The organism is Candidatus Venteria ishoeyi (assembly GCF_030378065.1).
GTDB lineage: Bacteria > Pseudomonadota > Gammaproteobacteria > Beggiatoales > Beggiatoaceae > Venteria > Venteria ishoeyi.
Genome location: NZ_JAUCGJ010000031.1, coordinates 1 through 56921 on the forward strand (window position 1 = coordinate 1; position 56921 = coordinate 56921).

Sequence of the window (56921 nt, forward strand, 5' to 3'; positions counted from 1 at the left end):
CAGGATTTTTATTCATTTTCAAGGCGTGAAAACAGGCGCATAGCCAGCTATGTAACTGTTTTCGGAACGCAGAAAATGGAGAAAAAGACCAGCCAAGTTGCTGAAGTTATAAAATTCTCGCTCCTAAACAGCCCTTTTTTTAAAATAATATTATTTAGATTTTTAAAAGACTTTATCCTTTTTAAAAAAACCTTTATACTACAGGGTTTACGCGAAAGTGGCGGAATTGGTAGACGCGCTGGCTTTAGGTGCCAGTGGGGTAACCCGTGAGAGTTCGAGTCTCTCCTTTCGCACCAGAATTCCTTAACACCCTGAGTTGGCTTTTATAGGCTCATTACTCAGTCAGCAACCGAGCCAAGAGGTAATCATGCAGGTATCCGTAGAAATCAATAATCTTGAATGTCAAATGACCGTGGGCTTGCCCCGCACCCGTTTAGACACCGCCATGAATAAGCGGTTGAAAGAACTGGCACGCACCACAAAAATCAATGGTTTCAGACCGGGTAAATCACCTATTCGCCTGATTAAACAGCGCTTTGGCAAAGAAGTCAGAAACGAAATTTTAGGCGAACTGTTTAACGAAAGTTTTCAGGAAGCGATCACTGAAAAAAATCTGCGCCCTGCGGGCATGCCTGATGTGAAATTTGAAGATGAAACCGGTAACAGCGAAGAATTCAGCTATACCGCCAAATTTGAAATTTATCCTGAAGTTGAAAATATTGCTCTGGACGGTATTCAGGTTGAAAAATCTGTTGCTGAAGTCACAGAAAACGATATTGATAAAATGGTACAAAAATTACGCCAGCAGCGTCAAACCTGGGAAGCTGTGGAACGTGCCGCAGAAAATGGCGATCAACTGGAAATTGATTTTGTCGGTACCCTGGAAGGTGAAGAAGCACCTTTTGAAGGCGGCAGCGCAAACGGTCATCATCTGGAACTGGGTAAAAATCAGTTTATTCCTGGCTTTGAAGAAGCTTTGGTTGGTGCCATGCCAGGTTCTGAGCAAACTGTGGCACTACAGTTTCCTGAAGAATACAACGCCGAAGCTCTGGCAGGTAAAAATGTCAGTTTTAAAGTGACAGTGCATCAGGTTAATGCCCCATCATTACCTGAGATTAATGAAGATTTCATTAAAGCCTTTGGCGTGGCTGACGGTACTATGGACTCTTTTCGCGCAGAAGTGCGCAATAATCTGAGCCGTGAGTTGGAAGCAAAATTAAGCGCCAGCCTGAAACAGAATGTGCTGGATGCTTTGCTGGAAAAAAATGAAATCCAGGTGCCTAATGCAGCGGTTACTTCCGAAGCTGAGCAACTGAAAAAGAATATGGAAGCAGAGTTTGCGCAACAGGGTATTCAGGCTGAGCAACTGAGTTTAACCGTAGACCAGTTCAGAGAACGCGCAATAACCCGGGTTAAACTGGGCATTTTGATGGGTACCGTGATTCGCCAGGAAAACTTTACCCCAGCGCCAGAAAAAGTAAAAGCTGCTGTTGAAAAATTGGCCAGCACTTACGAGCACCCGGAATCTGTGATCTCCTGGTTCTATTCTGATCCGGCTAATCTGCACGATATTGAAGCCTCCGTACTGGAAGATCAAATTGTGGACTGGGTATTGGAAAAAGTTGAAGTCTCTGAAGTTGCAAAAAACTTTGCAGAAGTTATGGAACCTGAAGCTGAAGCCGCAGTCGCTTAAATAACCCGAGTTCGATGTAAGCTTCTTTTTGCGCTGATGGCGCAAAAAATCGCTTCCATCTCATGCTAAGTTTTTGATAGTCACTGCTGGATTCCAGTATTTTTGGATAAAATATCTTATATCTAACTCAGGTTAAATACTATTAATTTTATTTTGACCTATACCAGACCTTCCAGGTTTTGAAAACCTGGAAGGTCTTTTAATAAAATAACAGGGACGCTTAAGAAATGGCATTGGATATTCAGGCAGCAGGCGGCTTAGTGCCAATTGTGGTTGAGCAATCAGCGCGTGGCGAGCGCTCATATGATATTTATTCACGTTTGCTCAAAGAGCGCGTTATTTTTCTGGTGGGTCAGGTTGAAGATTACATGGCGAATCTGATTGTTGCCCAGTTATTGTTTCTGGAATCAGAAAACCCGGAAAAAGATATTCACTTATATATCAATTCACCTGGTGGCTCGGTAACTGCGGGTATGGCTATCTATGACACCATGCAGTTTATCCGCCCCAACATCAGCACCTTGTGCGTTGGTCAGGCCGCCAGCATGGGCGCTTTACTGCTGGCAGCCGGTGAAGCAGGAAAACGCTATACCCTGCCTCATGCGCGTATGATGATTCATCAACCCTTAGGCGGTTATCAGGGGCAGGCAACAGATATTGATATTCATGCCAGGGAAATGCTACAGGTGCGTGATCGTTTAAATAACATCCTGTCCAAACATACTGATAACCCGTTAGAAAAGATTGCGCAGGATACTGAACGGGATAATTTCATGGATGCAGAAACCGCCGTTGAATATGGCCTGGTTGATGCTGTTATGGATAAACGCGAAACTTCCACTTCCTCTTGATTCAGAATAGGGGCAGGCTTTTTTGAGAAAAAGAGGTACAGCATAACCATGAAAGCCTTTTTGAACTGGTTAAAAAAAGCCTGGAATTTTCTGACATATACTGTTCAATGTATACGTTATTATAAAAGTATTCAGCGAACCGGAGCAGATATGTCAGCAGGGCAGTTGGTTGATGCTATTTTTCATAGGTGGGGGGGTATCCTTAAACCCATTCAGGTTCCTTATGAAATAAGGCTATTTTCAGAACTGGTAGAAAAAAATCAACCACAAACGGTACTTGAAATTGGTACAGCAAATGGCGGGACACTATTTTTATTTTCTCGCCTGGCAGACAAAAATGCTCATATTATCAGTATCGATCTGCCAATGGGACTCATGCGTCTCTATTTTTTTATACGTTTACTTTTTTTTAAGAGCATCCCCCTGTCTGGGCAAACATTAAATTTGTTGAGATCAAACTCACAAAAACTTATCACAAAAAAGAAAATTGAAAAAATACTCAATGGTAAAAAAATAGACCTGTTGTATATTGATGCCGATCATTCCTATGAAGGTGTCAAAAAAGACTTTGAGCTATATTCTCCATTAGTTACGCCCGGCGGTATTATTGTATTTCATGATATAGTGCATCATCCCTCAGGAACCACCGCCCATCTAGCGGAAGTTGATCGTTTTTGGAATGAGATCAAAACCCAGTATCACTGTGTGGAAATTGTTGAAAACTGGAATCAATGGTGGGCGGGTATCGGAATTTTGACAAAAAAGCACTTGAACCCGAATATTCCAAAATGCAATAAAGTTATATAACATATCAGAAAGTGTAGCTTGTCTTTATTGATGAGTGACACAATATTCAGACAACGATTTAACCAGTTATCCAGAAAATTTATGCGAGAGGAAATCGACCAATGAGTGACAGCAAAGATAAATCAGGTGATGACGAACGCCTGCTGTATTGCTCTTTTTGTGGCAAAAGTCAGCATGAGGTGCGCAAGCTGATTGCCGGTCCCTCTGTATTTATCTGTGATGAATGCGTGGAGCTGTGTAATGACATTATTCGTGAAGAAATTCAGGATGAAGTCAATACTGATACCGGGCAGCATCTACTGACCCCCAGAGAAATCAAAGAAAAACTGGATGATTATGTCATTGGTCAGGGTCATGCTAAAAAAATCCTCTCTGTTGCCGTTTATAATCACTATAAGCGTATCGCTTCTGAAGTCAAAAAAGACGATGTGGAACTGGCTAAAAGTAACGTATTGCTGATAGGCCCCACCGGTTCCGGTAAAACCCTGCTGGCAGAAACACTGGCGCGCTTGCTGAATGTACCTTTTACCATTGCCGATGCCACTACCTTAACCGAAGCCGGTTATGTGGGCGAGGATGTGGAAAACATCATTCAGAAATTGCTGCAAAAATGTGATTATGATGTTGAAAAAGCGCAAACCGGCATTGTCTATATTGATGAAATCGACAAGATTTCCCGCAAATCGGATAACCCTTCCATCACCCGTGACGTTTCCGGTGAAGGCGTGCAGCAGGCGCTGTTGAAGCTGATTGAAGGCACGGTCGCTTCAGTGCCACCACAAGGTGGGCGCAAACACCCACAACAGGAATTCCTGCAAGTAGATACCTCCAATATGTTGTTTATTTGTGGCGGTGCTTTTGCCGGTCTGGATAAAGTCATTCGGGATCGTACTGAGAAAAGTGGTATCGGTTTTTCTGCGGAAGTTAAAAATAAAAATGATAAGGTTGCGCTCAGCAAGCATCTGGATAAAATTGAACCAGAAGACCTGGTGCGTTATGGTTTGATTCCAGAATTTGTAGGTCGCCTGCCTATCACTGCGGTCTTAAAAGAACTGAATCAGGTGCAATTGGTGCAGATTCTGACCCAGCCAAAAAATGCACTGACCAAACAGTATGCGCATTTATTTGAAATGGAAGGCGTGGAACTGGAGTTTCGCGAAGAAGCCTTGCAGGCCGTGGCGAAAAAAGCCATGGACAGACATACCGGTGCGCGTGGCTTACGCTCCATTTTGGAAAATGTTTTATTAGACACCATGTATGAATTACCTTCCATGGATAATGTCGTGCGTATCGTCACTGATGCGGCTGCTATTGAAGGTGAATCCAAACCGCTTATCGTCTTTGAAGAAAATGAGCGCATGGAAGCCTAGTACAGCAGCAACATTCTATTGCCGGGCTTCATAGCAAAGACCTGACAGGTTTTTAAAATCTGTCAGGTCTTTTTGAATCCGGCTTTATATTCATTCTTTTACACACTTGGCAAGCTAATCCGAAGCAAACAGCCTTTCCCCTTGCCTTCACTAAACGCTTCAATATACCCCCCCATTTCGCCAATATAATTGGCACAGGAATGCAAACCAAAACCATGACCATTAGTTTTGGTGGTATAGCCATGCTGAAAAATATGGGTTAAACGATCTGGTGCAATGCCTTCGCCATTATCAATGGCATCTAGTACCACCCAATTATTTTTTTCATACAGGCTAAAGCTAAATTTACGTTGGCTAACCGGCGTGACGCGTAATGCCTCTTTGGCATTGCTCATCAGATTATTAATCACTTGATGGAGTTTGGCGCGTTCACCCCGCACGGGAGGCACATCCTGAAGTTCAAGTTGCAACTGGATATGATATCGGTTCAGAGAGTCACTCATCAGCTCAGTGGTTTCTCTGAGCACCTGCCCCATGTCAAAGCACTCTTCAAAATTGTCTGCTTTCGCGTATTGCTGCTGGGTGGCGATGATAGATTTAATCAGCTCTATATTACGCTGCATACGGCTGTTATCAGTTATTAATGCCTGATTTTCCACAGCCAGTACATCCCCCAGTTTTTGTAATAATTGGGGTATCAGTCTGCCTTTGGGGTCTTGCGTGCAAAAAGCTGTGATGTCGTTTTGATGGGCTTGTAATAAGCTCAGCGTCTGTTGCAGCAATGGCAGTTTCGAGCTTTGCAGCATATCTGCGCTATGTTGACTGGCAACATTAACACTGTTAATGACATTACCAATATTATGCAGCACGTTAACAGCGACTTCAGCCATGCCCGCAGCCCGAGCCGCCTCAACCAGTTGCGCCTGTAACTGCTCTAACTCTTTAGTACGTTCCCGAACTTTTTGTTCCAGGTTTTGATTCAAATCACGTAGCTCAGTCTGCGCAATTTCTAAATCAGTATTATTAAGCTCCAATTTATGCCGATGCTCAAGTATGCCCAGGCGCATTTTTTCAAAACTGTGGCTGAGTTCGCCAATTTCGCTGCGGCTGCGAATCGCTATTTTCTGGCTATAGTCCCCTTGCGCAATATGTTTGCTGGCTTTGGTCAGCTTTGCCAATGGCAAGGTGATTTTTGCCGCCATTTGCAACGTAGCAAACAGGCTGGCAGCCACTGCAATAGCACCAACGACAAACAACACTATTAGCATTTTAATGGTTGAAAGGTGCGCTTCCTGGCGTTCCTGCTCCAGTGTGGAAACCATGCTGTGGGTGGAAAAACCGTAACGAATGGTGCCTTCGCGTTGTTCATCCAGCATGACCGGCGCGGCAAACTCATAAATTGCAATGTCTTTATAATCTCCAATGCGATGAGCGGTTTTTTGAATTTTCCCGGCCCACAATGCAAAGGGATCATCCAATGTCACGCGCTCCTCAACCACACCATCAGGATACCTGGGGTTAGCAAATACCCAGGGCTGCCTATACTGATCCATGTAAATGCCATAAACAATATCCTGATGATTCGCCACGGTATCAGCAACCAAACCCTGAATCGCACCAAATGCATTATCCGCCACCATTTCTTTCAATGCATGACTGTTATTGCTTGCCAACACCAAACCCTGTTTGATGAGGGTGCTGCGAATGTAATCTGCCGTGCGCTCAAGACTTTTCCGGGTGTCAGAAAAGCTGATTAGCGCAATCAGCAGGATGATACAGAAAAAAGTTGTCATCAAAATGACCGTAAAACGCTCAAACAGCGACTGGCGTATGCTTTTAGTTTTCATATTTTTAGTTGGTAAGGAGTGAGGATAAAATAAATACAGGAACTGGGCACAGGATTTTTATTCATTTTCAAGGCGTGAAAACAGGCGCATAGCAAGCTATGTAACTGTTTTCGGAACGCAGAAAATGGAGAAAAAGACCAGCCAAGTTGCTGAAGTTATAAAATTCTCGCTCCTAATGCAATAATGAACACCTATAATGATACTGTCTGTTTTTTAATCCAGCGACTTATTCCATACAGATAATTATAAAAAAACAGGGGATCACCATGATAACGCTTACACCGCAATTTTTCTCTTTTGGGCTGCTGGCATTGCTTTTTACGATGCCAAGCGTCCAGGCGCAAAAAGTCATTGATGCTGACATTGAGCAGGAAATCTCTCTGGAAGGCTTGTATGAACTGCCTCTGGTTGAGATTGCCAGCGGCATCGCCACTTCGCTGGAAAAAGCCCCCGCCGTGGCTTCAGTGATTACCGCAGCCGATATTAAAGCGATGGGCGCAATCACCCTGGCGCAGGTGCTGGAATCAGTGCCGGGGATACATCCACGGCCTTCCACGCTGACGGCTGCCACGCCATTTTATGTGCGCGGACTCTACAGCACACAAAATCCGCAGGTTTTGATTCTGCTTAATGGTCATCGAATTTCCAGTGATGTGAATAGTGGTATTTATCCTTCAGATGCCAGAATTAACGTTAAAAACATCAGCCGTATTGAAGTCATTCGCGGTCCCGGCTCTGCCATTTATGGCGCGGATGCTTATGCCGGGGTAATTAACATCATCACTAAAACGGCAAAAGAGCTGGATGGCTTTCATGTTGGTGGACGCGCAGGCAGTTTTGACACCAAAAATACCTGGCTACAATACGGTGGTCAGATAGGCAAGGGCTGGAATCTGGCGCTTAATCTGGAACACGCGCGGGAAGGTCTGGATAACAGCAGGGTTGTGAACGCGGATGCCCAGAGTAATCTAGACAAGATGTTCGGTACCACAGCCTCACTGACACCGGGGCCACTGAATTACCGCTATAAAACCACCACCTATAATCTCCATGTCAATAATAAACATTGGTCTATCGGCGTGGATGGCTGGTCTCACCGCGATATTGGTTCCGGGCCGGGTGTCGCACAGGCGCTGGATCCCAAGGGCTATACCGACATTGATCAAACGCTGTTCAGCCTTGAATATCAAACTGAAGACTGGTATCCCGGCCTTAAATTCAACGCCGCCATGAGTTATCAGCAAATAAATGCTCAATATAACTTAAATATATTTCCATCAGGTACGCTGGCATTGATTGGTACAGATGGTAATTTGTTCACTCCGCCGTTCAACCCGGTATTATTTACCGATGGCGTAATAGGCAACCCTGGGCGGGAAATAGAAACCCCGCAACTGGATCTCACTTTTCTCTATGATGGCTGGGCCAGCCACACCTGGCGCTTGAATCTGGGTTGGAAAAAAGAGCAGGTAAAACTGAATTCAAGTCAAAATTTTGGGCCGGGTGTGATTGATGGCAGCATCTCCCCCATTGACGGTAAACTGACAGATATCACAGGGACACCTTATATTTATGGTACAGATGAAAGCCGCAGCGTATATCATCTGTCTTTGCAAGATGTCTGGTATTTATCACCGGACTGGACTTTAACCTCCGGCTTGCGCTATGACCATTATTCCGACTTTGGCTCCACCGTCAATCCCCGGCTTTCTCTGGTGTGGCAGACAAACCCACAACTGACCAGCAAATTGCTGTACGGACGCGCTTTTCGTGCCCCTGCTTTTGTTGAGTTATATGGGCGTAATAACCCGGTTGCATACGGCAACCCCAATCTTGACCCGGAAACCATCGACACCTATGAACTGGCTTTTTCTTATCTGCTCCGCCCTGAACTCAGACTGGGACTGAACCTTTATCGTTATCAGGCCAGTGACATGGTGGATTTTGTATTAAATCCCGATGGCACCAGCACCGCGCAGAATCACACGGACTTAACCGGACAGGGCGCGGAACTGGAACTGGACTGGAAAATTAATGCACAATGGTTATTACGTGCCAATTACGCCTGGCAAAAAACCACCAATGATGCCACCGATGGACAACTGCCTTATTTGCCACGGCAACAATTCTACCTGGATGCGCGCTGGAAATTTATGCCGAACTGGCAGTTGTCCAGTCAGTTAAGCTGGGTGGCGGACAGGGAGCGCGCCAGTGATGACAAGCGTGATGCCACAGATGATTACACCCTGGTGAATCTGAGCCTGCAGCGGGAGAATTTTGCCAAACACTGGGATTTCAGCGCCACGGTAAATAATGTATTTAATACTGATGTCCGCGAGCCGAGCAGCACTTCGATTCCTGATGATTACCCAATGAACAAACGCAGCGTGTACGTCGGGCTGGAATATCATTTTTAATGGAAATTTTTAAAAGTTGGTCAGGCTATGGTGAATACCTATAATAATTAATATCTGCTCCTTAGGAGTGAGAATTTTATAACTTCAGAAACTGGGCTGGTTTTTTTCTCCATTTTCTGCGTTGTGAAAACAGTTACATAGCTTGCTATGTGCCTGTTTTCACGCCTTGAAAATGAATAAAAATCCTGTGCCCAGTTCCTGCACTTATTTCATCTTCACTCCTTAATCAGATGACTGGCTCAGTATATACAAGTCTAAAAAACAGGTGTTTACCATGACAATGCGTATGCTTCAACTTTTCTTTTTTGGATTGTCGATACTGCTTTTTACGATACAAGGAGTGCAGGCACAAAAAGTCGTTGATCCTGACATTGAGCAGGAGATCTCCCTGGAAGGTTTGTATGAACTGCCACTAGTTGAAATCGCCAGCGGCATTGCCACCTCCCTGGAAAAAGCTCCGGCGGTGGCCTCGGTGATTACGGAAGCAGATATTAAAGCCATGGGTGCAATAACCCTGGCTCAGGTACTGGAATCCGTACCTGGGCTGCATCCGCGCCCTTCCTCACTGGTGCCAGCCACGCCATTTTATATGCGTGGACTCTACACTACACAAAATCCGCAGGTTTTAATTCTGCTCAATGGCTATCGTATTTCCAGTGATATTGCCAGTGGCGTTTACCCTTCAGCGGCCAGGATTAATGTTAAAAATATCAATCGCATTGAAATAATCCGGGGTCCGGGGTCTGCTATTTATGGCGCGGATGCTTATGCCGGGGTGATTAATATTATCACCAAAACGGCTAAAGACTTAAACGGGCTTCATGTTGGTATACGTGCCGGTAGTTTTGAAACAAAAAGTGCCTGGCTGCAATACGGTACGCAGATAGGCAAGGATTGGAGCCTTGCTTTTAATCTGGAACACACGCGGGAAGGTCTGGATAACAGCCGGATTGTGAACGCAGATACCCAAAGCAATCTGGATAAATTATTCGGCACCACAGCTTCGCTGGCACCTGGTTCTCTGAATTACCGCTATAAAACCACAACTTATAACCTCCATGTCAATAATAAACATTGGTCTATTGGCATAGATGCCTGGTTACACCGGGATATTGGTTCTGGAGCTGGCATCGGGCAAGCCCTGGATCCCAAGGGAAATTCTAACATCAATCAAATTTTGTACAGCCTTGAATATCAAACTGAGGATTGGCATCCTGACCTTAAATTTAATGCTGCCATGAGTTACCAGCGGATCAGCTCACAATATACCCATCGTATATTCCCGCCGGGAACGCTGGTGCTTATCGGTGCAGATGGTAATTTGTTCACCCCGCCATTCAACCCCGTATTATTCACTGATGGCATAATAGGCAACCCTGAGCGAGAAATAGAAACACCACAACTGGATCTCACTTTTTTGTATGACGGCTGGGTCAGTCATACCTGGCGTTTAAACCTGGGCTGGAAAAAAGAGCAAATAATATTAAAAGAAAATAAAAATTTTGGACCGGGCGTGATTGATGGCAGCCAATCCCCCATTGACGGCAGACTAAGCAATGTCACCGGCACGCCTTATATTTATGGCATGGATGGAACGCGCAACACATATTATTTATCTTTGCAGGATGTGTGGTATCTGTCACCGGACTGGACTTTAACCTCTGGCCTGCGCTATGACCATTATTCTAACTTTGGCTCCACCTTCAACCCCCGTCTTTCTCTGGTATGGCAGACAAGTCCGCAACTGACCAGTAAATTACTCTATGGACGCGCTTTTCGCGCCCCTTCTTTTTCTGAATTATATGGCCGCAACAATCCGATTATTTATGGTAATTTCAATCTTGATCCGGAAACCATCAATACCTATGAACTGGCTTTTTCTTACCTAATCCGCCCTGAACTCAGATTGGGGCTGAATCTCTATCATTATCAGGCCAGTGATATGGTAGATTTGGTATTAGATCCCGATGGCAGCAGCACCGCGCAGAATTATACGGATTTAACCGGACAGGGGCTGGAGCTGGAACTGGACTGGAAAATTAATACGCAATGGTTATTACACGCCAACTACGCCATGCAAAAAACCACCAATGACATCACTAACAGGCAACTGCCTTATTTGCCCCGGCAGCAGTTTTACCTGGATGCGCGTTGGAGATTTATGCCGGACTGGCAGTTGTCCACCCAGCTCAACTGGGTGGCGGATCGGGAACGTGCTGCTGACGATGAGCGCGATGCCACGGATGATTACACCCTGGTTAATCTGAGTCTGTGGCGGGAGAACTTTGCCAAACACTGGGATTTCAGCGCCACAATCAATAATCTATTTAATGCCGATGTCCGTGAGCCGAGCAGCGGCTTAATTCCCGATGATTATCCCATGAACAAACGCAGCATGTACATCGGCCTAGGATATCACTTCTAATGACTATTGAATCCGTATCATCAGCACCTGTTCCGGTACTGGTCGTAGATGACAACCAGGGCATACATGATGATTTTTGCCTGATATTAACTTCGGAGTCTCATGACTCACGGCAGGATGCTGAGCTAGACGATCTGCTGCAACAAGTTCTGGACGTTAAAAAAAACCAGTCCCCGCATTTATCCTTTACCGTGGCTTCCGCCTATCAAGGAGAAGAAGCCCTGGCAATGGTGGAACAGGCACAGGCAGAAAACCGGCCTTTTGCTGTAATTTTCATGGATATGCGTATGCCGCCCGGATGGAACGGGCTGGAAACCATTAAACATATCTGGGAAAAATATCCTGATATCGAAATGGTGCTGTGCAGTGCTTATTCTGATTTCAGTTGGGAAGAAATTCAGGCTGAACTGGGGGATACCCACCGCTTATTGGTGTTAAAAAAACCTTTTGACACTATGGAAGTGAAACAAATCACCCTTTCTCTGGCAAAAAAAACCGATTATTATCTCACATACCGCAATTATGTTGAGAAGCTGGAACAGGCGGTGCAGCAGCGCACACAGGAACTGGAGCAGGCCAGACTTGCCGCAGAACAGGCCAAAGAGCAGGCGGAACACGCAAACCGGGCGAAAAGTGTGTTTCTGTCGAATATGAGTCATGAGTTACGCACACCGATGAATGCCATTCTTGGTTTTGCACAATTAATGCAGCGTGATTCAAAGTTAGATGCTGAACAACGGGAATATCTGGCAACTATTAACCGCAGTGGTCAACACCTGCTGGCTTTGATTAACGACGTGCTGGAGATTTCCCGCATCGAAACCGGGCGCAACGAACGGGTAGAGCATATTTTTAATCTGAATGAATTGCTTGCCGGTGTTGAAGAAATGATTCAGGTGCGCGCAGTGACGAAACAACTGATACTGCGTACTGAGTATGGTGATGGCTTGCCGGGTTATGTACTGGGTGATGAGAACAAATTACGCCAGATACTCATTAATCTGCTGGGCAACGCAGTCAAGTTTACCAATAGCGGCAGTATTACGCTGCGCGTCACGCTTGAGGCCGGTAACCAGCAACACACACATATTGGTTTTGCCATTGCCGATACCGGTATTGGTATTAAACCTGAAGATCAGCAATGTATTTTTGAACCTTTTATACAAACGGAAGCAGGAGAAAAACAAGGAGAAGGCACCGGTTTAGGACTGGCAATCACCCGGGAATTTGTACACTTACTCGGTGGAGAGCTGGAATTGAAAAGTAGTCCGGGTAAAGGCAGCCGCTTTTTTTTCGAACTCCCCATAAAATTGGTGGATCAGGCTGGCTTGCCGCCAGCCATAAAAAACACACAGGTGGTTGGACTGGCTGAGGGACAATCTGATTTTCGGATTTTGATTGTTGAAGATAAGGCCGACAACCGTTTATTACTGCGCCGCTTACTAGAACAAACCGGGTTCCAGGTGCATGAAGCCAATAATGGTGAAGAAGCAATTAAGCAGTTTCAACAGTGGCACCCGCATTTAATCTGGATGGACATTCGTATGCCGGTGATGGATGGCTATGAAGCCACAAGACGAATTAAAGCCATGCCACAAGGCAAACACACCGAAATCATTGCCCTGACCGCCAGTGCTTTTGAAGAAGATCAAATGTCAGTCATCGCCGCAGGTTGTAATGGCTTTGTACGTAAACCCCTACAGGAAGAAGAAATTTTTCAGGCCATGGAAAAAGCCCTGGGGGTGCGTTACCTTTATGAAGAAGTATTAGGAAATAACGCACAAATGGAACGTATCCAACTCACGCCTGAAGTTTTTTCAGTATTACCGCAAGCCTTAATACTCGCGCTTGAAGAAGCCGCAATCCGCCTGGATTCTGATGAATTAAAACAAGTCATTGAACAGGTACATGTCAGTGCGCCGACATTAGCCAATACCTTAAATACGCTGGTGAACGAGTTTCGCTTTGACCTGATTGTGACGGCTTTGCAGGATGCCCATACCGAACAAGATACACAGTAGATTTTGCATACGACTTTGAAGGACGGGAATACAGTGTGTTGTAACCTCTTGTTCCACCTCGTTCCCAAGTTCTACTTGGGAATGCCTACCTCGCAAGCTCCGCTTGACCAGTACTGGAAACAGGGCTTCCAATGCCTATGCTCCCAACAAAGACACTGAAGAACAAGGTGTAACTTTCTGTACTCAGGGGGACTCACTGCGCATAGAGTGAATAACTAAACAACCACCCGCTAAAAGACGGGGGGGGTTAGAGCGTTTGGCGGCTGAAAGCCGAGATACAGGGCGGACAAGCCCTGTTGTTTAGCCCCAACGGGGCGCATTAATATAGCCAGGGGTAACACCCCTGGAATTGTATCCGTGTCATTCTCTACCCTGGGGCGCTGCCCCACTACCATTAACTTAGGAGCGAGAATTTTATAACTTCAGCAACTTGGCTGGTCTTTTTCTCCATTTTCTGCGTTCCGAAAACAGTTACATAGCTTGCTATGCGCCTATTTTCGCGCCTTGAAAATGAATAAAAATCCTGCGCCCAGTTTCTGTATTTATTTTATCCTCACTCCTTAAGAAAATATTCAGCCAGCCCCAAAGGGGTATAACATACCAGCCCAGGGCAACGCCCTGGGTGTGTAATGTGATGATACCAGAGCCCTGAAAGGGCGATACATAAATGACGCGCCCTCTGATGTATCGCCCTTTCAGGGCTCTAATTCAACAAAATAACCTGCCTGGGGCGCTGCCCCAGGCTATATTAAAATACCCCTTTGGGGTGTTAGCGCTAAAACCCATATTTTAAGTTTTACCGTTAAACATTAGAGATAAATCTGTTCGCCTGAAAGGCGAAGGTTTTAACCTTGTGCATGGAAAATAAAAATTAATATCACGATTAGTGCGGCAAAATACCAACCCAGACGCACCATGCCTTTGGCAATGCTAACCATTAAATCTTTTTCCGGTGGTATGGCTTTTTTATGCTTGGCTTGGCGGTGACTTTTTTTAGGTGGTGGCGGAGATTTTTTATCTCGCACCCGCTGCGCCAGAATGCGTTTCTGGTAAGCGCGGCGCTGCTTAGGATCAATCAGGGTGTTGGCAGCCTGTTTAAAGGTATTGGTTTTGAACAAAGCAATTTTTTCCAGCGTATGCGCGCTGGCATCGGCTTTCAGCCCAAAATACTGATGATCTTTGCGTGCCAGGGCTGCTTCAATCTCATCAGTTTGGGTTTTGAGCCGTTCCTGAATACGCTCTGGCGGGTCGGTCATGGATACCGCTAATAATTTAAGCGGATCTTGTTGGGGTTGTTCGCTGTCCATTGATTAATAGTGTTAGTAGTTACATAGGAAAAAGAAAAAAACTAACTCACATTACACCTCGTTCCCAATGTCTTCGTTGGGAACGTATGCCTTGGGAATGAGGGGAATTAAAACCAGCGTGAAGCAAAAGCGGTTTTTTTGCATTGCAAACCTGCAAAACCTGCAAAAAAGAAGCTTTTGCATAACCCCAATTTTATTTGGAAAACTGTCGCTGGCGCAGTACTTCAAACAGGCAAACGCTGCTGGCAGCGGAGACATTGAGACTTTCCACCTGCCCCAGCATGGGAATTTTGACCAGTTGATCACAGGTATCCCGCGTCAAACGGCGCAGCCCTTTTTCTTCCGCGCCCATGACCAGCGCCATCGGCCCGGTCAAATCCGTTGCATACAGTGTTGCCTGCGCTTCACCAGCCAGTCCCACCAGCCAGATACCCTGTTCCTGTAAATTGCGTAAGGTGCGAGCCAGGTTGGTCACGGTGATTAAAGGCACGTTTTCAGCACCACCAGAGGCGACCTTGCGCACCGTGGCGTTCATGCCAACGGCACGATCTTTGGGAATAATCACCGCGTTGACCCCGGCAGCATCCGCGCTGCGCAGGCAGGCACCGAGGTTATGCGGGTCCTGCACGCCATCAAGCACCAGTAATAAAGGCACTTGCTCCTGCTGTTCAAGTTGCTCTAATAACCAGAACTCATCTTTTTCAGCTTCGGCTTTGCAGCGTAATACGATGCCTTGATGATTGCCCTGCTCAGCCAGTTTATCCAGGGTTTTACGAGCCACCCATTGTGTTGGCAGGCCGTTGTGCTGAATTTCTGCCAGAATTTTATCCAGTTTTGGGTCGCTGCGCCCTTGTTGTAAATACACTTCCAGAATACGCAGGGGATTTTTTTGCAAAACAGACAAGCTGCTGTGCAGTCCAAACAGGTACTCAATATTTTTCTGGGGATGTTTGCCGCTCATTGGATTTAATGCTCAGGGTTTTCAGCGTCAGGATCATTTTTATGTGGTTGCAGGATTTCTTCTTGAGGCGGGGCTTCGCATCCCATCATCATTGCCAGTAAGCCTGCAATTTTCTGGCGCATTTCCTGACGACTGATAATTTGATCAACCGCACCGTGCGAGAGTAAAAACTCACTGCGCTGGAAACCTTCCGGCAGGGTTTCACGCACGGTTTGTTCAATCACGCGGGGGCCAGCAAAACCAATCAAGGCATTCGGCTCGGCGATATTAATATCGCCCAGCATGGCGAAACTGGCAGAAACGCCGCCCATCGTGGGATCGGTTAATACGGAAATAAACGGCAGTTTTTGTTCCTGCATCTTGGTCAATACCGCGCTGGTTTTTGCCATTTGCATCAGGGAAAATAAAGATTCCTGCATTCTGGCACCGCCACTGGCGGAAAAGCACACCAGAGGAATTTTATGCTGCATCGCGATATTGGCGGCGCGGACAAATTTTTCACCAACCACCGCGCCCATAGAGCCGCCCATGTAGCCGAATTCAAAAGCCGCTGCAATCAGCGGCACGCCCAGCACTTCACCTTGAATGGTAATCAGCGCATCTTTTTCTCCGGTATTTTTTTGCGCAATCGACAGCCGCTCTTTATAACGCTTACTGTCTTTGAATTTCAGCTTGTCTACCGCAGTCAGATTTGCGTTAAGCTCTTCACGCTTGTCGGCATCCAGAAAATGCTCCAGCCGTTGCCGCCCGGAAATGCGCATATGATGGTTGCACTTAGGGCAGACATTCTGGGTGCGTTCCAGTTCCGCGCGATATAACACGGCCTGACACATGGGGCATTTGCTCCAGATGCCTTCCGGTACTGAACGCCGCGTTTTGGCATCAGTGCGAATCCGTGCCGGGATTAGTTTTTCAAACCAGCTCATTGATTTAACTCCAAAATCAGTGTGAAACAAAAAACGTAGGCTTTTAGCCTCCCCGCCTTGCAGGCGGGGGGACTGCTCGTGCCAAATTTGGCTTAAGTTAATGAGCGCTTTATTCTAATCAAAAGGATGCTGGCGAATAATGGTTTCGATGCGATCCGGGCCGGTGGACACAATATCAATCGGCGTATCTAACAGGCTTTCAATTTTTTCAATATAAGCCCGCGCATTTTCCGGCAGTTCATCATAAGATTGTACGCCGATGGTGGATTGCTGCCAGCCCGGCATTTCCATATAAACCGGTTTGCATTTTTCAAAGGCTTCAGCGCCGGTTGGCGGCTGATCAATTTCTTTGCCTTCATATTCATAAGCAATACAGATTTTGATGGTTTCCAACTCATCCAACACATCCAGCTTGGTCAGGCAGATACCGGTAAAGCTGTTGTTAAGACGTGCGCGGCGCAAGGCAACGATGTCCAGCCAGCCACAGCGGCGCTGTCTGCCGGTGGTCGCGCCAAACTCATGGCCTTTTTCGCCCAGATGTTGACCAATATCATCAAATAATTCGGTTGGGAACGGGCCTGCGCCAACGCGGGTGGTATAAGCTTTGGTAATGCTGAGGATATAATCAAAATATCCCGGCCCCAGGCCGCTGCCTGTTGCTGCGCCGCCTGCGGTGGTATTGGAGGAAGTGACAAAAGGATAAGTACCCTGGTCAATATCCAGCAAGGTACCCTGCGCACCTTCAAACAGGATGTTTTTACCGGATTCCAGATAACCCGCCAGTTGTGCCGGTACATCGGCAATCAGTGGCAGTAAACGCTCACGCATGGTCATGGTTTCAGCTAAGACGGCTTCCACATCCACCGCCTCGGCTTTGTAATAATTTTCCAGCATGTAGTTATGATAAGCCATAACTGTGCGCAGGCGATTTTCAAAATGCTCAGGATTGAGCAGATCGCCAACCCGCAGACCCCGGCGTGAAACCTTGTCTTCATAAGCAGGGCCAATGCCACGACCGGTGGTGCCAATTTTGTTTTTGCCGCGTGCAATTTCCCGCGCCTGATCCAAAGCCACATGATAGGGCAGAATTAAAGGGCAGGCTTCACTGATAAACAGGCGACCTTGAATGGCAATACCATTTTTTTCCAGGGTATCAATTTCTTCCAGTAAGGCTTCAGGTGATAACACCACGCCGTTACCAATAAAGCAGGAAACATTATCACGTAAAATTCCAGAAGGAATTAAGTGTAAAACCGTGGTTTTGCCATCAATTACCAGGGTATGACCTGCGTTATGTCCACCCTGAAACCGGCTGACTGCGGCAGCGCGTTCGGTCAGCAAATCAACGATTTTTCCTTTGCCTTCGTCTCCCCACTGGGAGCCAATGATGACAACGTTTTTAGCCATGTTCTTCTCGCTTTAGATTTAAGTTGTTTAATCAGGTTCGCAAAATCTAAAAAAAGACTTTTGCTAAACCAAAATTCAGAAATTATACCGATTTATAAGAAACCTTAGTCATCAATTGCTTGTATCACCCAATTACCATCCTGATACACCAGGATTTGTTCACACCCCATGTCTTGGGCGCTGGCTTCCTGGCTGGGCAGACTCTGCACCACAATGTGACCTTGTTCGCGTAATTGCTGGATTTGTTGCACCTGTTCTGCCTGATGTGCCAGGTCGCTGATAGGCGCAAAAATTTTCTGGCTGCGCTTGTCACAGGCCATAAATGAAACCAGGGTAATCAAATCCGTACTAAAACCAGTTGCCGGTCGGGGATGTCCAAAGGCTTCGCCGATGTGGTCATAACGCCCACCCTGCGCAATGGCCTGACCATGTTCCGGCACATAAGCCGAAAAGACTGCGCCCGTGTGGTAACTGTAACCACGCAATTCCGCTAAATCCACATGCAGGTTCTGTTTGGACAAGGCGGTTGCAAGGGTGCGCAAATCATCCAACGCGGATAACACCACATCACCCGCCGCTTCAAACACCTGTTCGGCTTCACTGAGCACTTCCAGGCCGCCGTGTAATTCCGGCAGACGCGAAAGCATGGTATGCAGGGTTGGATGAATCTGCCAGTCTGATAACAAGGCATTGATTTCGGAGAGTGCTTTGCGTTGCATGGCATCGAACAAACGGTTTTCCTGTTCGTCATCAAGCTGGGCTTGTTTGCACAACTCCCGATAAATCGCCACATGCCCCAGGTCGATATAATAATCTTCTATACCGGTGATGCGCAGTGTTTCCTGCATCAGTCGCAGCACTTCAATATCCCCGGCAATGCCGGGATAACCATAAAGCTCCGCCCCCACCTGCAACGGTGTGCGGCTATGGGAAAAACCATCAGGACGGGTATGCAGCACCGTACCCAGATAACAAAAGCGGTTGGGCGCTTCGGTTTTCAGTTGATGCGCATCCAGCCGTGCTATCTGCGGGGTAATATCTGCGCGTATCCCCATCAGGCGACCAGTAAGTTGGTCGGTCAATTTAAATGTTTGCAAATCTAAATCTGCACCCGCGCCACTTAATAAAGAATCCAGATATTCAATAAACGGCGGGAAAATTAATTCATATCCCCAGGAGGTATAAGTGTCCAGCAGGCGACGCCGCACCTGTTCCAGACAGGCGGCCTGTTGCGGCAGCAGTTCATGCACGCCTTCGGGTAATAACCAGCGATTAACAGTGGGCATAATTAATAACGCACCAGATAAAGTAATAAGAGTCCCGTTGCCATGATGAAAAAGCCAAACCAGTGTAATTGCCGGTTGTCCAGTTCCAGCGCGGAACGTAATAATTTACGCCACAGCTCAGGGTTAAGAAAAGGCATCATGCCTTCAAATATCAGCATCAGGGCCAATGCGGCCCATAAGTCATTAAACATGGCGCTAATTGTACAAGTTAGTGGCGATTTTTCAAAGTTATCGTTTTGTTATGAGGCATTTTTTACTTCATCAAGCGGCTCATTGAACCGGCGGCAGTCCCAGTTCTTTAAGAAATGCATTGTGTGTTTCAGCGGCTTTTGTTACGCGCTTTTCTATCGCTTTCAACTCAGTGTTCACTAATTGCAAATCAACTTTCGGCTCAGGTTTGGCAGTGCTGACGTAGCGCGAAATATTGAGATTGTAATCATTCTTCTCAATTTCTTCCATCGAGACGCGACGAGAATAACGCACGGCTTCTTTGCGAAACTGATAAGTATCAACGATTCTTTCAATATCCCCCATCCCGCCGTCCGGCATTTCCTGCGTGGTTCGGAGACGATTTTGCCGTTTGCCCTTCTCAAAGTGCTCACTGGCATTGATGAACAGCACATCATCCGGCTTCTTGCAGCGTTTCAACACCAGAATGCAAACCGGGATGCCGGTGGAAAAAAACAGATTAGCGGGCAGGCCGATCACGGTGTCGATATGACCGTCTTGTAATAACTTGGTGCGGATGCGGGCTTCCGCGCCACCTCGGAACAACACGCCGTGGGGCAGAATAATCGCCATTACGCCGCTGTCACTCAAAAAATGAAAGCCGTGCAGCAGAAAAGCAAAATCGGCAGCGGATTTGGGAGCGAGACCATGATTTTTGAAACGGAAATCTTCGCCCAGCGTTGCCGACGGCTGCCAGCGGTAACTGAAAGGCGGATTGGCGACCACAGCATCAAATTGCAGCTTCTTCGCCGGGTTCATCTCATTGAGTATATCCCAGTCGTTATGCAGCGAGTCGCCGTGATGAATCTCGAACTCGGTATCTTTCATCCCGTGCAGCAGCATATTCATGCGCGCCAGGTTATAGGTGGTGATATTTTTTTCCTGCCCGTAAATCTTGCCAATACCGTGAGGGCCGATTTGCTTACGCACATTCAACAGCAAGGAGCCGGAACCACAGGCAAAATCGAATACCTTATTCAGTTTTTGTTTTGCGCCAGTCTTTGGCTCCTGGCTGTCCAGGGTGACGATGTTGGACAAAATGGTGGAAATTTGCTGCGGGGTATAGAACTCACCCGCCTTTTTACCGGAACCTGCGGCAAATTGACCAATCAGGTATTCATAAGCATCGCCAAGGATGTCGGTGTTGGTGCTGAAGCGGGCAATGCCATCGGCAATTTTTTTAATAATGCTACACAGTTTATCGTTGCGGACTTTCTGCGTCTTTCCCAACTTTTCCGAGTACAAGTTGATTTCAGAGAACAGACCTTGAAAGCTGCTGCCAAAGGAGCGTTCTTCAATGTACTTAAAGCCGTTATCAAGATTTATCAGCAAATCCGGGTGCTGGGTGCGCGCCATCTCATGAATGCTGCTCCACAGATATGGCGGCTCGATGACATAATGCACCTTGAGGCGCATTTGCTTCTCGAAGTCGCTGACATCCTCTGCATTTTCTTGATACCAGATTGCCAGCGGTGCGCGTTTGCCGTCCTCTTCCGGTGCGGGATAATCCCGCCCCAGCTCCTTCCGCGCCGCCGTTTCGTAGTTATCGGAGAGATAACGCAAAAACAGGAACGACAGCATATAATCGCGGAAATCATCGGCATTCATCGCGCCGCGTAAATCGTCGGCAATCGCCCAGAGGGTTTTGCCGAGTTGGTTGAGTTGTTCTTGGGTCATGGCGTGTGTTCCGTTTCAGCGTTTACAGTGGTTTTATCATTTAGATCGGTAGGTTGGGCTGAGGTACAAAGTCCAATATTTCAGGGATGTGTTGATGTTGGGCTGCCTTCGTCAGCGCCAAGCTACAGGCCAATTTACCACGTTGTATCATCCTTTCAGTGTTTTTTTGCCGCAGAAGTCGCACAATAACGCAGAAAAAGAAGCGGTTGCGATGAACGGAATCTTCTGCGTATTTCTGCGTTTTCAGCGGCAATAAATTATTCACCCATTTGCCTCCGGGGTGGGGAATAGCTGCTGCATCAGGCCTTTTTTGTGGGTTTTGAGGGTATCGATTTTTTCAGCCTGGGCGGTAATCAGCGCATCGAGGGAGGTGAGGCAATTGGCTATTTTTTGTTGTTCGAGACCACATGGAAACTTAATAGGGAGTTGGTGCAGAACTTTTCCTTGAATACCTTGCACAGTACTACCAATTGCCTTTGCCCTTAAAAGTCCTTGGAATTCACCTCCAAGCATGTAATATTTAAGATAATCGTTGCTTATGAAATCTCTACTCCTAAACTTGATAACTCGTTGTGCCAACGCAATATATTCTCTGTCGATCTGGGCTATATTTCCTAAAGGGGCTTCAGTAGTAATAAGCACATCACCTTTTTCCGGTTTTCCTTTTTTCATTACATTTTCATAATCGTTAGGTGATACATATTCCTTTGAAATATCATAGTCTATATAACCGTGCTTAATATTTTTTGCAGTCACCAAAAATATTCCATGTTCACATTTGGCTGGACTTCTACCTCTATAATCAACATATGTTGTTAATTCGTTTAGAGCCTTCTCATCCCACTCCCTCTGATCCCAAAACTCAGGAAAGCGGAGTTTGGGCAGGGTTTCGCCTTCGGCGGGGAAGAGTTGCTGCATCAGGCCTTTTTTATGGGTCTTGAGGGTGTCGAGTTTTTGGGTTTGGGCGGTGATCAGTTCGTCAATGGCGGTGAGGCAATCGGCGATTTTTTGTTGTTCTCGCGAAGTAGTTGGCAAAACCACTATTACCTGCTTTAGGTCCGTCTTATTTATTTTCGGATGTGCTCCGCCGCCAATTGCTTTAGCAATGCTATCTTGTCCATTTTCACTATCTAAAAGGTAGTAAATATAATTGCTACTCACATTTGTTTTAAACTTAATCATTATCATATTGGGAGCTAATGTTGCTGGCTTATCTACCATCGGCATTTGCCATACCTCTCCAACATTTGCGCCAATATTCGCTATTAAAAGTTCACCACCATGAAGAGCTGACTTTTTCAAAAAGTCATAGCTAGATTGAACAACATATTTTTGATCTTTGTGACCAAGACCTGCTCTTAGGTCACTAAGTCTGATGTAGTAAGCAAATTCATTTGTGTTGAGAATAACAACATTTTCCCTTAAGGATTGAAAACTTCCATTTGCAACGTAGTCGGTTACTATTGAAGCTACATCATTTATCTTGGCAAATTTCCATTCCTTATTTCCAAACTCAGGAAACCTTAACTCCGGCACCAAGCCCTTTTTCTCTGGTTTATTCATCGCTCTTCTCCAGTTCCTGCGCAAGCAGCTCATGCAGTTTGGCCTGCAATAGTTTTTTGTCCGGTAGTTGTAATTGATACTCGGCAATCAAAGTTGGCGAGAAGTTACGGGACAGGGTGTATTCCATTTTTCCCCGTCATAATGATTATAAGCTCTCCATAGAGTTATCTAACGCTAAACCCTCAATCCAGTTAAAATCTTTGTCAACAGAGGAATCATGAACATGGCTCTTTTGTTCTAAATAAAGCGTGTAATTAAGCAGTTCGCGTTGCAAGACCAATGGCAGGCTGGCGGCGTGTTGTTGTAGTTGTTCCAAAATAGCATTCATTCCGATGCTCCTTTTTTACGCTTGGTTTGATAAAGGTTTACCTGGTAAGTTTTAGCGTCTGATACAGTTATTACAAATTTTGCAACAATAGTTGTCTTTAGGAGTGAGAATTTTATAACTTCAGCAACCTGGCTGGTCTTTTCCTCCATTTTCTGCGTTGTGAAAACAGTTACATAGCTTGCTATGCGCCTGTTTTCACGCCTTGAAAATGAATAAAAATCCTGTGCCCAGTTTCTGCATTTATTTCATCCTCACTCCTTATAAGACATGGTGTATGGCTGGGTGTAATTCTCTCACCACTGGTGAGAGTTTTTCCAACCGACCAGTAGAGGTCAATCAGCGTAGTATTCACCTGTTGCAGCGCTTTTTGTCGTGCCTGTTGTATCTGTTTTAACAAGTCTTCAAATACTTTTTGCTGTCCTGTTGTCAGTGGTTCACTCATAAACCTCCAACCCCGAAATCTCGCGCCCGTCTGCGAGCTTTTGCAAATAGGGCAGGAGGTCTTCCATCAGTGCCAGCTCGACCACGCGCCGCGCTTTCCAGCCTAATTCCAGGGGGCTGAGCAGGTCGGTAAGCTGTTCGGCATCGAAAATCATGCGCGCTATAATGCCATCAACAAAGCTTTGCAGCGCATCGCCTGACAGTTCGTGTTTGGCGGCGATTCCAGCCAGGTCGGCGGCGGCCTTTTGGGTTTTGTAGTGCTGGTAGCCTTCGCGGATTTCACTTGTTTGCAGGGGTCTGTCGGTTGGCAGGCTGTAGATGTAGGGAATGATGTCATCACGTTCTGCTACCAGATTGGCATCGGCGCTGATCATGTCAACCACTTGCTGCCGTGACATTTTGGTCTTGCCGGTTGATTCAGTGGATTGGGCGAGCAGACCCATAATGTAGTCGTAATCAATGATACTGGAGGCGAACAGCACCAGGTCAAATTCCAGTTGCTCTACGGCCTCGTTTGTCTCCTTACCCTTGCCCTGTTTGCGCTTGAGTTCCAGCGCGGTGTCAAGATAGGCGGCTTTGAAGCTGCGCAATGTGTCGCTGGGCAGTTGCTGCTCAATGCTGTCTTGGCTCTGTTTGTCGAGGTCGGTGTATTGTTCCAGTTGAGTCTTGAGCCTTTGCACCGCCTTGAAGTGGTTGATAAATTCCGCCTTGGCGTTATCCCCCTTGAGGTTGTGCACTTGCGAAGGTTCGCATTCCAGCCCTTTGGATTGCATGAAGCTTTCCAACTGCCCCACGGCTTCCTGGTACTTTGCCACCACTTCGGGCGCGGGATCAACCAGCCAGACTTCCCGCGCCTTGTCTTTGGCTGCGCCGGAGAAGAGTTCAATGGCGCTATCCACTTCGTTCTCCTGATAGCGGAAGTCGAGAATATTACCCCAGGGCTTGCTGTCGTTGAGCACGCGGTTGGTGCGCGAGAAGGCTTGAATCAGGCCGTGGTGTTTGAGGTTTTTGTCCACGTACAGGGTGTTGAGATATTTGGAGTCGAAGCCGGTGAGCAGCATGTCCACCACGATGGTGATGTCAATTTTTTTACGGCGGGGATAGTCGGCATTGCTGTATTGCTGCTTCTTGATGCGCTGTTGCACGTTCTGATAATACAGGTCGAATTCATTAATGCTGTGATTGCTGTCATATTGCGCGTTGTAGTCGGCAATAATGGTCTTGAGTGCGGCTTTCTTTTGTTCCGGTGCTTGCTTGTTGTCTTCTTTTTCCTGGGTCAGGTCTTCCTGTAGCTGCTGCACGTCCTTGTTGCCTTCTGCCGGTGGCGAGAACACGCAGGCGATATGCAGCGGCTGGAAGTTTTTATCTGCGGCCTGTTTATCGGCCTGGAGGGTTTGGAACCGGGTGTAATATTCAATGGCGTGGTTGATGGAAGCGGTGGCGAGGATGGCGTTAAAGCGGCGCTGGTCGGTGGCGCTGTCGTGCTTTTCCAGTATGGCCTCAATGACGGCTTCCGGTGGTGGTGTTTGCCCATTTTGCGGTTTGTTATCACTATCCTTACCAAAATAATCAATGTGAAAACTCAGCACGTTTTTATCATCAATGGCGTGGGTGATGGTGTAGGCGTGCAATTCTTTTTCAAAGATTTTTTCAGTGGTGAGGTCATAGGCAACCGCTTTTCCGTCTTGCGCCGCCTCAGCGGTGTTGTCAACCCGCACATAACTGGCGTTTTCAGGAAAAATCGGTGTGCCGGTAAAACCAAACAGTTGCGCTTTGGGAAAAAAGGCTTTTATCGCCTTGTGGTTTTCGCCGAACTGGGAGCGGTGGCATTCGTCAAAAATAAACACCACGCGCTTGTCGCGCAGCGGTTCAAGGCGTTGCTTGTAGGTTTGTTTGCCTTCTTTTTGTTTCGCCTTGTTGCGCTTGCTGTTCTCATCCAGCGCCAAACCCAGTTTCTGGATGGTGGTGACGATTACCTTGTCGGCGTAGTCGTCGGACACCATGCGCCGTACCAGGGTTTCGGTGTTGGTGTTGTGCTCGACGCAGCCTGACTGGAATTTATTAAATTCTTCGCGGGTCTGGCGGTCGAGGTCTTTGCGATCCACCACGAACAGGCATTTTTCAATATCGGGGTTGTCTTTGAGCAGGGTTGAGGTCTTGAATGAGGTCAGGGTCTTGCCACTGCCGGTGGTGTGCCAGATATAGCCGTTGCCGCGATTCTGGTGAATGCATTCGATAATCGCCTTGACTGCGTAAATCTGGTAAGGGCGCATGATGAGGATTTTTTGCTCACTTTGCACCAGCACCATGTAGCGGCTGATTAACTGCCCCAGGCTGCACTTTTCCAGGAAGTCATCGGCAAATTCTTGCAGGTGGGTGATTTTGTTATTCTCTTTATCGGCGTGCTGGTAAATGGGCAAAAAGCGTTCTTTGGCGTTAAAACTGAAATGCTGGTCGCGGTTGTTGGCAAAATAGCGGGTGTCGGTTTCGTTACTAACGATGAACAACTGCATGAAACAGAGCAGGGTATTGCCGTAGCCGTTGCCGGGGTCGTTTTTGTAATCGACAATCTGCTCCATAGCGCGGCGGGGGCTGATTTGCAGGGTTTTTAGCTCGATTTGCACCAGTGGCAGGCCATTGATGAGCAAAATCACGTCATAACGGTGAAAACTGTTATCGGTGTTGATGCGAAGCTGGTTAATGACTTCAAAATCATTTTTACACCAGTCACGGAGATTAACCAGCATGTATTCCAGCGGGGTGCTATCTTCGCGGGTGAATTTGCCTTTCTCGCGCAGTACCTGGGAGGCGGTGAAGACATCGGCGCTCACGATTTCATCACGCAGGCGGGTGAACTCGGCATCCGTTAGATTGACCCGGTTCAGCGCCTCGAATTTCTGGCGGAAGTTTTGCTCAAGTGTGGCCTTGTCGCGGATGTCGTCGCGGTAGGTGTATTTGAGCGCCCTGAGCCTGTTGATTAATTGTTGCTCAATCTCTTTTTCTTTTAACATCATTATATTTAAACGGCTTGAGTAAAAAATACCATACGGTTACGTCCCTTGCTGTTTGCTTGATGTAGCGCCGTATTTGTATTTTTAAATAATGTATCAAGCGAACAGCTATTCTTCCCTTTCTGCGCAATACCACTGCTGATTGTGCAACTGAATCCCTGCTGAGGTGTAATTTTTATTTTAAGTTGGAAAATTATGGCATGAATTTTTTCAGCCAGACTGATTGCGTCTGCCTGTGTCGCCACTTGAAATAAAGTGGCAAACACTGCACCATCCATACGCCCTAAAATTGCATTATGCGGTAACAAGTGGGTAATAAACCAAATCACCCGCTTCAGCGCCTGCTCGCCTGCATAAGTACCATGCTGCTCGTTGATTGCCTGAAAAGCGTCAATGTTTAGTATCATCATAAACAACTGATTATCGGCTTTTGCATAGATATTCTGCGCCATTTCCATAAATGTTTGTTGATTGTAAGTACCCGTCAGTTTATCTCTGCTTGCCGTGAGCTTGAGTTCATGAAACATTTTCTGAAACTTGAGTTGGGCGCGTACCGTGTTAATAATTCCCTGGGCTTAAAAGGTTTGGTGACATAATCAAAGCCACCCATTTTATAAGCTTGTTCCATGCTTTCTTCATCATTTTTCACGGTAAAAAAAATTACCGGTATATCACGGGTTTTGTCATTGGCTTTCAGTCTTTCACAAACCTCAAAGCCACTCATAGTGGGCATGATGATATCCAGCAGAATGAGATCCACTGTTTTTTCTTCCACTATCGCTAATGCTGCTTCACCGCTGTTAACTGGGGTCACATCATAGTCTTTCAGAATAATCAGTAGAATATCAATATTGGCTTCAATATCATCTACCACCAGAATTTTGTTAAATGTTTGAGTTGCAAGCTGCATATTGCTTATCTCCAGTAATTATTTTCAACAACTGCTCAATGTGTTGGTAGTGTGAGCTTTTCCAATAAATTTTCCCGCACTGCTCACATTGATAAAAATCTTCATAATAACGCCGGGTTAATGGCGCAAGTTGTGCACTAATTTTGGCCTTGCTGACGCTCACTATATCACCATTACAACAACTACAACGGGTAAATCAGGCAACTTTACGATGCAGGTCAAAATTGTTGTATTACTTTGCTTCTGCTTGGGCAGGAAATCATTAAGGAGTGAGCATAAAAACGCAATTTAATCTGAGTTTGACGTAAGACTTTCATGCTTGAAACATCCAAATCCAGCACAAACAACCAAAAACTTAGCGTGAGATTTTGGCGACTTTCATCGCTATAAGCGATGAATGAAGCTTAAATCGAATTCAGGTTAATTTAATCTGAATCATTGTTATAGAATATTTTGTGTAGGTTTTTTGGTCAAAATCACCTGAGCCATATCCATGCCAGACCTAAACCCAGCGCAACCATTAAAACCACTAAAAATATTTGCCAGTGAAATTCTGGCGTGGGGTTTTTTAAGGCGGCAAATTCCCAGGATACCGTTTGTACTGAGGCATAACGTTGTCGCCAGTCAGGATGTTGCAGACGTTGCAGCACCTGACAGAATTTAGCCGATAATTTTACCCCCTGGGGTAAAACGCAGCGTTCATAAGGTGTTGCAATGGGGGTTTCACCCGTGAGCAGAAATACCAGGATTTTACCCAAGGCATACAAATCCGAGCTTGGGCGCACCGCGCCGCTGGATTGCTCAGGTGCCAGATAACCATAACTGCCTGCCGTGCCAGTGGTGTTGCCTGTGTTTTGTTGCTTGCTCATTTCCTGCGCCGCACCAAAATCAATCAGACTGATGTGACCCTGTTTACTGAGCAACAAATTATCGGGGGTAAGATCCTGATGAACCACGGGCGGCATAAAACCATGCAGATATTCCAGAATGTCGCAAATTTGCAAGGCAATATCCAATACTTCATCAACCTGGAATTTACGTCCACCGTGTACCCATTGCAACAGGCTTTTACCCGGTATCTGTGATTGCACCAGATAGGCTTGTTTCGCGGCAGCATCTTCAAAACCCTGATAATCAATCAGACGGGGAACCCGTGGGTGATGCAGCAGGCCTAATAAATGGGCTTCCCGCGCCAGTAATTCACGGCAGCGCGGGGCATTGGCGGTGTTATAGGCCAGTAATTTAATAATGCAGGGCTGCTTTTTAACCTGATCGAATGCTTGCCAGGTGCTGTGTTCCCGACTGTCTCGAATTTTTTGTTGCAGTTGAAAGCGCTCACCTAAAATACTGGCTTGTGGTGTTTGTATCTCATTCATCCATGCGTTCCACAACTAAATCGGTATCCTGGATACCAGTGATTTTAACGACCGTATCCACAGGCAAATCCTCACCGCGTACCCGCCAGAAACTATCATCAAGTTTAACCCGGCCTCGACCATTAATAATGGCTTTTTCAAGTTTGCACACGCGCCCGATAAATTGCGCCTGACGTTGATTGAGCAAAGGTTGCTCGCTTTGGATAGGATTTTTATATAAATAAAGACGTCCCAGTACCATGCTGGCAATAGCAAATAAGGACAGTAATAATAATTGAAATTGTATGGACAGAGGAATAAATACCAGCAATAAACCCACCAGACTGGCAGCAACGGCAATCCCCAGAAACAAAGCACCCGGTAAAAATGCTTCCAGTGCCAAACACAGCAGTGCAATCGTCCACCAGTGCCAGAATGTCAGTTCCATTATTTATCCTTTATGCGTTCAGCTTAAAAGCAGTTGATTAATCATCATTGTGTTGCAGGATGATAGAGTATGTCAAATACTTCGCTCTAAAGGGGGCAATGGGTTTTATATTGGCGAAAGCACCTGCGTCATTAGCATAAATCCACCCAAAACCCAGTAGCTGCGCTATAATAGCCCATTTTTTCCATTATTGCGGTTTCCCTCAACCATACTCTATGCGTCTGCACCAAATTAAATTAGCGGGTTTTAAGTCTTTTGTAGACGCAACCACCATTTCCTTTCCCAGTAACCGCGTTGGCGTGGTCGGGCCTAATGGCTGCGGCAAATCCAATGTGATTGACGCTGTGCGTTGGGTGATGGGGGAAAGCTCGGCGAAAACCCTGCGCGGCGCATCTATGGCGGATGTTATTTTTAATGGCTCACGCACCCGCCCCAAAGCCAGTTTTGCAGAAATTGAACTGGTTTTTAGTGAAGCCGATTTACCGCAATATCCTGATATGCCGGAAATCGGCATCAAACGCCGCCTGGGGCGGGATAATAAATCCCAGTATTTTCTCAACGGGGTAAAATGCCGACGTAAAGACATTACCAGCATCTTCCTCGGCACCGGCCTGGGGCCGCGCAGTTATTCCATTATTGAACAGGGCATGATTTCCCGCTTTATTGAAGCGAAACCGGAAGAACTGCGTATGTTTCTGGAAGAAGCGGCGGGGGTGTCACGCTATAAGGAGAAACGCCGGGAAACCGAACTGCGCTTACAGCATACCCAGGATAATATGGATCGCCTGTCCGATTTACGTGTGGAAATGGACAAGCAGGTGGACAAACTGCGGCGGCAGGTACGTGCAGCGGAAAAATACAAACAACTCAAAGAAGCCGAGCAATTGCTCAAAGGCCAGTTACTGGCTATGCGCTGGCGTAATTACAATGATTCAGTCAGCGGTCAGGAACAAACCATTCAGGTTCAGGCACAGACCTTATCTGAATATCAGATGCGCCTGAGCGAGTTGGAAGAATTGCATGGCAGCAGCCGGGAAACTTACGCCCAGGCCAATCTCCAGTTTAATGATCTGCAAGCCAGTTATTACGCGCATCAATCAGACATTGAGCGCATGGCACAAAGCATGGAGCATTCCAAGGAAAAACAGGATCAACTAAGCTGGGATTTGGAACAGGCACAAAACCAACTGACGGAAACCCGTACCACCCGCGATGCCGATGAAAGCCGCCTGGTGGCGCTGGAAACCGATATTTTTGCCGCAGAAGCGCAATTAGAAGAGATTTCCATGTCGGTGCAAGGAGCCAGCGAAACCCTGGAAGCCGCACAGGATACCCTGCAAACCGTAGAAATCCGTTGGGAAAGCTTAAACCAGCAACTGGCCCAGCCCACTGAGCAGATTCAGGTACAGCAAACCCGGATTCAAAGCCTGAGCCAGAATCTGGAAAATAATCGTATGCGCCTGCAACGTCTGGAGCAGGAAAACGGTGAACTGGACTTGCAAAGTCTGGAAAGTGAACTGGCGGAGCTTAATCAGCAGGTGATAGAACTGGAATCCATGCTGGAAGACCGGCAAATGGAACTGGGCAACCAACTGGAAGCCATTTTATTACAGCGCGAGCAAAACGAAGAATACAACGAAGCCCTGCATCAGCAACAATCCCAATTGCAACAGGCGCAGGGGCGTTTATCCGGCCTCGAAGCCATGCAGGAAGCCGCGCTGGGTAAAAATCGCGAAGAACTGGATGAATGGCTGGTGGAGCGTAATCTGCACAAAGACCTGCCACGTCTGGCGCAATTGCTGGAAGTGGAACAGGGCTGGGAACGGGCGGTGGAAACCGTGCTCGACACCCGTCTGGAAGCCTTGTGCATTGAAGATTTAAGCGCATTGACTGCACAGCTTGACAGTTTGCCGCAAGATCAGCTTACAGTCATTGATACCAATATTCCGGTGAATGCCATGCAGCCTCACCCGGAAGCCAAGCCGCTGGCGGATAAAATCAAAACTGACTGGGATTCACATTCGCTGCTGGCGGGGATTTATGTGGCGGATAATCTGCACGAAGCCCTGCAACTGCGCGCCCAGTTAGCCCCTTATGAATCAGTGATTACTGCGCAGGGTTTATGGCTGGGCACCAACTGGCTGAGCATTACCGAAGATCGCGATCAACGCGCCGGGGTATTCGCTCGTGAGCAGGACATACGGCAACTGCAAAAAGCCATAGAAACCCTGGAAAATCAAGTCACGGAAAATACTGAAACCCTGAAATCAGGCCGGGAAACGCTGGAACAACAGGAAACGGGTCGTGAGCAGCTACAGCAGCAGATTAACCAGACCCAGCAGCAACTGAGCCAGCTCAAAGCCAGTCATGGCGGACACAGCGCGCGCCTGGAGCAAATGGGGCTGCGCGCACGGCAATTGCTGGGCGAACATAGCGAACTCAGCAACGCTATTGAAGAAGACGACATGGCGGTGCAGGAAGCCAGAGAACAACTGGAAATAGCGCAAAGTACGCAGGAAGAACTTCTGCTGGAACGGGAAAACCTCACCAGCGAGCGTAATCGGCAGCGGGAATTGGTTGAGCAGCACCGCGCCTTATGGCAAAACACGCGAGAAAGCGAGCAGCAAACCCAATCCCAGGTACAAACCCTGAGTGCGCAGGTCAGCCACTTAAAAGAAAGCATGGAACGCCTGCAAAACCAAATAACGGACTTGCAGGAAAAAATTCAGGATTTACAGGACAATCTGCAACAAGCACAACCGCTGGATGATCATCGGGCTGAATATGAATTAAAACTGGCAGCGCATGAAGCATTGGAAAACCAGGTAAAACAGCAGAAAGAACAAGTGCAGCAACTGGAAAGCCAGTTACGCCAGTATGAAGAAGAACAGCGCCAGATAGAAGGTCAGAGTACGGCAGTGCGCGCCACCCTGGAAAAAATACGGCTGGAACATCAAACCGGCAGCGTGCGCAGACAAACCGTAGAAGAGCAACTGGCGGAAACCGATTATGATGTGGAAACCCTGCTGGCGGAATTGCCGGAAGAAGCCAATGAAGAAGTCTGGCAGGAAGGCATAGAAACCCTGGAAAAGAAAATTCTGAAACTGGGTTCTATTAACCTCGCGGCACTGGAAGAATACGAAGAACAAAGAGATCGCCAGACCTATTTGCAGGAACAACAAGACGACATCTTTAAAGCCAAGCAGATGCTGGAAGATGCGATTATGGAAATTGATACGGAAACCCGCACCCTGTTGCATAATACGCTGGATACCATTAACAGCGGCTTTCAGGCGATGTTCCCGCGTTTATTCGGTGGCGGTCAGGCCAACTTACGCCTGCTGGGGGAAGATATACTGGCCTCTGGTATTGCGGTGATGGCGCGTCCACCCGGCAAACGCAACAGCTCCATTCATTTGCTCTCCGGTGGAGAAAAAGCCCTGACTGCCGTGGCGCTGGTATTTGCAATTTTTGAGTTAAATCCCGCGCCGTTTTGTATGCTGGATGAAGTGGACGCGCCGCTGGATGATACTAACGTCAGCCGTTTTTGCAATCTGGTCACGCACATGTCCGAGCATGTACAATTTATTTTTATTTCGCACAATAAAGTGGCGATGGAAATGGCGGATCAACTTATCGGTGTGACCATGCAGGAACCGGGCGTTTCGCGCTCGGTGGCGGTGGATATTGATCTGGCGGTGGAAATGGCAGAGATGTAAGCTTCTCTGGTTATCTACTACGCATGGAAGCAGGACTCAGGCTGATGAGGTGGCGCTCAGCATCCAGTCCGGGAATGTTCAGTGCTTCAATAGAGAGTTCATCCTGCGCTACGGACAGGTGTTGCAGTTCTTCCTCTGGTATTTTACCTTTCATGGCTATCATCAGCCCATTGCTTGCGCAATGCGGTTGTGCATCCTGGTAAAATTGTCGTAAACTGCTGTAAGCACGGCTGATGACAATATCAAAATGGTTTTTCCCAGCCTGCCATTGCTCAATTCTTTGATGTTCCACAGTGACATTTTTTAACCCCAGTTGGGCAACCGCCTGTACCAGAAAACGGGTTTTTTTGCTGTTGCTGTCCAGTAGCGTCAATCTCCAATCCGAACGCGCCAGGGCCAGGATTAAACCGGGAATACCCGCGCCTGTCCCAATATCAAGAATGCTCAGTTGAGCCTTATGGCGCTTGTCCAGCGTGGGTAAAACCACCAGCGCATCCTGCACATGGTGGGAAATCATTTTTTCACGTTCCCGGATTGCCGTCAGATTATAGGTACGGTTCCATTTTTCCAGCAGATCCAGATACTGTGACAGGTGTTGTACGATATTTTCTGGTAAATCCAGTTGCAGCATGGCAACTGCCTTGGCTAATGATAATGACATCCTTCATATCTCAATTAACAAATTTCTGTATTATGAAAACAGTTACATAGCTTGCTATGCGCCTGTTTTCATGCCTTGAAAATGAACAAAAATCCTGTGCTCGGTTTCGGTTCTTATTTCATCCTCGTTCCTAAGTTAGGATAGCACAAACTCAGATTAAGCAATTTGCTTTCCCCTCGCGTTGAGTTTGCTCAGTGCAGTTTGAGCCTTGCAATCCATATTTTTTAAAGGCGTCCAATCCTCGGATTGGATGCCTTTAAATTAACGCAGTTGCTTATGCACTTTACGCTGAAAACCCGCTTGCCCACTGCGCTGTTCTCCCGGTTGGCCTGCCAATTGCGAAGTCGGCGCGACAAAGCGGGTGTTGAAGTTAATATCAAAGTTCAGGTTCTGGCGCTGTCCGGCAATGGTCAGACGCTGGGCGCGGGATAAGACGGGGAACGCGCCGCAGGATTCACCTTCTTCGCAGATATAGGTGTCATTGTCATTATCGCTGCCGGAAACCAGAAGATAATCCCCATCGGGAATATCGACAAAGCGGTAAGTGTACAAGCCGTTGACCGGCGTGTTACGCACTTCATACAGGCTTTCCAGGGTATCTGGGTCAACCAGCAAGGTGTATTGATAACCGGCGTCACCGCTGGAACCGCTTTGCAAGACCTGCCAGACCACCGCCACTTCCACGGTATTGGCATTGCTGACAAAACGCAGCGTGGCGCGGTAGGTGCCGGTGGCTTGATTGCTGCGATTGAGCATTACCGTGTAAGTGCCCAGACCGTTGCTGTCAACCGCGTTGGCAGTAATGCTTAAACGTCCATTGCTGTTTTCGGTGGCTCCCAGTAGTTGTAAACTGCCGCCACCACTGTTGCCCAGGTTAATGGATAAGGCGGTATGGCTGCTGGAAAAATTCAGGCTGCGCGGGGCGATGCTCAGTTCCGGGCTGGCTTCCGGGGCGCGTCCGCCGACCAGGGCGTTAGCGGCTTGCACGGCATCATAGGCGTCAATCAGGCCATAACCAAATTCATCATCCCTGCCATTTTGACCAATATCACTGCTGATGTCGCCGTTGCGAATCAGGCTGTCTACTTCACTGGGGCTTAAACCGGGATATATCGCTTTCATCAGCGATAAAATACCCGCGACATGCGGCGTTGCCATAGATGTGCCGAATAAGGGGGCAAAAATTGCGCGTATGCTGCCTGCCTGGGAGTCATCACCCAGGGTGCTGACCACGCCATCTATCACCCCGTCCCCGTTGACATCCTGGTTATTGCCACCGGGCGCGGCAATATCCACGGAATAGTTGTAATTGGAATAGTTCGCGCGCTGGCGCACAATATCCACTGCCGCCACAGAAATCACACCATCTAAAGCGCCGGGATAGGTCACGGTGCTGTCGCCATTGTTACCGGCGGCGGCGACTATCATCACCCCGGCATTACGTGCGGCAGTGATGACATTCTGGAAACTGGAGGCGATTGCCGGGCCGCCCAGACTGAGGTTGATAATATCAGCACGGCGCGCTGGGCGCGTACCGGAGTCATTAGCTAAACCGGCAGCAAAACGAATGGCCTGTTCAATATCGTAATCCGTGCCGTTACCGCCCTTGCCTAATACCCGCAGCGGCATAATCATGGTGTTCCAGCCAATGCCTGCGGTGCCTGAGCCGTTATTGCTTAACGCGCCTACTGTACCGGCAACATGGGTGCCGTGAAAGCTGCTGCCAGTGCCACCATCGGGGGAATCACCGGGATCATCAGGGTTGTTATCTATGCCGTCACCATCCAGCGCCACATTGCGGTTGCGGATAAAGTCATAACCATCCACCAGCTTGCCTTGTAAATCGGGGTGGCCCAATAAAACGCCGGTATCGATGACTGCGACAATCACCTCAGCGCTGCCCTGGGTTAAGTCCCAGGCCTGCGGCATACTAATCATGGGGTAATGCCATTGGTAGCGGTATAAGGGATCATCCGGCACGGCTTGCGCGCTGAGTATGAAGTTGGGGCTGGCGCTGGCTACATCATCACGCTGTTGTAATTGTTTCACCGCCATCAGGGTCTGGTATTTCTGGCGCAGCTTATCATCAGCAAAGACCAGCGGGTCGGTGCCAGGGATATTTTGTATGTATTTCTGGCTTTGGCTGTTGAGTTCATCGAGTTGGAACAGACCGCGCCGCTGTGGGTTGTCTGCCAGTGCTTTTAAGCCCAGGCTTTGCAGGGATTGGTATTGTTGTTCCTTAAACTGTACCGTTACTTCACCCGGCACAAAATCAGCACTTAAGGCCATGCCGTGTCCTGCGCTACGCGCGCCCTGCGGATAACCAATGCTGAGGCTGTAACCGGAAGCGCCGGTAAACGCCTGCACCTGCACCACATAACTGCCATCATGCGGCACGTATAACACTTCTTCATGACTGCGCCCGGTGGAAGCATCAATCACTTCGCCACTGCTGCGCAGTAATACCAATTCCAGGTCGTTATTGTTAATATCGGTTTCAGAAATAAACAATACGATTTCTTGTCCGGCGCTTAAATCCACCGCGTAAGAATCCACCGGATCGCCTGCCAGAAGTGAGCGCCCATCCGGCCCTGCCCCGGCGATGTTGACATAACCACCCAGCAAAACCGGATTGGGAACCGTTTGTGGACTGCTAAAACTGTTATTATTACGAAATGGCGCATCGCGATTATTAACATCGCTGTCGGCGGCGGTATTACCGGGCACCAGCATCTGCCCGCTGACCGTGGCCCCGCTGGGCGCGGATTGCGAGGAAGAGTCACCACCGCCGCAGGCTTGTAATAACAAGGTGCTTAAAAGTGCAATATAAAGATAGATTTTCATGGGTTTATAACCTTTTTATGAGTCTTGAATTTTGCATTCTTTTTTCTCGTTACCATGCGCTACGTCACTGCTATTAACTTAAGGCTTTCGTAGCCCATAAATGTGGGCTTTTGGCCTCCCCTCCTTGAAGGAGGGGATAGAGGGGGTGAGCTAATACCTTACTTTAACCAGGGAAAAGCACAAGAAAAGGAAAGCTGCTTTTGATCACCGTCCCCTAACCCCCGCCTGCAAGGCGGGGGGACATCAGCGTCAGCGTTATTTCTGACATTAATAGCAGTGATGCGCTGCGTGGTAATGAAAAATATTCATAAGGTATCACATTGAATTCTCCCTTGTTTAACTCAGTACATCAACAGCTTTTAAGACAATTTGCAACGGCCTGTGTAACTGCCGCAGATAAGCCTGTCATAAGCCTGGACAAAACTTTCTTTGCACAGTTTAACGCAGAATCGCAACAGGTGGTTGCCGCATTAAAAGATTTTACTGACTGGGGTTTGCCGCTGCGCTTTGATGATGCCACAAGACCTCGGCAATTATGGCTGACGGCAGACATTGAATTACTGGACAGTGTGAGCATTTTGAGTTCCATGTCTGCAAGCAGCCAAACCCGGCTCAAACACCTGGATATTTTCCCACTGCTAAATTCCACCAATCAATACCTGCTGCAACAGGATTTTCCTGCTTGCGCCGCCTGCCTTGCGGAATATCAGCAGGCCGGACGCGGGCGTCAGGGGCGGCGCTGGTTTTCCCCGTTTGCCAGCGGTTTGTGTTTATCGCTGCAATGGCAATTTGACAAGCCGCCCCAGGCTTTAGCCCTGGCCTTGGCAACGGTCATTGCCAAGCGCCTGATACAACTGGGCGCAACAGATTTAAGCCTGAAATGGCCTAATGATTTATTGTGGAAAAAGTCTAAAAAACTGGCGGGGCTGTTAATCGAAACCCGGCACAGCCGTGCGGGTTGGAAGGTGGTAATTGGTTTGGGTTTGAACATTGCTCAACCTGGACAGGTTTTGTTTGATACGGAAAACCCGCAAAACAGCCCGGATCAACCCTGGGTTGAACTGCAAAGCCTTTGTCGCCAAAAGCTGTCACGTAATCAGGTGGCGGGCTTGTTGCTCAATGATTTGATTGAGGCGCTGGAAAGTTATGAGCAGCAGGGCTTTGCCGCCTATCAAGCCGCTTGGCAGGCACTGGATGCCTGTTATTTGCAAGCCGTTACGCTGCACACGGAACAAGGGCAAATTTCCGGCATTGCTCAGGGCGTGGATGAGTATGGCGGCTTGCGTGTACAAACGCTAAATGGCAGCCGGGTGTTTGTTTCGGGAGAGGTAAGCTTGCGTTTGGATAAGACTGCTCACTGAATAACCCGAAACCGCTTATAAGAAATCAGAAAGATCAATAATCGGCGTACCGGGTTCAGTTTCTTGTTGTTCTTCGGCTTCGCCCTGGGCGATTAAATCCCAGTGTTGTTCTATCTCCTGGTATTTTTCCAGACTGATAGCACTTTCCTGTATCTGCCCGGATTGACATAGGGGGCAGTGGGAAAGAGGGCGTTGGTAGGGGTGCAACGGGCTTTGAAAACCGCGCAGGGGGGTTTCCCAGCGAATACAGACAATATATTCACAATTTGTGCAATAGGTCTGGTAATAACGTAAGGCCCTGGCTGAGCGTGGTTTTTTCATGCCAATACAATATCATATTGTTCCTGAATATAATGTGGCTCGATCTGGAAACGGATGCTGCCATCAATAAAATGCTCCAGTTGTTCGATGGTTTCCGATTCTTCTATTAATAAATCCACCACTTCTTCCGAAGCATAGACTAAAAAGTTCTGCGCATCAAACTGGCGGGCTTCACGGGTGATTTCTCGCAGAATTTCATAGCAGATGGTTTCCGCACTTTTGACGGTGCCGCGTCCGTTACAGGTGGGGCAGACATCGCATAAAATATGTTCCAGACTTTCGCGGGTGCGTTTGCGGGTCATTTGCACCAGACCCAGTGCAGAAATATCACTGATGTGGGTTTTGGCGTGATCTTTTTCCAGGTGTTTTTCCAGCGAACGCAATACCTGGCGGCGGTGTTCAGAGTCCACCATATCAATCAGATCTAAAATGATAATGCCGCCGAGGTTGCGCAGACGAATCTGGCGCACGATGGCCTGGGTGGCTTCCAGATTGGTCTTATAGATAGTTTCTTCGAGATTGCGATGACCGACAAATTTACCGGTATTGACATCAATGGTGGTCATCGCTTCAGTTTGTTCAATAATCAGATAGCCGCCAGATTTCAGTTCAATATGACGTTTCAGCGCGACGGTGATTTCTTCTTCGACATTATATAAATCAAAAATCGGGCGCTCGCCGGTATAATATTCCAGCAAGGGATGTATATCGGGGATAAATTCTTCAGCAAAGGCGGTCATTTCCAAAAAGGAGCTGCGTGAATCCACCAATACCCGCGTCATATTCATGCCGCTCATGTCGCGCATGGTACGGATTTTCAGTGGAAAATCCTCATATACCAGGGAGGCGGGCTTAGCTTCTCTGGCTTTAATTTGTATGGACTTCCAGATCCGGGATAAAAATTCCATGTCGGCCTGTAAGGTATCCTCTTCCACGCCATCGGCGGCAGTGCGGATAATAAACCCGCATTTGAAACGCTCCCCCGCTTTCGGTGCCTGTTCGTCAATTTCTTCCCACAGCTTGCCAGTTTCCATATAGTGTTTGACGGTCATCAGCAGGCGCTCGCGCTCAGTACCGATAATGCGTTGAGACACGCCGATATTGGGTTCAATATCGGGTAAAAACACCAGATAGCGGGAAGGAATGGAAATTTGCGTGGTCAGACGCGCACCTTTAGTGCCTAGCGGGTTTTTAATCACCTGCACCAGCAGATTCTGGCCTTCGTGTAATATCTCGCTGATATTGTTGTTTGACTGAGGGGGGGGCAGGTTGATGTCGCTGGCATGAAGAAAGGCTGCGCGCTCTAAGCCGACATCGACAAAAGCTGCCTGCATCCCCGGCAACACCCGACACACCCGACCTTTATAAATATTACCCACCAGACCGCGTTTGCTAACGCGCTCAACGATGACTTCCTGTAATACGCCATTTTCAACCACGGCAACCCGGGTTTCCCGAGGCGTGACATTAATCAGTACTTCTTCACTCATGTGGTAATCAATCCCAGTTCAAAAAATTTCCCCAGGCGCATTGTCAGTAGTTGGTCTAACTCGGTCTGTAAAAGCTCAATCTGGGTTTGTTGGTCGTTTATGGCTTCCCCTTGCACGTTCAGGGATTTTCCGGCGCTGTCCAGGCGCATCCAGGCCCATTGAGGAATAGCCTCAAGCGGCACCTGGGTAAGTCCATATAATAATAAGGCCTCCAGCAGCGATAATAAGAGGCCGTCACCTAATACCGGCGAAGCAAGATAAACGCCGGCTTCCTCGCTTTGATGACAATACTCTAAAATGCGTTGGTTAAAAGCGCAGGGAATATGCAGTTTTTCCGGGGACAGCGGCGCATTGATAGGGGCTGCCGGTTTTGCTGGTTGTGCAAAAGCCCGGAATTCACCGCCTAATATTAATAAGTTCACGGCTTCCAGCACATCACTGCTGCTATGGTTTTTTAAATTTTCCGTTTGTTGTAATTGCGCCAGGTTTTGCACTATCTGGCACAGGCTTTCCTGTACAGTTTTGCGCGGTTCACCGCGAAATTCCAGGTGTACCTGCTCTTTGCCATTTTCCAGTACCACTTCCTGTGAAACGCTGCTGTATTCTGTGCCAAAATAAAAATCCTGGAACAGTGGTGGGCGTTTTTCCTCCGCTAAAGACCAGTCTGCGGCTTTGATATACACATCGCGGCGAAACCTGTCATTACGCACAAAGGCTTTGTGTCGCTCCAGGGTTACGCGATCCGGCGCACCTTTAAAAAAATCATGAAACACGGAAGGAATGCTGCTTTCCAGATAATTGGAAGCAATCGGCAGGGTGCCGACAAAACTCAGTTCAGCTTCTGCCATGTGCTGGGCAACTTCAATAAAATAAAACGGTTTCCAGTGCTGGTTGAAAAACTCATGCGCCAGATAATGATCATCGCGCTCCAGATAATTTTCAATGGCAGATTTTGCCAGTGGGTTTTCCACAAAAAAACCCGCATCGTGTTCACATAAATAACGTAAATATTTAATGCCTTCCTGGACTTTTTCCAGTAGCGGTGCGTCTTCCATGCCCAGCGTATAAGCCAGCATCATGTCCCGAATCGGTTGTATCATCGAAGAACCGGGCATGGCGTTATAACTGAGCATCACCAAACCACCCGGTTTGAGTTTGTTGTTAATAAACTGTAGCAGATGCTGCCGGGTCGCTTCTCCCACCCAGGAATACATCCCATGAATGGTAATAAAATCAAATTCCGGTAATTCGTGATTTTCAATGACATTCAGGTCTTTTTCCAGAAATTCAATATTGCTGAGTTTCGATAGTCGGGCTTCTTCCCGCGCATAAGCGATATGCTCAGGGTTAATATCCACCCCGAAAAAACGCCCCTGCGGGTTGGCCGCCGCCAGCAGCAAAGTTGTTGACGCACCGCCGCAACCCAGTTCACAGTAGGTAAAACCGGGGTTTAAGGGACGCGGTGGGAAACCATGTAAAGCTGCCAGATAGTTCAGCAGCACGGGACTCATGAAATCGTAGAAGCGGGAAGGGTAAAATAAATCTGTTAAATATTCTTGTGGCACGCTGTTTATAACCTGGTTTTCAGTTAATGATGAACGGATGAAAAGACCTTCCAGATTTTCAAAACCTGGAAGGTCTGATGTTCATCACAGTAATATGAGCAATACGTTTATGCGGGTGGACTGTAACCCGGCAACCGGGTGACATCAAACTCATCAATTTGTTCTGCTTTAAGATATTCTTTGGCATAACGTTCATAGACTTTCTGATGAATAAACACATCAAAAATATCAGGATCAATATGACCTTCGAGCTTGAGTTTACCCAAAATAGTTAAGGCGACAGATAATTTCATTGCCGGTTTGTAAGGCCGATCACCTGCTGTCAGGGCTTCAAACACATCGGCAATACCCATGCTGCGCGCTTGCAGCGACATTTGTCTGCGTTTCAGACCTTTGGGATAACCCTTGCCATCCATGCGCTCATGATGACCCCCTGCAAATTCCGGTACCCGTTTTAAGTGTTTGGGATAAGGCAGGGATTCCAGCATGTTAATTGTTGAGGTAATATGATGGTTGATATGCAAACGCTCACGGTCGCGTAATGTGCCTTTATTAATACACAGATTTTCAATTTCACCACGAAATTTGGCTAAATCTGTTTCCGGGCGTTGTTCATTGGCTCTGGGTGGATAAAATAATACTTCAGTGGCTTTATCATCAAATAATAAAGGTCGTTGCTGACCATTTTTGTCAGTCCAGGTTCTTTGCGCAATCTGGCGTATTTTATTCTGGTCTGCCTCCGCCATAAATTCGCCACCTTTATTGCTGTGATGCAAAAAGTCCCGTTCCTCATCCAGTGTCTGTCTGGTATTGTCCAGCGCCGTTTCCATTGCCGTAAAATCCGGAGTCTGGCCTTGTTTCATGGTATCAATCTGAGCGCGTAACATGGCGATTTCAGTATCGCGTTTTATCAGTTCAAAACGTGCATCCACTAAATGCACCCGATCAAAAATGGTTTCCAGTTTGGTGGCCTTATCCACTACATATTCTTTGGTAGTAATTTTGCCGCAGTCATGCAACATGCCAGCCACCCATAATTCATAGCGTTCATCTTCATTCATCTGAAAATCACGAATTTCCTGCGGGCCGGTTTTAGTTTTGGCAATCGCATCGGCTAATAAGGTGGTGATGACTGGCACCCGGGTACAGTGTCCACCCGTGTAAGGTGACTTATCATCAATGGCACGGGCAATCAGTTTAATAAAAGATTCAAAAAGTTCTTTTTGCTCGGCGATAAAACGCTGGTTGACCAGTGCAATTGCCGCCTGAGAAGCCAGCGATTCCACCAATTCCTGCTCGGAGCGGGTAAATGGGTGGATTGCTTTAGTTTCCGGGGTGGTGGCATTAATCAATTGCAGCACGCCAATGACTTCATTTTCATGATTTTTCATGGGTACGGTCAAAAAGGATTTTGACCGGTAATGCATTTTTGCATCAAAATCACGCATACCGGAAAGCTCAAAACGGGTTTCTTCGTAAGCATCCGGGATATTAATAGTTTCTTCTTGAACTGCGGCGCAGGCGGCGACAATATGTAGGTTGGGCTTGTTATTCTCATCATAGAGCGGCAGCGGCGGGAAGTTAATCGGCTCGCCACTGCTGCCGCCTTTATGAATGCCCAGGGTTTCATTGAGCATGATTTCAAACTTCAGTGTATCCCCTTGTTTCATATACAGGGTGCCACCATCGGCATAGGTTAAGGTTTTGGCCGCTTGCAAGATACGCTCTAATAAGCGGTTGCCGTCTTTTTCTGAAGATAAGGCAACGCCGACCGCATTGAGTTTTTTCAGGCGGTTTAATAAATCGTCGTCAAGATATTCGTGTTGAAAAGGCTGTTGCGTGGCGTCCATCTTAATAATACCTTTCTATGCGCGTTTAAAATTGCCTGGATACAGATCAATAGAGCATTTTCAAAGTATATAGCATTCATTACAATACTGAAATATCATCACAATAGTCTTAACCAACAACCACTAAAATAACCACTAAAACAACTACTAGAGGAAGCCACTTGAATTTTACATCCTGCCCGCAAATAAATTCGACAAAACCTGATTCATACTGGCTGCCTGACAGTCTTGCCACAGAACAGGCAGGTGCCTGGCTGGCAAAGCATTGCAAACCCGGTATGCTGCTGATTTTACATGGTGATTTGGGCGCGGGGAAAACCACTTTTGTGCGCGGCTTTATTCAAGCTTTGGGGCATGTGGGCAATGTTAAAAGTCCCACTTATACCTTGGTAGAGCCTTATGCCTTATCCGGCCCGGTCACGCAGGTGTATCATTTTGACTTATACCGCCTGTCCGATCCTGAAGAGCTGGAATATCTGGGTTTACGGGATTACCTTGACCAACAGGCCATTTGTCTGGTGGAGTGGCCACAACGCGCAGGGGATTTACTGCCGACAGCCGACCTGGAAATTAAGCTGTGTTATCAGGGAGAAGGCCGCTGTTTGCAATTAATGCCAAAAACCAGCTTGGGTAGGAAAATCGTGCTGCCGATTTGTACACAAATATAGGATTTGGTAAGGCGTAAATGATTATCAGGGATTTTACCTGGGTCTTATAGTAAAATAGCGCAATTCTACCTGAGTTTGAGATAAGATTTTTTATTGTGAGCACTTTCAGCAAGCAGGATATCCGCAAAAATATTCCAACAGCCGCATATAGTCGGGGAAATGACTATTGGATTCGGCGACGGGTTGTTACTCTCCAGACTGAATTTACCACGCGTGGCGAACTAAAAATTAATGCCACGGTGCTGGGTTCTGGCGGCAAACGCTATCACCAAACCATTTTGGCAGAGTATTCTCTACAACAAGGTTTTTTATTTAATGCCAGTTGCACATGCCCTGTGGGTTATCGCTGCAAACATATCGCGGCGGTTTTACTAAAAGCGATTGAGGATGGTAAAAATGTACTGGATCCCAACCTGATTAAACAGCGCAAGCCGAAAATCAAAAATAAAAAACTGCAAAGCAACAGTGAGCAAAATATACCAGTTGCGGAAAAACAACTACCCACATCAGTGTCACAGTGGTTTCAGGATTTGGTGGAACATGCGGAAAACCCCGATGATAATCACTATCCTCAGCGTATCAAACACCGTTTATTATATCTTTTAAGCTTGGAACATAAACAGAACAATAGCACGCAACTCAGCGTACAACTGGTAACCACACGGCAGTTAAAAGACGGGGGTTATGGAACCAGTTCCCCGTTTCGTGGTAACGAACCGGCTTATTTGCGTCCGATTGATAAATCACTGATTCGCCAGTTGAATATTTATGTCCGGCAACACACTTACGATTTCAATGAATTGCATTATGATTTGCAGGGTGAAGGGTCGGCTGAGTTGTTGCAGGCACTGGTTGCAACCGGGCGTTGTCACTGGAACAGTAAAAATAACCCGCCCTTGACCTTGGGAGAGCCGCGCCCTGCCAGCCCCCAATGGCAGGTCGGTGCTGATGGGCATCAGTCTTTTGTGTGCAAAATGCAGGCGGAAAACGATGTGCTGCTGCCGCTAACGCCGCCGTGTTATGTCGATACTGAACATGCACTTTGCGGCCTGCTGGAAACCCAGGTACCTGATGGGCTGATGCAATCCTTATTAAATGCGCCCACCTTATTGCCGGAACAGGCGGTTAAACTAAATCAATTATTTAGCAAACAATTACCGGATTTACCTGCGCCGCGTCCATTAGATGAAGTGCGTGAAGAAAAAAGTAAGCCGGTATTTTGTCTGCATTTATCCAGTCAGAACCTGGAATTGGAATATATCTATCGTTGGCAACACGCTTTCGAGTCTATTGATATTCCCATCTTTGCCTTATCGTTCCAATATGGTCAGTTAAACGTACCTTACAATGCCCGTCAACAAACCACGGCACTGAATTTTTATGACGAAAAAAACGGGGTATTAACCCGCTACCTGCGGGATACTCAGGCTGAGAAACAAGCGCTTAAGCAGTTGTATAACGAAGGTTTGATATCCTTGTCCCTGTATACACAACAGCATAGCTTGAGATTACCCCAGGATTCTCAGCAGCATTTGACCTGTTACCAGGAGTACCTTGACCCGGATGCCCCGGAAAATCCACAACTGGCACTGGATTTCAGTTTGGAAACTGTGCCGCGTCTACGTGCCGGGGGTTGGCAAATCACCATGGATGCGGATTACCACTATCAAGTGGTCGATCCTGAACTAATCCAGGACTGGTATGCCGAAATTGATGAAGGCAGCGGCATTGATTGGTTTGGCCTGGAATTAGGCATTAATATTGATGGTGAGCGCACGAATTTATTGCCGCTGTTGGTTGAAATGCTGCACGGTATTCAGAGTACCGGAGATTTGCAGGGCTTATTAGAACTGGACGATGATACCCTGTTGACCATGCGCCTGGAGGATGGACGCATTTTACCCATACCTTTGGGCCGGGTGAAAAATATTTTATCAACGCTGGTGGAACTCTTAGACAAAGAGCCACTGGATGAAGAAGGTCGCCTGCGCATGATGACCTTGCAGGCTGCACAGTTAGTAGAACTGGAAGCGGCGATGGGTGCAGCGCAATTGCGTTGGCTGGGCGGTGAGCGGCTACTGGATTTGGGGAAAAAATTACAGGATTTTAAAGGCATTCAAACTGTAGAAATTCCCAAGGATTTTCAAACCGAATTACGCCCCTATCAACATGAAGGCGTGAACTGGCTGCAATTTCTGCGGGAATATCAACTGGCTGGCATCCTCGCCGATGACATGGGCCTGGGTAAAACCGTACAAACCCTGGCGCATATTCTGATTGAGAAACGCGCCGGTCGCCTGGAAAATCCGGTATTAGTGGTTGCCCCGACCAGCCTGATGGCAAACTGGCGCATGGAAAGCGAGCGTTTTGCACCGGATTTAAAGGTACTTACCCTGCATGGCCCGGAGCGTAAACAACACTTTGAGCAGATAAATAACTATGATCTGGTGTTGACGACCTATCCCCTGTTACCGCGTGACAAAGAAGCCTTAATGCAATCCCACTACCATATCCTGGTATTGGATGAAGCACAGAATATTAAAAATCCCAAGGCCAAGGCCACGCAACTGGTACATCAAATCAAAGCTGATCACCGTTTATGCCTGACTGGTACACCGATGGAAAACCACCTGGGTGAGTTGTGGTCATTGTTTCATTTTCTGATTCCCGGTCTACTGGGCGATCCTTACAGTTTCCGACAATTATTCCGTGGCCCCATTGAGCGTGATGGCGATCCAACCCGAAGCAAAATTCTCAGCCGCCGCATTGCACCGTTTATGCTGCGCCGTACTAAAGAAGAAGTGGTCAAGGAGTTACCAGAAAAAACTGAAATTATCCGTAAGGTGGAAATCAGCAACCAGCAACGGGATTTATACGAAACCATCCGCCTGACCATGCATGACAAGGTGCGCCAGGAAGTCGCCAATAAAGGCATGGCACGCAGTCAGATTATTATTCTGGATGCCTTGCTCAAACTGCGTCAAATCTGCTGTGACCCGCGTTTGTTGAAACTGGCGGCAGCGGCTGAAGTCAAACAATCCGCCAAGCTGGAATTGCTCATGGAAATGCTGCCGGAAATGATAGAAGAAGGCCGCAAAATTCTGTTGTTCTCCCAATTCACCAGCATGTTGGCTTTGATTGAAGAAGCCTGTAAACAGAAAAAAATTGCTTACGTTAAACTCACCGGACGCACCAAAAAGCGCGGTGAAGTTATTGAAGCCTTTCAAAATGGCAAGGTGCCATTATTCCTGATCAGCCTTAAAGCCGGTGGCGTGGGGCTGAACCTGACCGCCGCAGATAGCGTGATTCATTATGATCCCTGGTGGAACCCCGCCGCTGAAAATCAAGCCACCGACCGCGCACACCGCATTGGTCAGGATAAAAAAGTATTTGTGTATAAACTGATTACTGAAGGCACGGTGGAAGAAAAAATTCAGGAATTGCAGGAACGCAAACAACAATTGGCGGATGCTTTGTTTGCCGGGAAAGCCAAAAGCAGCAAACTCAGTCAGTCGGATCTGGAAGCGTTATTTGAGCCTTTGGTTTGATAAACCCTATCTACTTTGAAATTGACAAAAATATTCTATTAATGTCATACCTGTGCAGGCAGGGACTGCCACCGCGAAGGCGTGTGGAATCCAGTCAGGTAGGGTGGGCAAAATTCCGTCCAATGAATTTTGATGTTGGCGCTTAATTATCACAGAATTTCGCCCACCATTTCCCCCAACCTAACGGCAATTGGTGGGCAAAATGCCGATAAATACCGCGCCCAAATCAAGTATCGTGGCGGTATTTCGCCCACCCTACTTGGCTAATGATAGTCACATCAGTCCTATTCACTGCTCACCATATTCGAATAAAACTTGATGAGTTTTAATTCATTCTCATCTTCATCACATTTTTCTTCCAGGTTCGGTGGCGGGCATATGCTATCTACATTCTCATCGTAGCACTCCCTGGCCTTGTTTTCCGGACCTGCCAGCATTTCTTTCTTGGCTTCATCCAAGCAGCTGAGCCAGACCGCCTTTTCGCATTTGTCATGGGCTTTCTGAAGTTTTTTACGGCACTTTCTCTTCTTCTTATAGAGAGCTTTCACATCTTTCTTGAAGTTGGCAAACTTCTCTTTATCTACCTTTCCAAGTTTATCCTTACATGTAAAATAGTTCTTCTGTCCCTGGGTGATACATTTTTTATAGATTTTATCCGCCTTTTTTTGGCCCTTATCCGCCTCATCCGGTGATTCAGCGCCATAAATAGCATCAGTTATTTGCTTATTATGGACCATCTCGCATCTATCATCATATTGTTGCCAATCCTTGTCACATTCATCATCAGCTTGTGCCGGTAAGCTCAGGCTTAAAGCTAACATGGCTGCGGAGGTCAGTATGGTATTTTTGATTTTCATCTCGTATCCTCTCGATGGATTTGTTTTATGTTTTATAAAGGTGGGTCATTAAGTCAGCGTAAACGATGTACCCGAGTAAAATTTCAGATAACCGGGAAATGGTTGGTACTGGCTTTGGGTTATACTACCGTCCATTTTAGTGGTCGTCAAACAATCCATATTTCAGCTATTCAACGCCCCTACCCAATCCAAAATAATTTCAATGCACTTTAAAACAGACTGGTATATTTTTAATAAGAGGGAATGTTTTTAGGAGCCTGTCCGAGAATAGCAAAATCAATGATTTTACTAAACTTAACCCATTATTTATCAATGGCTTAAAAATCCAGTTTTTTGAAAAACCGAGTTCTCGGACAACCTCTCAGTGGCAACCAACGGCTTTACTCAGCACTATACAATACCCGGTATATTGGTTTTAACACGCTTTCGGCTGCTTTGGGCACGTTATAATACAGGCGTTTGTATTTCTCATCCCATTGCACCGGGTGTGCTTTGAATAAACCGGGGGCGTTGCCACGCTGATTTTCCAAAAATTCCGGGAATGCGCTGAGTGAACGGCCTTCGGCACGGAACCTGGCTTTGAGCTTGAGCAGGTTAAGCAGTCCGTCCAGAGCCTGTATGCGCAAAGCATAACCAACATGATGGGCAGGATTGCTAATCTCCACTAACAGTGCGCCAGTCATATTATAGCCATAGTGCCACCAAAATAGCCCTGCGCTGGCTTGTGAGCGTATTTCCAGCAAAGCCTCGGGGGATAAATTGCCGTATTGGGCAGCCTCGCGATACTGTGAAAACGCATGGTTCATGGTTGCATTGGGTTTGTATGAGAGTAATGCTGACAGGAGTTTATCAAACATACCGGTTTGCCTGGATTGCTCTGACTGCGTGATGTTCGTGTAATGCAGCGCCTGAAACTCGGTGTGTTCGACTTGCTGCATATTTTTTTCGGCAGTGTCAAGCGCTGGCAGTTTGGCAATGGTTTGTAATAATGCCAAAGGTATTCTTTTGCCATCAAGGAATTGACTATAGACATGGAAGATATCCACGATCATTTTTACTGCAACCATTTTGGTAATCAAGTGATTGTTATTTGCCAACAGGCTGCGGGCATAGCTTAAATCATCTGCCAGTTGGGAAAGTGCAATATCATGCTCGCCCTGGGTGTAGTGGGCAAGCAGTTGTGCATGATGCAATTGCTGCATGTTGAGCATTGTGCGGAAATTTGGGGGCGGCATATTGACATGTCTTGCGCCAATCGGGTCGTGATAGCGTGGTTTTTGGTATAAAGATTGGTAACGCGCCAGCCAGGGTGCATAAACCCCGGATAATTCTGCGACTGTTTCGCCATGCTCTGCATACCAGGATAGACAATTTTGCGCACTCATTACGCATAGGTCTGCAAAACGCTTGTCTACCGGCATGCTTGTTTCGGGATGTGTCCTGGCAATGGCTGCCGCATCGGGTTCGGCTCCGGTTTTTTCGTGGTTTTCAATGGCCTGCGCCCAGACCTTGGTACGGGTAATGCCAAATTGCCGGGGGTCGTGATCGACCGGGGCGAGAAACCCCATCAGGGTAAAATAGCTGTTTTGCGTAGCAGAATAATCAATGGGTTCAAGCTTTAACCAGGCTGCTGCCTCCGGCTCAAGCGCCTGATCTGGCGAGAAATACAATACCAGATAAGTTGCCAGTGCCAGAAAAAATACCAGAAAAGCGGTTTTTATAAATAGTCTCATTTAGTGAGTCCTTAATGATGTATTGGTTTTTAAGTTCTGCATATTGCTTGCGGCTGCTTCCATGATAATGCTCAGCGAGCCGTGCTGATTCAGGGGTGCTTGATGTCCTGTACACGCGCCAACAAACGCTCGAAATCCCCATCTTTTTGTTCTGCATATTTCAACAAAGCAATTGCCTGTTTTACTTGCGGGGTTTCGTTGCTGGGCAAATAACTTTCCGGGGCTTCGTAAATGAAAACCAGTTCCTCAAACTGTGCAGGGCTTAAGGCTTTCAAACACTTTAAAGCCGCTGCGCGACTGCTGCCAACTACGGCTTTCCGGGTGGGCAAAGTTTTTTTGCTTATTGGTATCGAGTCATAAATATGCACATCCCCCGCCGCATTGATTTGCTGCTCTGACTGCTGCCTGCCTTGCTCAAAAATACGATGCCCGGATTCCATGCCATGACGCGCTGCATCTTCCATCATTTTTTCTGCGGTAAACACGCCATTTAAAATTTGTGCAGCGTCCAGCATCTGGTAACACGGCTTTTTACCGTTATTACATTGAATGGCTTGCTGTGCCATCAAAGCCCCACGCAAATTACCCAAACTAAACTGGCCTTGTTGTTCACTGCGCCCACATTGGCAAGGAATTAAAACTTTAAAATCCAGCCCCTTAAAGCGCCCATGAATCGTCTCTAAGTCATCCATCAACAAGGTTGCCATATCGCGGCAGCCATTGCCATGTAAACGCAGATGCAATTCTCGCCGTTCGCGGTCTTCAATGATTTCTGCGCGGGTGCCGCCGTGTGCCAGCACTGCGCCATAACGCCATGCCAAGGTACGATTTTGTTCAATCCACTCATGTCGCCGTACCAGCAAATGCCCGACGATGCCCGATGGCATAAAGCCAGTGTAATCATACATAATCAGCAAGCCGCCATCGGGAAAATTATAGCTTTTCGCGGTTTTGTCCAACAATGATGGCGCAATATATTCATTGGCTTGCGGCAAGGCATAACACAATTCAAAACGCTGCATCATTGCCAGCAACTCATCGTGCATCCGGGCAAAATCTTTAGGCTGCCATTCATGCTGTTTCAGGCAATCGGCAAAACGACTTTGGCGGACTTTTTTCGGGGTTTGCCAAATGCGGCACACATCATCCAGGGTGAAACGCCCGGTTTGTAACTGCACTTCGCGGTCATCCAGCACCCGATACACCGCTTCGGTTGCCCAGGTCGGTTTTAAGATAATGGTTTTTTTCAACAACGGCACATCGGTAAAATACAAACACACGCCGAGGTTATGCAATAAATCCATCAAAGTCCTTGCAGAATCCTGTTTTAAACCGGCATCCAGGCAAATCTGCTCATAGGTATCCCAGGCAATATACGGCTCAGGACGGTGTTCCAGGGTTTCGCGCACAGTTTTCCACAAACGCGGGTATTTCTCGCCAATGTGTTTCAGCTTGCGTACACGGTGGCGGATTTCGGCTTTAATTGTTGGCAAACCGCGCTGCGTGGCTAAATTCGCTGTGACAATCTCTTTCAGGTTTTTGCTAAAACGCTTAAGCAGGCTGCCTTCATCCAGAGAAAATACACGGTCGTCCATTTCATTTTTCAGCAATAACACCGGGCTGTCGCCGCCAAGTTTTTCCACAATGCTCAACCACCAATAAAAATCCGTGTCATTACGCCGCGTATTAGCGACCAACACATACAACGCATTGTGGCTGAGGAAAAACTGATGGGTGGCGTGGTAAATGTCCTGTCCACCGAAGTCCCAAATATTCAAGCGCACAGCGTGTTGCTCGCCGTTGCTTAAGGGGCAATCCAAATCCCATTGCCAGACATCAATGCCCTCGGTGCTTTGGCTTTCATTGGGCATGGGAATGCTTTCATCCATTAAACGCCATGCCAAGGTGGTTTTACCTGCGCCGCCTTCGCCGATAATTAACAGCTTGGCTTCATAAATCGCTTCTAAATCCTGTTTTGCGGCATCACGAAAATAGATATGCAGTTTTGTGATGTCAATAGCGCCTTGGCAATACCGATTACCAAAATAGCCTTGTTGCGGATCCAGCGAAGCCAACGGTGGCAGTTCCAAAGGGTTTTCATGCAGATCAAAAATACGCAGATCCAATAGTTTTGTGATTTCGGGTGGCAGCGCGCTGAGACCATTATTTCTCAGGTCAAGCGAGGAGAGGTTTTGCAGTTGGCCGATTTCGGGCGGCAGCGCGCTGAACTGGTTAAAGCCCAAGTTAAGCGAGGAGAGGTTTTGCAGTTGGCCGATTTCGGGCGGCAGCGCGCTGAACTTATTACTACTCAGGTCAAGCGAGGAGAGGTTTTGCAGTTGGCCGATTATCTGAGGCAGCGCGCTGAACTTATTATTACTCAGGTCAAGCGAGGAGAGGTTTTGCAGTTGGCCGATTTCGGGCGGCAGCGCGCTGAACTGGTTAAAGCTCAAGTCAAGCGAGGAGAGGTTTTGCAGTTGGCCGATTTCGGGCGGCAGCGCGCTGAACTTATTACTACTCAGGTCAAGCGAGGAGAGGTTTTGCAGTTGGCCGATTATCTTAGGCAGCGCGCTGAACTTATTACTACTCAGGTCAAGCGAGGAGAGGTTTTGCAGTTGGCCGATTTCGGGTGGCAGCGCGCTGAACTTATTACTACTCAGGTCAAGCGAGGAGAGGTTTTGCAGTTGGCCGATTTCGGGCGGCAGCGCGCTGAACTTATTACTACTCAGGTCAAGCGAGGAGAGGTTTTGCAGTTGGCCGATTTCGGGCGGCAGCGCGCTGAACTTATTACTACTCAGGTCAAGCGAGGAGAGGTTTTGCAGTTGGCCGATTTCGGGTGGCAGCGCGCTGAACTTATTACTACTCAGGTCAAGCGAGGAGAGGTTTTGCAGTTGGCCGATTTCGGGCGGCAGCGTGCTGAACTTATTACTAATCAGGTCAAGCGAGGAGAGGTTTTGCAGTTGGCCGATTTCGGGCGGCAGCGCGCTGAACTGGTTAAAGCTCAAGTCAAGCGAGGAGAGGTTTTGCAGTTGGCCGATTATCTTAGGCAGCGCGCTGAACTTATTACTACTCAGGTCAAGCGAGGAGAGGTTTTGCAGTTGGCTGATTTCGGGTGGCAGCGCGCTGAGTTCGTTATCCATCAGGTCAAGCGAGGAGAGGTTTTGCAGTTGGCCGATTATCTTAGGCAGCGCGCTGAGACCATTATTTCTCAGGTAAAGCGAGGAGAGGTTTTGCAGTTGGCCGATTTCGGGCGGCAGCGCGCTGAGACCATTATTTCTCAGGTCAAGCGAGGAGAGGTTTTGCAGTTGGCCGATTATCTTAGGCAGCGCGCTGAGACCATTATTTCTCAGGTAAAGCGAGGAGAGGTTTTGCAGTTGGCCGATTTCGGGCGGCAGCGCGCTGAACTTATTACTACTCAGGTCAAGCGAGGAGAGGTTTTGCAGTTGGCCGATTATCTTAGGCAGCGCACTGAGACCATTATTTCTCAGGTCAAGCGAGGAGAGGTTTTGCAGTTGGCCGATTATCTTAGGCAGCGCGCTGAACTTATTACTACTCAGGTCAAGTGAAGAGAGGTTTTGCAGTTGGCCGATTTCGGGCGGCAGCGTGCTGAGTTCGTTATCCATCAGGTTAAGCGAGGAGAGGTTTTGCAGTTGGCCGATTATCTTAGGCAGCGCGCTGAGACCATTATTTCTCAGGTCAAGCGAGGAGAGGTTTTGCAGTTGGCCGATTTCGGGCGGCAGCGCGCTGAGTTCGTTATCCATCAGGTCAAGCGAGGAGAGGTTTTGCAGTTGGCCGATTATATTAGGCAGCGCGCTGAACTTATTACGACTCAGGTCAAGTGAGGAGAGGTTTTGCAGTTGGCCGATTTCTGGTGGCAACACACTGATTTCATTGTTATTCAGGTATAGTTTTTGCAATTTTTTATATTGATAAATCTGTTCGGGTATTGCCTGCAAACGCTGCGCACTCAAATCCAACCAGCGCAGCGGTAGTTGCAAAGCCGCCTCCAGCAGTGCGCCCTCCAGCCAACGCAGCCATAAACCCGCTATTTGTTCGGGCGCAGGTTCTAAACGCTGCCACACGCCTTGATCCAGTACCAGGTTCGGCACATCCCCTAAATCGCGCAAGGGGTTTTGATTGAGTTGAATGAATTGGAGATTGGTTAAATTGGTCAACCAGGATGGCAGGATTTGGATGGCATTGTTGCCCAGCAGCAGTTGTTCGAGGTGTTCAAGTTCGCGGATTTCTGTGGGGATGTGGGTTAATTTTTGCCATAAATTACCCCGCAAATCCAACACGGGATCGCGCCGGGCTTGATTGGCCTGGATTTTTTCGAGAATGTATTTGGGCGTGTGCATATTTTCTGTTTATAACGAAGTCTGTTGATCTGTTGTTCTGAAAGAGTCTGCTTAAAAAGCATCCACTTTTTCTAATTGTGCTGCCAAATCTGTTTCAGGGGCAAAGTCCAATCCGCATAAACCAGTATGTCCATTCAGCTTTTGCTCCAAGTGCCTAATAGTTTGGCATCTTGCAGCTTACGCCCGAACTCATCATCCAGCGCAACCCGTGTTAAATCTTCTGCCAGATTGAGTGTTGCCAGAACTACCAGATAATGTCCGATAGAGACCCCGGCATTGCCTTGTTCAACCTTGCGAATCGTCGTCCGGCTCAATCCGGTACGCTCAGCGATGAGTTGTTGCGTCAGTTCCCGGCGTTTACGCGCCAGTTTGATGTTCTCCCCCAGGATTTTCAGGATATGTTGTTGACGTGGAAAAATTAATGCCTGCCGCCGCTCTGTTTCAATCATAATGAGCACTATAGTTATCAAAAAATCATGTAATGTCTATTATAGCATCCATTTAATATACTGTTTTTATCAGGAATGCTTTGGTAAAGCCTGCCCGGTAAACAAATTGCGACATTGCGCCGCAGCATTTCTGCCCTCCACAAAAACCTGCAAGGGGCAGGCATAACCCGGAATCACTTTTCTTTGTTGTATTATCCACGGCTGATGTAACTGGTAAAAACTGCGGGCATAGGTACCAAAAAAGGCTTCAGCGACAGCACGGTCGCAAATTCGGTGCTGCACGCAAATCTGCAATTGGTCAAAAAAATCCACCAGGTTTTTGATGTCTTTTTGTAAATGTAATTTTTCCACTATCGGCAAGACAATGGCTGCTTGAATTTTTGCTTGTTCGTCACGATTGGCGGTACTAAGCTGATTGATTTGCTGGATAACCGCCTGACGCGCGCCCCAGACTTCGGCTAACCGATTGTAGGCTGCTTGCAGTTTTTCATCTTCATTGAATTTTTTCCGTTCTGCCATGCTTTGTTTGACACGGTTTTCCTGTTTGACATCAAAGTATTGGTAAATTGCCGCAAGCGTGGTGCAGACGATAATGATTTTAATATGCAGCTCTACCCAGCCGATGAAAGTTTGTGGCAAAAAAGCCGGTTTTTGTTGGTTTTCGCTCATGGTTTTGTCCCGTTTTTTGTGGCTGGGCATTCCGCGGTAAAACTGATGTCAAGCGGGTTTTTTTTCATTTTTATCAACTCCTCAAATTGCTGGCGAAAGCAATGTAGCTGAGCATGGCTGAGTACGAGAATGTCATTTGCGGTAATGTCGGGCTGGTTGCTGATTTTGGGTTTGATAACGGGTAAGGGCGTGCGTTGTTCTGTGGCTGTGATTGCTTTTGTACATAACAGTAAAATAACAATCGGGTCAGTGCTTTCCGTCAGCAGGTTTTCACTTTTTTGATACAGACATTGCATCTGGCTTTTGCTCAAAGTATGGCTATCCGTTTCTGCCTGAGTCGTTTGGAAAACGGACAAATAAAATACAAAAAAAGTGAGTAAGCAGGTATATGAGGGTGTTTTTAGCATGACCGTATTCCTGTAAAAAATGTGCTGGCTCCACAGGTTTAGCGCGGGAGGGTAATGTGATCCATTAATCATCCCATACGTAACCCGAATATTTTGAATTGATAGCCACGTGTATTTAATGTATTTTAATTCAAAAAATTTAATTAAATTAATATGTAACAGAAATTTTTTATGGAAAAGCAAATAATTAACAAATTATTAACAATATTACTTATTTCCTGTTTTTTTATATTTTTCGGCAGTCAAGCTGCTTTTGCCTGGCAGATTACGCTTAAAGTCAATGCTGACAATACGCCTGTATTTTCGGCAAACCCAGAACCGCCTATGCTCTGGTTGAGTAATGACCGGATGATGCACAATATGATGGTGTATCTGAGTGTGCTGGATATAGACGCAACAGCCGGTGAGGATATTCAGAGCTGGGACTTACAACAAGGCAAATGGCAAACAGCGCTCCAACCATTAACCACAACACCGCTGAATATTGAAGCTTTTGAGGATTTTGCCGCGCTGCATCCACCTGCGCCCTGCCCGGTGGAACATCGCTGTTTTGCCGCGCTTGTTGCGGTGAACCCTGGTGATAATGTGGCTGATATAGATAACTGGCAGGCTGCTTCACTGGAGCCACTGAGTCTGAAAGCCGGGTATATGCAGATGCCGTGGCAGAATTTCATGCTAACGCCTGGATCGCCAACCAATACCACCGCAAGCGGCCTATCTCCCGTGCCCTTAGTTTTTGATGAGTTTTTACATTTTCTCAATAGCAACCGCAAAAAAGAGAGCGCTTTGTTGCCACAACAAGGTGAATATCTGCTGAAAACTGATTTTACGCGCTTGTTGCGTTATCACACTGACAATATTGAAATACCGGAAAATATCTGGGAATTAAGCCAGCGTTATCCCTATGTCAGCGTTGATGAGAATAAAGCGGTGTTTTATAGTGCCACGCCTTTTGTTCTGCAATTGATTGATATGGAAACCGACACCGTTTATCCGGCAGGGCAATCGCATTAAAAATTTAATAAATACCATAGTGTTATGTAGTTCTTGGTTTTTACGACGTGCCCAATAAAATTTTTAGCAGATATGTTTCATTCCAACCAGCTTTGAGACGTTTGGTTTTAATACCAACTTTAGAAGTTTTT

Annotated in this window: 42 protein-coding genes, 1 tRNA gene and 1 pseudogene; 13 read left to right on the forward strand and 31 right to left on the reverse strand. The window is 47.2% G+C overall.

Features of this window, described 5'->3' with window-relative positions:
* Positions 1–211 precede the first annotated feature (211 nt).
* The 5 genes from QUF61_RS11395 (at position 212) to clpX (ending at position 4721) form a co-directional block, all read left to right on the forward strand.
* Positions 212–296: transfer RNA gene (locus tag QUF61_RS11395), tRNA-Leu, on the forward strand.
* A gap of 71 nt (positions 297–367) precedes the next feature.
* Positions 368–1693 carry a trigger factor gene (gene tig / locus QUF61_RS11400; RefSeq protein ID WP_103921800.1) on the forward strand — a complete coding sequence of 442 codons (1326 nt, stop codon included), beginning with the start codon at positions 368–370 and terminating at the stop codon, positions 1691–1693.
* Positions 1694–1920: 227 nt separating this feature from the next.
* Positions 1921–2544 carry an ATP-dependent Clp endopeptidase proteolytic subunit ClpP gene (gene clpP / locus QUF61_RS11405; protein ID WP_289681772.1) on the forward strand — a complete coding sequence of 208 codons (624 nt, stop codon included), beginning with the start codon at positions 1921–1923 and terminating at the stop codon, positions 2542–2544.
* A gap of 48 nt (positions 2545–2592) precedes the next feature.
* The gene (locus tag QUF61_RS11410; RefSeq protein ID WP_289681773.1) at positions 2593–3351 is read left to right on the forward strand and encodes a CmcI family methyltransferase; all 759 of its coding nucleotides are present in this window, start codon (positions 2593–2595) and stop codon (positions 3349–3351) included.
* 101 nt (positions 3352–3452) lie between these two features.
* Positions 3453–4721, forward strand: a complete 1269-nt coding sequence (gene clpX / locus QUF61_RS11415) for an ATP-dependent Clp protease ATP-binding subunit ClpX (RefSeq protein WP_103921802.1) — start codon at positions 3453–3455, stop codon at positions 4719–4721.
* A gap of 98 nt (positions 4722–4819) precedes the next feature.
* Here clpX and QUF61_RS11420 read toward each other — a convergent pair whose 3' ends face one another.
* A complete protein-coding gene (locus QUF61_RS11420; RefSeq protein ID WP_103921803.1) occupies positions 4820–6568 on the reverse strand; it encodes a sensor histidine kinase in 1749 nt (582 codons plus the stop codon).
* A 266-nt stretch (positions 6569–6834) separates the two neighbouring features.
* Between QUF61_RS11420 and QUF61_RS11425 the strand changes: the two genes are divergently transcribed.
* The 3 genes from QUF61_RS11425 to QUF61_RS11435 all read left to right on the forward strand — a co-directional run bounded on the left by QUF61_RS11425 (position 6835) and on the right by QUF61_RS11435 (position 13431).
* Positions 6835–8985, forward strand: a complete 2151-nt coding sequence (locus QUF61_RS11425) for a TonB-dependent receptor plug domain-containing protein (protein WP_289681774.1) — start codon at positions 6835–6837, stop codon at positions 8983–8985.
* Between the two features lie 274 nt (positions 8986–9259).
* On the forward strand, positions 9260–11410 hold the full coding sequence (locus QUF61_RS11430) for a TonB-dependent receptor (RefSeq protein ID WP_103921805.1): 2151 nt from the start codon (positions 9260–9262) through the stop codon (positions 11408–11410).
* Positions 11410–13431: a response regulator gene (locus QUF61_RS11435; protein WP_289681775.1), complete on the forward strand. Its 2022-nt coding sequence runs from the start codon at positions 11410–11412 to the stop codon at positions 13429–13431. The genes QUF61_RS11430 and QUF61_RS11435 overlap by 1 nt, the downstream gene beginning before the upstream one ends.
* 845 nt (positions 13432–14276) lie before the next feature.
* Here QUF61_RS11435 and QUF61_RS11440 read toward each other — a convergent pair.
* From QUF61_RS11440 to QUF61_RS11520, 18 genes and pseudogenes are all read right to left on the reverse strand, one after another.
* Entirely contained in the window at positions 14277–14738 is a 462-nt protein-coding gene (locus QUF61_RS11440) for a hypothetical protein (protein WP_289681776.1), read from the reverse strand.
* A 193-nt stretch (positions 14739–14931) separates the two neighbouring features.
* Positions 14932–15699, reverse strand: coding sequence for a 23S rRNA (guanosine(2251)-2'-O)-methyltransferase RlmB (gene rlmB, locus QUF61_RS11445; RefSeq protein ID WP_103921809.1), 768 nt, complete (start codon positions 15697–15699; stop codon positions 14932–14934).
* 5 nt (positions 15700–15704) lie between these two features.
* A complete protein-coding gene (accD, locus tag QUF61_RS11450; RefSeq protein ID WP_103921810.1) occupies positions 15705–16625 on the reverse strand; it encodes an acetyl-CoA carboxylase, carboxyltransferase subunit beta in 921 nt (306 codons plus the stop codon).
* 114 nt (positions 16626–16739) lie between these two features.
* Positions 16740–18032: an adenylosuccinate synthase gene (locus tag QUF61_RS11455; protein WP_103921811.1), complete on the reverse strand. Its 1293-nt coding sequence runs from the start codon at positions 18030–18032 to the stop codon at positions 16740–16742.
* 104 nt (positions 18033–18136) lie between these two features.
* Positions 18137–19318, reverse strand: a complete 1182-nt coding sequence (locus QUF61_RS11460) for an ATP phosphoribosyltransferase regulatory subunit (RefSeq protein WP_103921812.1) — start codon at positions 19316–19318, stop codon at positions 18137–18139.
* A 2-nt stretch (positions 19319–19320) separates the two neighbouring features.
* A complete protein-coding gene (locus tag QUF61_RS11465; RefSeq protein WP_103921813.1) occupies positions 19321–19509 on the reverse strand; it encodes a DUF2065 domain-containing protein in 189 nt (62 codons plus the stop codon).
* Positions 19510–19588: 79 nt separating this feature from the next.
* Positions 19589–21223, reverse strand: a complete 1635-nt coding sequence (locus QUF61_RS11470) for a type I restriction-modification system subunit M (protein WP_103921814.1) — start codon at positions 21221–21223, stop codon at positions 19589–19591.
* A 40-nt stretch (positions 21224–21263) separates the two neighbouring features.
* Positions 21264–21488 (reverse strand): hypothetical protein, encoded by a 225-nt coding sequence (locus QUF61_RS11475; protein WP_103918331.1) that lies wholly within the window; start codon positions 21486–21488, stop codon positions 21264–21266.
* Positions 21485–22786, reverse strand: a complete 1302-nt coding sequence (locus QUF61_RS11480) for a restriction endonuclease subunit S (protein WP_289681777.1) — start codon at positions 22784–22786, stop codon at positions 21485–21487. The genes QUF61_RS11475 and QUF61_RS11480 overlap by 4 nt, the downstream gene beginning before the upstream one ends.
* Complete coding sequence (locus tag QUF61_RS11485) at positions 22779–22913, reverse strand: hypothetical protein (RefSeq protein WP_286019527.1); 135 nt, start codon at positions 22911–22913, stop codon at positions 22779–22781. Before QUF61_RS11485 ends, QUF61_RS11480 begins: the two co-directional genes overlap by 8 nt.
* A gap of 18 nt (positions 22914–22931) precedes the next feature.
* Entirely contained in the window at positions 22932–23114 is a 183-nt protein-coding gene (locus tag QUF61_RS11490) for a hypothetical protein (protein ID WP_289681778.1), read from the reverse strand.
* A 181-nt stretch (positions 23115–23295) separates the two neighbouring features.
* Positions 23296–23556 carry a DUF1016 N-terminal domain-containing protein gene (locus QUF61_RS11495; protein ID WP_289681779.1) on the reverse strand — a complete coding sequence of 87 codons (261 nt, stop codon included), beginning with the start codon at positions 23554–23556 and terminating at the stop codon, positions 23296–23298.
* Positions 23549–26569 (reverse strand): type I restriction endonuclease subunit R, encoded by a 3021-nt coding sequence (locus QUF61_RS11500; RefSeq protein WP_289681780.1) that lies wholly within the window; start codon positions 26567–26569, stop codon positions 23549–23551. Before QUF61_RS11500 ends, QUF61_RS11495 begins: the two co-directional genes overlap by 8 nt.
* 5 nt (positions 26570–26574) lie before the next feature.
* On the reverse strand, positions 26575–27093 hold the full coding sequence (locus QUF61_RS11505; protein WP_289681781.1) for a GGDEF domain-containing protein: 519 nt from the start codon (positions 27091–27093) through the stop codon (positions 26575–26577).
* The gene (locus QUF61_RS11510; RefSeq protein ID WP_289681782.1) at positions 27051–27476 is read right to left on the reverse strand and encodes a response regulator; all 426 of its coding nucleotides are present in this window, start codon (positions 27474–27476) and stop codon (positions 27051–27053) included. The genes QUF61_RS11505 and QUF61_RS11510 overlap by 43 nt, the downstream gene beginning before the upstream one ends.
* Positions 27451–27660: pseudogene (locus tag QUF61_RS18225) on the reverse strand (Mut7-C RNAse domain-containing protein); the annotation flags it as partial. The gene QUF61_RS11510 and the pseudogene QUF61_RS18225, both read right to left, overlap by 26 nt.
* Before the next feature lie 292 nt (positions 27661–27952).
* Complete coding sequence (locus QUF61_RS11515; protein ID WP_289681784.1) at positions 27953–28852, reverse strand: serine/threonine protein kinase; 900 nt, start codon at positions 28850–28852, stop codon at positions 27953–27955.
* Positions 28845–29279 carry an NfeD family protein gene (locus QUF61_RS11520; protein WP_103921822.1) on the reverse strand — a complete coding sequence of 145 codons (435 nt, stop codon included), beginning with the start codon at positions 29277–29279 and terminating at the stop codon, positions 28845–28847. Before QUF61_RS11520 ends, QUF61_RS11515 begins: the two co-directional genes overlap by 8 nt.
* A gap of 215 nt (positions 29280–29494) precedes the next feature.
* On the opposite strand from QUF61_RS11520, the gene smc reads away from it, so the two are divergent.
* A complete protein-coding gene (gene smc / locus QUF61_RS11525) occupies positions 29495–32998 on the forward strand; it encodes a chromosome segregation protein SMC (RefSeq protein WP_289681785.1) in 3504 nt (1167 codons plus the stop codon).
* 10 nt (positions 32999–33008) lie between these two features.
* Here the strand turns inward: smc and rsmG are convergent, their stop codons facing one another.
* Both rsmG and QUF61_RS11535 read right to left on the reverse strand, forming a co-directional pair.
* Complete coding sequence (gene rsmG / locus QUF61_RS11530) at positions 33009–33659, reverse strand: 16S rRNA (guanine(527)-N(7))-methyltransferase RsmG (protein ID WP_289681787.1); 651 nt, start codon at positions 33657–33659, stop codon at positions 33009–33011.
* Between the two features lie 261 nt (positions 33660–33920).
* Positions 33921–36503, reverse strand: coding sequence for a S8 family peptidase (locus tag QUF61_RS11535; protein WP_289681788.1), 2583 nt, complete (start codon positions 36501–36503; stop codon positions 33921–33923).
* 320 nt (positions 36504–36823) lie between these two features.
* On the opposite strand from QUF61_RS11535, the gene QUF61_RS11540 reads away from it, so the two are divergent.
* Positions 36824–37864, forward strand: a complete 1041-nt coding sequence (locus QUF61_RS11540) for a biotin--[acetyl-CoA-carboxylase] ligase (protein WP_289681789.1) — start codon at positions 36824–36826, stop codon at positions 37862–37864.
* A gap of 15 nt (positions 37865–37879) precedes the next feature.
* Here the strand turns inward: QUF61_RS11540 and QUF61_RS11545 are convergent, their stop codons facing one another.
* The 4 genes from QUF61_RS11545 to QUF61_RS11560 all read right to left on the reverse strand — a co-directional run bounded on the left by QUF61_RS11545 (position 37880) and on the right by QUF61_RS11560 (position 43090).
* Positions 37880–38185, reverse strand: a complete 306-nt coding sequence (locus QUF61_RS11545) for a hypothetical protein (protein ID WP_103921827.1) — start codon at positions 38183–38185, stop codon at positions 37880–37882.
* Positions 38182–39675 carry a ribonuclease G gene (gene rng / locus QUF61_RS11550; RefSeq protein WP_103921828.1) on the reverse strand — a complete coding sequence of 498 codons (1494 nt, stop codon included), beginning with the start codon at positions 39673–39675 and terminating at the stop codon, positions 38182–38184. Before rng ends, QUF61_RS11545 begins: the two co-directional genes overlap by 4 nt.
* Positions 39672–41240, reverse strand: a complete 1569-nt coding sequence (locus QUF61_RS11555) for a class I SAM-dependent methyltransferase (RefSeq protein ID WP_289681790.1) — start codon at positions 41238–41240, stop codon at positions 39672–39674. The genes rng and QUF61_RS11555 overlap by 4 nt, the downstream gene beginning before the upstream one ends.
* 107 nt (positions 41241–41347) lie before the next feature.
* Positions 41348–43090, reverse strand: coding sequence for an HD domain-containing phosphohydrolase (locus tag QUF61_RS11560; protein ID WP_103921830.1), 1743 nt, complete (start codon positions 43088–43090; stop codon positions 41348–41350).
* A 161-nt stretch (positions 43091–43251) separates the two neighbouring features.
* Here QUF61_RS11560 and tsaE point away from each other — a divergent pair, with 161 nt between their 5' ends.
* Complete coding sequence (gene tsaE / locus QUF61_RS11565; protein ID WP_286019529.1) at positions 43252–43758, forward strand: tRNA (adenosine(37)-N6)-threonylcarbamoyltransferase complex ATPase subunit type 1 TsaE; 507 nt, start codon at positions 43252–43254, stop codon at positions 43756–43758.
* Between the two features lie 95 nt (positions 43759–43853).
* Entirely contained in the window at positions 43854–47306 is a 3453-nt protein-coding gene (locus tag QUF61_RS11570; RefSeq protein ID WP_289681791.1) for a DEAD/DEAH box helicase, read from the forward strand.
* A 284-nt stretch (positions 47307–47590) separates the two neighbouring features.
* Here the strand turns inward: QUF61_RS11570 and QUF61_RS11575 are convergent, their stop codons facing one another.
* The 6 genes from QUF61_RS11575 to QUF61_RS11600 all read right to left on the reverse strand — a co-directional run bounded on the left by QUF61_RS11575 (position 47591) and on the right by QUF61_RS11600 (position 55776).
* Positions 47591–48163 carry a hypothetical protein gene (locus QUF61_RS11575; protein ID WP_289681793.1) on the reverse strand — a complete coding sequence of 191 codons (573 nt, stop codon included), beginning with the start codon at positions 48161–48163 and terminating at the stop codon, positions 47591–47593.
* A gap of 380 nt (positions 48164–48543) precedes the next feature.
* A complete protein-coding gene (locus tag QUF61_RS11580) occupies positions 48544–49896 on the reverse strand; it encodes a hypothetical protein (protein WP_289681794.1) in 1353 nt (450 codons plus the stop codon).
* A gap of 89 nt (positions 49897–49985) precedes the next feature.
* Entirely contained in the window at positions 49986–54251 is a 4266-nt protein-coding gene (locus QUF61_RS11585; RefSeq protein WP_289681795.1) for a leucine-rich repeat domain-containing protein, read from the reverse strand.
* 134 nt (positions 54252–54385) lie between these two features.
* Positions 54386–54700 (reverse strand): helix-turn-helix domain-containing protein, encoded by a 315-nt coding sequence (locus QUF61_RS11590; protein WP_289681796.1) that lies wholly within the window; start codon positions 54698–54700, stop codon positions 54386–54388.
* 69 nt (positions 54701–54769) lie between these two features.
* Positions 54770–55369 carry a DUF4760 domain-containing protein gene (locus QUF61_RS11595; protein ID WP_289681797.1) on the reverse strand — a complete coding sequence of 200 codons (600 nt, stop codon included), beginning with the start codon at positions 55367–55369 and terminating at the stop codon, positions 54770–54772.
* Positions 55366–55776: a hypothetical protein gene (locus QUF61_RS11600; protein WP_289681798.1), complete on the reverse strand. Its 411-nt coding sequence runs from the start codon at positions 55774–55776 to the stop codon at positions 55366–55368. Before QUF61_RS11600 ends, QUF61_RS11595 begins: the two co-directional genes overlap by 4 nt.
* Before the next feature lie 171 nt (positions 55777–55947).
* Here QUF61_RS11600 and QUF61_RS11605 point away from each other — a divergent pair, with 171 nt between their 5' ends.
* A complete protein-coding gene (locus QUF61_RS11605; RefSeq protein ID WP_289681799.1) occupies positions 55948–56790 on the forward strand; it encodes a hypothetical protein in 843 nt (280 codons plus the stop codon).
* The last annotated feature ends 131 nt before the right edge of the window (positions 56791–56921 follow it).

Coding starts and splice junctions, on each gene's coding strand:
- tig (WP_103921800.1), top strand. CDS start 368: ATGCAGGTATCCGTAGAAATCAATAATCTTGAATGTCAAATGACCGTG.
- clpP (WP_289681772.1), top strand. CDS start 1,921: ATGGCATTGGATATTCAGGCAGCAGGCGGCTTAGTGCCAATTGTGGTT.
- QUF61_RS11410 (WP_289681773.1), top strand. CDS start 2,593: ATGAAAGCCTTTTTGAACTGGTTAAAAAAAGCCTGGAATTTTCTGACA.
- clpX (WP_103921802.1), top strand. CDS start 3,453: ATGAGTGACAGCAAAGATAAATCAGGTGATGACGAACGCCTGCTGTAT.
- QUF61_RS11420 (WP_103921803.1), bottom strand. CDS start 6,568: ATGAAAACTAAAAGCATACGCCAGTCGCTGTTTGAGCGTTTTACGGTC.
- QUF61_RS11425 (WP_289681774.1), top strand. CDS start 6,835: ATGATAACGCTTACACCGCAATTTTTCTCTTTTGGGCTGCTGGCATTG.
- QUF61_RS11430 (WP_103921805.1), top strand. CDS start 9,260: ATGACAATGCGTATGCTTCAACTTTTCTTTTTTGGATTGTCGATACTG.
- QUF61_RS11435 (WP_289681775.1), top strand. CDS start 11,410: ATGACTATTGAATCCGTATCATCAGCACCTGTTCCGGTACTGGTCGTA.
- QUF61_RS11440 (WP_289681776.1), bottom strand. CDS start 14,738: ATGGACAGCGAACAACCCCAACAAGATCCGCTTAAATTATTAGCGGTA.
- rlmB (WP_103921809.1), bottom strand. CDS start 15,699: ATGAGCGGCAAACATCCCCAGAAAAATATTGAGTACCTGTTTGGACTG.
- accD (WP_103921810.1), bottom strand. CDS start 16,625: ATGAGCTGGTTTGAAAAACTAATCCCGGCACGGATTCGCACTGATGCC.
- QUF61_RS11455 (WP_103921811.1), bottom strand. CDS start 18,032: ATGGCTAAAAACGTTGTCATCATTGGCTCCCAGTGGGGAGACGAAGGC.
- QUF61_RS11460 (WP_103921812.1), bottom strand. CDS start 19,318: ATGCCCACTGTTAATCGCTGGTTATTACCCGAAGGCGTGCATGAACTG.
- QUF61_RS11465 (WP_103921813.1), bottom strand. CDS start 19,509: ATGTTTAATGACTTATGGGCCGCATTGGCCCTGATGCTGATATTTGAA.
- QUF61_RS11470 (WP_103921814.1), bottom strand. CDS start 21,223: ATGACCCAAGAACAACTCAACCAACTCGGCAAAACCCTCTGGGCGATT.
- QUF61_RS11480 (WP_289681777.1), bottom strand. CDS start 22,786: ATGAATAAACCAGAGAAAAAGGGCTTGGTGCCGGAGTTAAGGTTTCCT.
- QUF61_RS11485 (WP_286019527.1), bottom strand. CDS start 22,913: ATGGAATACACCCTGTCCCGTAACTTCTCGCCAACTTTGATTGCCGAG.
- QUF61_RS11490 (WP_289681778.1), bottom strand. CDS start 23,114: ATGAATGCTATTTTGGAACAACTACAACAACACGCCGCCAGCCTGCCA.
- QUF61_RS11495 (WP_289681779.1), bottom strand. CDS start 23,556: ATGAGTGAACCACTGACAACAGGACAGCAAAAAGTATTTGAAGACTTG.
- QUF61_RS11500 (WP_289681780.1), bottom strand. CDS start 26,569: ATGATGTTAAAAGAAAAAGAGATTGAGCAACAATTAATCAACAGGCTC.
- QUF61_RS11505 (WP_289681781.1), bottom strand. CDS start 27,093: ATGTTTCATGAACTCAAGCTCACGGCAAGCAGAGATAAACTGACGGGT.
- QUF61_RS11510 (WP_289681782.1), bottom strand. CDS start 27,476: ATGCAGCTTGCAACTCAAACATTTAACAAAATTCTGGTGGTAGATGAT.
- QUF61_RS11515 (WP_289681784.1), bottom strand. CDS start 28,852: ATGAATGAGATACAAACACCACAAGCCAGTATTTTAGGTGAGCGCTTT.
- QUF61_RS11520 (WP_103921822.1), bottom strand. CDS start 29,279: ATGGAACTGACATTCTGGCACTGGTGGACGATTGCACTGCTGTGTTTG.
- smc (WP_289681785.1), top strand. CDS start 29,495: ATGCGTCTGCACCAAATTAAATTAGCGGGTTTTAAGTCTTTTGTAGAC.
- rsmG (WP_289681787.1), bottom strand. CDS start 33,659: ATGTCATTATCATTAGCCAAGGCAGTTGCCATGCTGCAACTGGATTTA.
- QUF61_RS11535 (WP_289681788.1), bottom strand. CDS start 36,503: ATGAAAATCTATCTTTATATTGCACTTTTAAGCACCTTGTTATTACAA.
- QUF61_RS11545 (WP_103921827.1), bottom strand. CDS start 38,185: ATGAAAAAACCACGCTCAGCCAGGGCCTTACGTTATTACCAGACCTAT.
- rng (WP_103921828.1), bottom strand. CDS start 39,675: ATGAGTGAAGAAGTACTGATTAATGTCACGCCTCGGGAAACCCGGGTT.
- QUF61_RS11560 (WP_103921830.1), bottom strand. CDS start 43,090: ATGGACGCCACGCAACAGCCTTTTCAACACGAATATCTTGACGACGAT.
- QUF61_RS11575 (WP_289681793.1), bottom strand. CDS start 48,163: ATGAAAATCAAAAATACCATACTGACCTCCGCAGCCATGTTAGCTTTA.
- QUF61_RS11580 (WP_289681794.1), bottom strand. CDS start 49,896: ATGAGACTATTTATAAAAACCGCTTTTCTGGTATTTTTTCTGGCACTG.
- QUF61_RS11585 (WP_289681795.1), bottom strand. CDS start 54,251: ATGCACACGCCCAAATACATTCTCGAAAAAATCCAGGCCAATCAAGCC.
- QUF61_RS11590 (WP_289681796.1), bottom strand. CDS start 54,700: ATGATTGAAACAGAGCGGCGGCAGGCATTAATTTTTCCACGTCAACAA.
- QUF61_RS11595 (WP_289681797.1), bottom strand. CDS start 55,369: ATGAGCGAAAACCAACAAAAACCGGCTTTTTTGCCACAAACTTTCATC.
- QUF61_RS11600 (WP_289681798.1), bottom strand. CDS start 55,776: ATGCTAAAAACACCCTCATATACCTGCTTACTCACTTTTTTTGTATTT.
- QUF61_RS11605 (WP_289681799.1), top strand. CDS start 55,948: ATGGAAAAGCAAATAATTAACAAATTATTAACAATATTACTTATTTCC.